Here is a 56,417-nt window from a genome sequence, read left to right on the forward strand (position 1 = left end):
GGTTGTTGCACACGGGGCAGGTGACAAACTGCCCCACGGGGCGGGCCCCCCCTCCCCCCGCTGGGGGGGAGGGGGGGGATCCGGACAGGAGGGCCCCCGCACCGGACGCGTACGCGTCCGGTGCGGGGCCCTTGACCGTTCGCCGGTCAGCCGCGGCCGCGCAGCTCCCGGTACGTGGCCACCAGCGCCCGCGTCGACGGGTCGAGGCTCTCCACGTGCGAGCCCTCCGTCAGTGCCGGCTCCACCCGCTTGGCGAGGACCTTGCCGAGCTCGACGCCCCACTGGTCGAAGGAGTCGATGTTCCACACCGCGCCCTGCACGAACACCTTGTGCTCGTACAGCGCGATGAGCTGCCCCAGCACCGACGGGGTCAGTTCGGTCGCGAGGACGGTGGTCGTCGGGTGGTTGCCCCGGAAGGTCTTGTGCGGGACGAGCGCCTCGGCGACGCCCTCCGCTCGGACCTCCTCGGCCGTCTTCCCGAAGGCCAGGGCCTGCGTCTGGGCGAAGAAGTTGGCCATCAGCAGGTCGTGCTGGGCCTCCAGCACCGGCGACAGCTCCGCCACCGGGCGGGCGAAGCCGATGAAGTCCGCCGGGATCAGCTTGGTGCCCTGGTGGATCAGCTGGTAGTAGGCGTGCTGGCCGTTGGTGCCGGGCGTGCCCCACACCACCGGGCCGGTCTGCCAGTCCACCGGATTGCCGTCCCGGTCAACGGACTTGCCGTTGGACTCCATGTCCAGCTGCTGCAAGTAGGCCGTGAAACGGGACAGGTAGTGGCTGTACGGGAGCACCGCGTGCGACTGCGCGTCGAAGAACGCGCCGTACCAGATGCCCAACAGGCCCAGCAGCATCGGGGCGTTGCTCTCCGGCGGAGCCGTGCGGAAGTGCTCGTCCATGGCGTGGAAGCCGGCGAGGAGCTCGCGGAAGGCGTCCGGGCCGATGGCGGTCATCAGGGAGAGGCCGATGGCGGAGTCGAAGGAGTAGCGGCCGCCGACCCAGTCCCAGAAGCCGAACATGTTGGCCGTGTCGATGCCGAACTCGGCGACCTTCTCGGCGTTGGTGGACAGGGCCACGAAGTGCCGTGCCACGGCGGCCTGGTCCCCGCCGAGGCCGGCGAGCAGCCATTCCCGCGCCGAGGTGGCGTTGGTGATGGTCTCGATGGTGGTGAAGGTCTTCGACGCGATGATGAACAGCGTCTCCGCCGGGTCGAGGTCGCGCACGGCCTCGTGCAGGTCGGCGCCGTCCACGTTGGAGACGAACTTCAGGGTCAGGCCGCGGTCGGTGAAGGCGCGCAGCGCCTCGTAGGCCATCGCGGGGCCCAGGTCGGAGCCGCCGATGCCGATGTTGACCACGTTCTTGATGCGCTTGCCGGTGAACCCGGTCCACTCCCCCGACCGGACCTGGTCGGAGAAGGCCGCCATCTTGTCGAGGACCGCGTGCACGCCGGGGACGACGTTCTCGCCGTCCACCTCGACGACCGCGTCGCCGGGGGCGCGCAGCGCGGTGTGGAGGACCGCGCGGTCCTCCGTCACGTTGATCTTTTCGCCGCGGAACATCGCGTCCCGCAGCTCCGCCACACCGGTGGCCGAGGCCAGTTCGCGCAGCAGCCCGAGCGTCTCGTCGGTCACGAGGTGCTTCGAGTAGTCGATGTGCAGGTCGCCGACCCGCAGCGTGTAGCCGGTGCCCCGGTCCGGGTCCGACTCGAACAGCTCCCGCAGATGCGTCTGCCCCAGCTCTTCCCGGTGCTTGCCGAGTGCGTGCCACTCGGGCGTCCGGTTGAGCCTCGTACGGCTGTCTGCGTTCATCTCGGACATCAACCCACTTCTTCCGTCCTGTTGTGCCCCGCCAGCGTCCAACCTAAGGGATCGGAAGGGGAGCAACGCACACAAAGGGGCCCGGCCCGCGGGATTCGCTCTCCCACGGGCCGGGCCCCGAGTGGTGCTCTAGTGCGCGGCCGTGCCGCCCTCGTGCGGGCCGGCTCAGATCTCGCCGCGGAGCTTGGCGAGGGCCTCCGCGAGGATCGCCTCGCCGTCGGCGTCCGTGCGGCGTTCGCGGACGTACGCGAGGTGCGTCTTGTACGGCTCGGTGCGCGGCGGCGCGGGCGGGTTGTCCCGGTCCTGGCCGGCCGGGAACCCGCAGCGCGGGCAGTCCCAGGTGTCCGGCACCTGCGCGTCGCTGGCGAAGCTGGGCTGCGTCTCGTGCCCGTTCGAGCACCAGAAGGAGATGCGCAGGCGGGGCGCGGATTCGCCGCGCTCGGCCTCGCCCATCGGCCCGGCTCCGACCCGACTTCCACGAATCGCGTTGCCACTTGCCACGGTCGTAACTCCCTGCGTGATGGTGCCGCGGAGCGTGCGGGATGTCCGCTGCGGGGCGCCCCAGTCTACGTAAGGCCCAACGCACGTCCAGCAACCGGAGTTACTCGCTCCAGCCGTGGACGCAGGACCTCATGATAGGCCGGGGGCAACCGGCGGGACGGCCCGAATGGCCAGAACCGTCAGGCGGCGCTGGACTTCATGAGCAGGCCGAGCGCGACGATGCAGGCGAACCACAGCAGGCCGACGACGACCGTGATGCGGTCGAGGTTGCGCTCGGCGACGGAGGAGCCGCCGACGGAGGACTGCATGCCGCCGCCGAACATGTCGGAAAGGCCGCCACCCTTGCCCTTGTGCATCAGCACGAGCAGCATCAGCAGAGCGCTGAAGACGATCAGGGCGACCGAGAACCCCATAACCACGGCTGATTCCTACTTTCTGGGCTTGCTGGGAGGAAGCGGGGGCCGGCAGGCCGCGCGTACGCGGCCCCCGGCCCCCGCAAGGGTACGACGGATCGGCCCTACCGCATACTCACTGGTCGCGGAAGCGGACGATCTTGACGAACTCGTCCGGGTCGAGCGCCGCGCCGCCGATCAGGGCGCCGTCGACGTCGGGCTGGGCCATGATCGCGGCGATGTTGCCGGACTTGACCGAGCCGCCGTACTGGATGCGGACCTTGTCGGCCAGCTCCTGGGAGTACAGCTCGGCGAGGCGGCCGCGGATCGCCCCGCAGACCTCCTGCGCGTCCTCGGGGGTGGCCACCTCGCCGGTGCCGATCGCCCAGACCGGCTCGTACGCGATCACGATGGACTCGGCCTGCTCGGCCGGGAGGTCCTTCAGGCCGCCGTCGACCTGGGCCAGGGTGTACGCGACCTGGTTGCCGGCCTTGCGCACGTCGAGGCCCTCGCCGACGCACAGGATCGGGGTGATCCCGTACTTGAAGGCGGCCTTGACCTTCGCGTTGCACAGCTCGTCGCTCTCGCCGTGGTACTGGCGGCGCTCGCTGTGGCCGACGGCGACGAAGGAGCAGTTCAGCTTCGCCAGCATCGGGCCGGAGATCTCACCGGTGTACGCGCCGGAGTCCTGCGCGGAGATGTCCTGGGCGCCGTACTTGATCTTCAGCTTGTCGCCGTCGACCAGGGTCTGGACCGAGCGCAGGTCGGTGAAGGGCGGGAGTACGGCGACCTCGACGGCGTCGTAGTCCTTGTCGGCGAGGGCGAAGGCAAGCTTCTGGACGTGGGCGATGGCCTCCAGGTGGTTGAGGTTCATCTTCCAGTTGCCCGCCATCAGCGGGGTGCGGCCGTTGACGTTGGTCATGGGGGTTCAGCCCTCCAGGGCGGCGAGGCCGGGGAGCGTCTTGCCCTCGAGGTATTCGAGGCTGGCGCCACCACCGGTGGAAATGTGACCGAAGGCGTTCTCGTCGAAGCCGAGGATGCGGACGGCGGCGGCGCTGTCGCCACCGCCGACCACGGTGAAGCCGTCGTTGTTGAGGAGCGCCCGCGCGATGGCGGTGGTGCCGCCCGCGTAGTCGGGGTGCTCGAAGACGCCCACCGGGCCGTTCCAGAAGACGGTCTCGGCGTCGGCGATCTTCGAAGCGTACAGTTCGCGGGTCTTGGGGCCGATGTCGAGGCCCTCCTTGTCCGCGGGGATCTTGTCGGCGTCGACGATCTCGAAGTCGGCCGGGGTCTTGCCCTTGAGGTCCGGGAAGTCGGCGGAGACCAGGACGTCGACGGGGAGGACCAGCTCGACGCCGGTCTTCTCGGCGCGCTCCATGTACTCCGTGACCGTGGGCAGCTGGTCTTCCTGGAGCAGGGAGATGCCGACCTCGTAGCCCTTGGCCTTGAGGAAGGTGTAGGCCATGCCGCCGCCGATGAGGATGCGGTCGGCCTTGCCGAGGAGCTCGTCGATGACGGCGAGCTTGTCGGAGACCTTGGCGCCGCCGAGGACGACGACGTAGGGGCGCCGGACGTCGGCGGTCAGCTTCTGCAGGACGCCCACCTCGGTCGCGATGAGGAAGCCTGCCGCGTGCGGGAGGCGCGCGGGCAGGTCGAAGACCGAGGCGTGCTTGCGGTGGACGGCGCCGAAGCCGTCACCGACGTAGACGTCGGCCAGCTCGGCGAGCTGGTCGGCGAAGGCACCGCGCTCGGCGTCGTCCTTCGAGGTCTCACCGGCGTTGAAGCGCAGGTTCTCGATGACGGCGACCTGGCCGTCGGCGAGGGCCGCGACGGTCTCCTTGGCGGAGGCGCCGACGGTGTCGGTGGCGAAGGCCACCTCCTTGCCGAGCAGCTCGCCGAGCCGCTCGGCGGCCGGGGCCAGCGAGAACGCCGGGTCCGGGGCGCCCTTGGGGCGGCCCAGGTGCGAGGCGACGACCACGCGCGCGCCGGCCTCGGCGAGCTTCGCGATGGTCGGCTGGACTGCGCGGATGCGGCCGTCGTCGGTGATCGTGGTGCCGGCGAGCGGCACGTTGAGGTCGGCGCGGACGAAGACCCGCTTGCCGGCGACGCCTTCGGCGAGCAGTCCGTCGATCGTCTTCATGTGTTTCCTACTCCTTCGGAGACCTTCGCCCGGTGGGCGAGGACGGGAGGGCCGGGCAAGCGACAGGGCCCGAACGGCGCCTCATCGCGCCGAGCGGACCCTGTGCTCACATCGTGTTGCCTTGCCCTACGTTCTTAGAGCTGACCGCCGACGAAGACGGTGAGGTCGACGAGTCGGTTGGAGTAGCCCCACTCGTTGTCGTACCAGCCGACGACCTTGACCTGCTTGCCCTGGACCATGGTCAGGGAGGAGTCGAAGGTGCAGGAGGCCGGCCAGTTCACGATGTCGGAGGAGACGATCGCGTCCTCGGTGTAGTCGAGGATGCCCTTGAGCTGGCCCTCCGCGGCCTTCTGGAAGGCGGCGTTGATCTCGTCCTTGGTGACCTCGCGGTCGAGTTCCAGGACGAGGTCGGTGACCGAGCCGGTCGGGACCGGGACGCGCATGGCGATGCCGTCGAGCTTGCCCTTGAGCTGCGGCAGGACCAGCGCGGTGGCCTTGGCGGCACCGGTGGAGGTCGGGATGATGTTCTCGGCGGCGGCGCGGGCGCGGCGCAGGTCCGAGTGCGGGAAGTCCAGGATGCGCTGGTCGTTGGTGTAGGCGTGGACCGTCGTCATCATGCCCTTGACGATCCCGAAGTTCTCGTCGAGAACCTTGGCCATCGGCGCCACGCAGTTGGTGGTGCAGGAGGCGTTGGAGATCACGTGGTGGCTGGCCGCGTCGTACTTGTCCTGGTTGACGCCCATCACAATGGTGATGTCCTCGTCCTTGGCCGGGGCCGAGATGAGGACCTTCTTCGCGCCGGCCGTGATGTGCTTGGCGGCGTCGGCCTTCTTCGTGAAGATGCCGGTGGACTCGATGACGATGTCCGCACCCAGCTCGCCCCAGGGGAGGTTGGCGGGGTCGCGCTCGGCGAAGGTCTTGAAGGTGTTGCCGTCGACCGTGATGGTGTCTTCGGTGTGCGAGACCTCGGCCTTGAGGCGGCCCAGGATGCTGTCGTACTTGAGCAGGTGCACCAGGGTGGCGTTGTCCGTCAGGTCGTTGACACCGACGATCTCGATGTCCGCTCCCTGCTCGAGAAGAGCCCGGAAGTAGTTACGGCCAATTCGGCCAAAACCATTGATGCCTACGCGGATCGTCACGAACCGATCTCCTCGTTGGTGCGCCGGCCTGTCCCGCCGGCGAGCTGTATGGGATGTCCCCGACCGCTTACGACCCTACCTCTCTGTGAGCTTTTGAGTGACATCGGCCGGAGCCTGACACTCCCCGCACTGAGCGGGGTACATGCCCGAGGCCCTGTACCAATGGCTCCGGTACGGGACCCCGGGGACTTTGGGCCCGGTCACCCAGCGTGAGCGCGGGCGGGATCGTGGATCACCGGTCCAGGGACTTGAGCGCCCTGCCGAGGACTGCGGCGCGATCCGCGGCGGCCGGGAGGTGTTCGAGCCCGAAGCCGAGGAGGACCGTGTCACGCGTAGTGACCGCCGCGTAGGACTTGAACAGTTCCCCGGTCCTGGACCAATCTCCCGGGACGTCGGGACTTCCGGCGGGCGCCGGCTGGGCGGTCCACGCCCCGAGGGAGGTCTCGAAGCCCTCGGCGGTCTGGTCGGCGCCGCCGACGGACAGCCGCGCCTCGTCGGCGTAGACGCCGCGGCCGCCCGAGCCGGGGTCGGTCACGTAGGAGAGGGACACCTCGACCGTCTTCCCGGCGTAGGGGCTCAGGTCGAAGGCGACCTGCTTCCAGCCGCCGGAGGAACCGGTGAAGCTGTTCCACGCTCCGCTACTGCCCGCGGCGGTGCAGCCCCCGGAGCCGAGGGTGAGGTAGCGGCGCAGGAACGGGTGGCCGTTGACGAAGAAGCCGGCCTCGCACTCCGCCGGGACTGTGGCGGAGCTCAGCCCGCTCGCTTCCGGCAGTGTGGTCCAGTCGTCCCCGCCGGCCGTACGGGCCTCCAGGACGGCGTGGTCGTAGCCCTCTTCGGTGTTCCAGTTGAGGGCCGCCTTCAGCTTCGGCTGGTCGGCGGCGGTGACACGGGTGAGGTCGATGGTGCGCGTGAGGCGCTTCCAGTCGTCGTCCTCGTGGGCGGCCGACGCCATCCCGGTGCCCGCGTAGGGGGCGTACGGGTTCACGACTCCGGCGTACTGGCCCGCCTGGGCGCTCTTGAACTGCGGGAACTGCGCCGGCGGGAGGCTGTCGGAGGTGACGCCGTAGGCGCCGGGGGCGTTGAGCGGGTTGCCCGCCGCGTCGCCGAGCGCGCCCTTGCCGCCGGTGAGGGCGCCGGTGCCGGTGAAGCCGGTCGCGCCCTTGACGGAGGCCCGGTTGTAGGCGCCGAGGTAGTACTGGCTGAAGTCGTCGGTCAGGGCGCGGCCGACCAGGGCCCGGCCGCCCGCCAGTTCACCGGCCTCGACGAGCTTGCCGCCCTCGTTGAGGAAGTCGCGGACCGCCAGCTGGGTGGGGCCGCCGGGAGCTGCGGCACCGGTGTAGTGGACGGCCGTGCGGAAGTGGGAGAGCACGCCGAGGTGGTGGGGGGCGCCCTGGGTGGCCACGTCCCAGACGGCGGCCGACTTCCCGTTGGCGCGCAGCGCGTCCACGTAGCCCTGGGCGTGCTGCGCCTTCGCGCCCTCCTCGGCGATCACCAGCACGTCCGCGCGCGGGCGCTGCGCGACGGTGTACGTGAAGTGTTCGCTGGAGACGAGCTTGTCGGCGCGGTCGCGGCCGGTGAACCAGACCTCGACCTTGTCGCCGGGCCTGGTGCCGTCCACTTCGGCCCGGTACTCGTCGAACCAGTTGTTGTCCTCGCCGCCGTAGACGTTCCCGCCCTTCCAGGCCCTGAGCTCGTCGTCGTGCGTACGGCCGCCGTTGACGCGGAAGTTGAGCCGCTTGTCCTTGAGGGCCTTGCGGGCCGTGACGGCGACCGTCTGATCCTCGCCCCGGGTCACGTAGGAGGTGGTGAAGGGGTCCGGGGTGAAGTCGGCGGCGCTCAGGCCGACGGCCGAGGAGGGCCGGTCCGGGTGGGCGGCGCTCTCGCCGACGCTCAGCGCGAAGGGGACGTTCTTGGCGAACTCCTGCTGGATCAGCTTCTCGTCGTCCGGGAAGTTGAAGCCGGAGGCGCAGTCCTCGGGCCGCCAGGCGTCGTCCGGGTCGATCCCGGAGGCCGTCTGGCAGGTGGTCATCTCCGGCGTGAACATCATGACGCCGTTGGCGTTGGCCGCGTGGCCGTCGGCCTCGCCGTTGGTCGTGTACAGCTCGGACGAGAGCTGCGGGTGGTAGCCGGGGACGGCGGGGTTCTCGGGGGTGCCGGCGAGCGCCTTGTACGCGACGTCGTCCGGGCTCGGGGTGGCCACCTGCCAGCCGATGCCGTACAGGATCAGCTCGGAGGCCGAGTGGTAGTTGATCGCGTACTCGAAGCCGACGCGCTTCTGGAAGCCGTCGAGGGCGGCGGTCTCGGGCTCGGACTGCGCCGTGGGTCCGCGGAAGGTCTCGCTGGAGGGGCTCGGGGAGGAACCCTCGTTGTCGTAACCCCACTTGTAGGAGAAGTTGCGGTTGAGGTCGACGCCGTCGCCCGCGGTGATCCGGCCGTCGCCGTTGTTGTCGCGGAGGTTCTTGCGCCACAGCCGGGTGCTGTCGGAGGTGAAGGTGTGGTCGTACCCGTCGGGGTTGGCGGAGAGCAGGAACCACAGCTCGGTGGAGTCCACCAGCTTGGTGATCCGCGGGTCCTTGCCGTAGTTGCCGAGGGTGTGGTGCATCAGCCGCCGCGTCATCTCGGGGGTGATCCACTCGCGGGCGTGCTGGTTGGACATGTAGAGCACGGACGGCTTGTCGCCGTCCCGGGTCCTCTTGGCGTCCTTCGTGACCTTGAGGGCGAGGATGTCCTTGCCCTGGACGGTCTTGCCGATGGAGACGACCTTGGTGAGCGCGGGGTTCTCCCGCGCGGTCCGAAGGATCTCCTCCTGGAGGCCCCCCTTGCCGCTGTAGGGGCGGAAGACGCCGTCCCCCGCGGCCTTGGCCCGGGCCAGTCCCTGGGCGGGGATCCTGCGCTCGGCGAGCTTGATCCCCTGGGCGGAGAGCTGTCCGGCCTGCTCCCCGGTGAGGAAGAGCTCGACGCGGGCGGTCCCCGTCTCCGGCGCGCGCTCCGAGAGCTCGTGGGCGTCCTGGCCGGCGGCGAGGACGAGCGGGACCTGCTCGCGGGTGATGTCGGCGTCGTAGACCCGTACCTCGTCGGCGCCGGATGCGGTGCCGGTCGCGGGCTGGGCGTGGGCCGCGACGGGCAGCGCGGCCAGTGTGGTTCCGAAGACGAGTGCGGTTGCGGCGAGGATCGAACTCGCGCGGTGCCTCATGTGCCCCCCTGGGCGTCGTCTGCCACCAAAGCGTTCGGACGCCAGGCTCACGATCTGGCGATGCTCATGTCAACGGTACAAACGGAACGGAACGGGCCCGCACGGCGTGCGCGTGCGGGCCCGTGACGGAGTACGCGGGGGACGTGCGGGTCAGCCCGCCATGTTGTCGGCCAGCTCCTCGCTGAGGTCCAGGTTCGACTCGGTGCCCGGGATGCCGAGGTCCTGGGCCCGCTTGTCGGCCATCGCCAGCAGGCGCCGGATCCGGCCCGCGACGGCGTCCTTGGTCAGCGGCGGGTCGGCGAGCGCGCCCAGCTCCTCCAGGGAGGCCTGCTTGTGCTCCATGCGCAGCCGGCCGGCGGCCGCGAGGTGCTCGGGCACCTCCTCGCCGAGGATCTCCAGCGCGCGCTGCACCCGGGCTCCGGCGGCCACCGCGGCCCGTGCCGAGCGGCGCAGGTTGGCGTCGTCGAAGTTGGCGAGCCGGTTGGCGGTGGCGCGGACCTCGCGCCGCATCCGCCGCTCCTCCCAGGCGAGCACCGACTCGTGCGCGCCGAGGCGGGTCAGCAGGGCGCCGATCGCGTCGCCGTCGCGGACCACGACCCGGTCCACGCCGCGCACCTCACGCGCCTTGGCGGCGATGGAGAGCCTGCGGGCGGCGCCCACCAGGGCCAGGGCGGCCTCGGGGCCGGGGCAGGTGACCTCCAGGGAGGAGGACCGGCCGGGCTCGGTGAGGGAGCCGTGGGCCAGGAAGGCACCGCGCCAGGCCGCCTCCGCGTCACAGGTGGCCCCGGAGACCACCTGGGGCGGGAGACCCCGGATGGGGCGGCCCCGGCCGTCCACGAGGCCCGTCTGGCGCGCCAGCTGGTCCCCGCCGGCCACCACGCGCACCACGAAGCGGCTGCCCCGGCGCAGGCCGCCCGGGGCCATGACCACCAGGTCGGAGGAGTGACCGAAGATCTCCAGGATGTCCTTGCGCAGCCGCCGGGCGGCGATCCCGGTGTCCAGCTCCGCCTCGATGACGATGCGGCCGCTCACCAGGTGCAGGCCGCCCGCGAACCGCAGGATCGCCGAGACCTCCGCCTTCCTGCAGCAGGTCCGGGTGACGGGGAGGCGTGAGATCTCATCCTTCACCGCGGGCGTCATCGCCATGGGCCGATCCTTCCATGCATCCGAAAAATACGGTCGTACGCGGCGGCCAGCAGCTCCGGATCGTGCTTCGGAGAGCCGTCCTGCCTGGCCACGGGAGCCAGCTCGACCGCGGCACCGAACCGTTTGGCGGCGTCGACGAGGGACTCGCGGTCGGGCACGGCGGCCTCGTCGGCCAGCACCACGTCCAGGGCGAGTTTAGGGGCGTGTCGGGCCAAAACCTCCAAATGACGCTGCGGAGAGAAGCCCTCGGTTTCACCGGGTTGCGGCGCCAGGTTCAGGGACAGGACCCGCCGGGCCTTGGTCTGTACCAACGCGTCCAGCAGCTCCGGCACCAGCAGGTGCGGGATCACGGAGGAGAACCAGGATCCGGGGCCGAGCACCACCCAGTCGGCGTCGAGCACGGCGGCCACGGCCTCCGGCACGGCCGGCGGGTCCGCGGGCACGACCTGGACGGAGAGCACCTCGCCCGGGGTGAGGGCCACCGTGGCCTGGCCCCGGACGGTGTCGACGTCGTCCGGGCGCGCCGGGTCGTGCCCCTTGACCAGGGCCTGGAGCTCCAGCGGCACCGCCGACATCGGCAGCACCCGGCCCTGCGCGCCCAGCAGCTTCCCGACCAGGTCGAGGGCCTGGACGGGGTCGCCGAGCTGCTCCCACAGGGCGACGATCAGCAGGTTGCCGACGGCGTGCCCGTGCAGGTCGCCCTCGGACTGGAAGCGGTGCTGGATGACCCGGGCCCAGGTCTGGCCCCAGTCGTCGTCCCCGCACAGCGCGGCCAGCGCCTTGCGCAGGTCGCCGGGCGGCAGCACGCTCAGCTCCTCCCGGAGCCGGCCGCTGGAGCCGCCGTCGTCGGCGACGGTGACCACGGCGGTGAGCTCGCCGGTGATCCGGCGCAGCGCGGCGAGGGAGGCCGACAGGCCCATGCCGCCGCCCAGGGCGACGACCTTGGGTGCGGCCACCTTCGACGCCGCGCCGCGGCGGCCGGCGCGGCCCGCGCCCTCCTCACCCCGGCCGGGGGTGAGGCGGCGCAGACGGCGCAGCCGCAGGGTCCGTCCGGTCACTCGCGCCCCATGTCCCGGTGGACGACGACGGTCTCGACTCCCTCGGAGGCGAGGCGGGCGGCGAGCTTCTCGGACATGGCCACGCTGCGGTGCTTGCCGCCGGTGCAGCCGACCGCGATGGTGACGTACCGCTTGCCCTCGCGGCGGTAGCCGGCGGCGATGAGCTGGAGCAGCTCGGTGTAGCGGTCGAGGAACTCCTTGGCGCCGGGCTGGCTGAAGACGTAGCCCGACACCTCCTCGTTGAGCCCGGTGAAGGGGCGCAGCTCGGGCACCCAGTGCGGGTTGGGGATGAAGCGGCAGTCCACGACGAGGTCGGCGTCGACGGGCAGGCCGTACTTGAAGCCGAAGGACATGACGGTGGCCCGCAGCTCGGGCTCCTCGTCGCCCGCGAACTGGGCGTCCATCTTGGCGCGCAGCTCGTGCACGTTCAGGCTGGAGGTGTCGATGACCAGGTCGGCGTCGCCGCGCAGCTCGCGCAGCAGGTCGCGCTCGGCGGCGATGCCGTCGACGATGCGGCCGTCGCCCTGGAGGGGGTGCGGGCGGCGGACCGACTCGAAGCGGCGGACCAGCGCGTCGTCGGAGGACTCCAGGAAGACGATGCGCCGGGTGACCCCGCGGGACTCCAGGTCGGAGAGGGACTCGCGCAGGGCGTCGAAGAACTGGCGGCCGCGGACGTCGACGACGACGGCGATCCGTGCCACGTTGCCCTGGGAGCGGGCGCCCAGCTCCACCATGGTGGGGATCAGCGCCGGCGGGAGGTTGTCGACGACGAACCAGCCGAGGTCCTCCAGACACTTGGCCGCCGTACTGCGGCCGGCTCCGGACATCCCGGAGATGATCACCAGCTCGGGGATGGCCGCCTCGGCGTTGTCGCCGGGCTCCACGGTCGTGCCCGTACTCACCTGTGCTCCGTCTCGGTCGTGCTCGTTCGTCTGTGCGGTCTGTGCGGTCTCGTGCTCGGTCATGGCGCGGTCCCCCGTTCGGACGATGTCTCCGCAGGTGCGGAGGCCTCGTCCTCAATGATCTCTCCTGTCGCCGTATTGACGGCAGGACCGGCGGGAACCGCCCCGGCGAGGGCGGCGGCCACGGTCTCCGCCGTCTTGCGGCCTATGCCCGGGACCTCGCAGATCTGGTCGATTGTCGCCTGTCTCAGCTTCTTCACCGAACCGAAGTGCTTCACCAGGGCCAGCTTGCGGCTCTCGCCGAGGCCCGGTACCTCGTCCAGCGGGCCCGCCTTCAGGCGCTTTCCGCGCTTGTTGCGCTGGTACTGGATGGCGAAGCGGTGGGCTTCGTCACGTACCCGCTGGAGCAGGTAGAGGCCCTCGCTGGTGCGGGGCAGGACGACGGGGTCGTCCTCACCGGGCAGCCAGACCTCCTCCAGCCGCTTGGCGAGCCCGCACACCGCCACGTCGTCGATCCCGAGCTCGTCGAGGGCCCGCTTGGCGGCCGCCACCTGGGGCTGCCCGCCGTCGACCACGACGAGCTGCGGCGGGTAGGCGAAGCGCTTGGGCCGCCCGTCGTCCTCGGGGACCTCCCCGTCCTCCGCGTCCCACTCCCCCGTCTTGAGCTTCTCCTGGAGGTAGCGGCGGAAGCGCCGGGAGACGACCTCGTGCATGGACCGGACGTCGTCCTGTCCCGCGAAGCTCTTGACCTGGAACCTGCGGTACTCGCTCTTGCGGGCGAGCCCGTCCTCGAAGACGACCATCGACGCCACGACGTCGTCGCCCTGGAGGTGGGAGATGTCGAAGCACTCGATGCGCAGGGGCGCCCCGTCGAGCTCCAGGGCCTCGGCGATCTCCTCCAGGGCCCGGGAGCGGGTGGTGAGGTCGGCGGCGCGCTTGGTCTTGTGCAGGGCGAGGGACTGCTGGGCGTTGCGGTGGACGGTCTCCATCAGCGCCTTCTTGTCGCCGCGCTGCGGGATGCGCAGGCTGACGCCGGACCCGCGCCGGCCTGCGAGCCACTGGCTCAGGGCTGGCGTGTCCTCGGGCAGCGCCGGGACGAGCACCTCCTTGGGGACGGCCTCTCCCTTCTCCTCCCCGTACAGCTGCTGGAGGGCGTGCTCGACGAGCCCTGCGGTGTCCACGGCCTCGACCTTGTCGGTGACCCAGCCGCGCTGGCCGCGGACCCGGCCGCCGCGCACGTGGAAGATCTGCACGGCCGCCTCCAGCTCGTCCTCCGCGACCGCGATGAGGTCGGCGTCGGTGGCGTCGGCGAGGACGACGGCGTTCTTCTCCATCGCGCGGCGCAGGGCGCCTATGTCGTCGCGCAGCCGGGCGGCCTTCTCGTACTCCATCTCCTCGGCGGCCTCGTGCATCTGCTTCTCCAGCCGGGAGAGGTAGGTGCCGGTGCGGCCCGCCATGAAGTCGCAGAAGTCCTCGGCGAGTTCGCGGTGCTCCTCGGGGGTGACCCGGCCGACGCAGGGCGCGGAGCACTTGCCGATGTACCCGAGGAGGCAGGGCCGGCCGATCTGCGCGGAGCGCTTGAAGACGCCGGCGGAGCAGGTGCGCACCGGGAACACCCGGAGCATCAGGTCGACGGTCTCGCGGATGGCCCAGGCGTGCCCGTACGGGCCGAAGTAGCGCACGCCCTTCTTCTTGGGCCCGCGCATGACCTGGACCCGGGGGTACTCCTCGTTCATCGTGACCGCGAGGGAGGGGTAGCTCTTGTCGTCCCGGTACTTGACGTTGAAGCGGGGGTCGAACTCCTTGATCCAGGAGTATTCGAGCTGGAGCGCCTCGACCTCGGTGGAGACGACGGTCCATTCGACGGAGGCGGCGGTGGTGACCATGGTGGCGGTCCGGGGGTGCAGGCCGGCGATGTCCTGGAAGTAGCTCGCCAGCCGCTGGCGCAGGCTCTTGGCCTTCCCGACGTAGATCACCCTGCGGTGGTCGTCGCGGAACTTGTAGACCCCCGGGGAGTCGGGGATCTGCCCGGGCTCGGGACGGTAACTGGAAGGGTCGGCCATGCCAACCACCCTACTGGCGAGGGCCGACAACCCCCCGCAGCCGGGTTGGGCGAGACCAGCCCCGTCGGCGCATCCGGCCCGGCCGGCGTTTCAGGCGCCGGGGGTCCGGGGGCGCGGCCCCCAGGGGGCCGGGGCGCGGTCCCGGGGAACGGGCGAAGGGCGGGGAGGGGAGGGGACCAGCCACGCGAGGCCGCCCCACCCGCCCCCGCCCGCCGCACCCTGCCGGCCGGCATCCGGCACCGCCCGCCCGGCAGGGCAGGGGCCCCGGCTAGGCCCCGAGGCCACCCCGGCGCCGCCGCAGCAGGAGCACCGCTCCGCCCGCGCCGAGCGCCAGCGCCCCGGCACCGCCGGCCGCCAAGGCCACCGGCAGGCCGCCGGCCCCGGAGCCGGAGGCGGGCACGTCGAAGCCCCCGGCCCGGCCCTCCTCGGCGTACGCGGAGCCCGGCAGCTTGTCCCCGTACAGTCCCGTCACCCGGGCCCGGTACGCGGCGAGCGTCGTGCCCCGGTCCCCCACGGCCCGCGCCGCGTCCTCGTCCAGCGGCAGCACCCGGTCGCCCCGGGCCACGTACCATCCGTCGATCTGGGGCTCGCGGAAGATGGTCCCGCCGGGCAGTTTCCCCGCTCCGAGCCGGGCGTAGCGGAACTCGTCGTCGCCGGTGGCGATGTTCACGACCTGCCAGCCGGCTTCCGTGCGGGCGGTCCACAGCGCCGCCTTCTGCCCGTCGGAGGAGACGGCCTCGCTCGCGAGGAACTCCAGCCGGGCCACCGGCGCCCCGGCCTTCCCGGCGACGAAGTCGGGGGACAGGTGGCTCACGGGGATCGGCTCCCCCTCGACCCGGGGCGCGGCGGCGGCCGCCGACACCTTCCCCTCGCGGGCGAAGAACCGGGAGAGCGTGGCCAGGGTGCCGGGTGCGGCGGCGGCCTCACGGGCGGCCGCCCTGTGCTCGGCGGTGGCGGCCTGGGGCTGCGGTACGGGGGCGGCGGCGGCCTGCCCGGCCGTGACCGGTACGAGGACGGCGGCGGTGGCGGCGGCCGCGAGGACCAGGGCGGCGGCGGAGGCGCGCGGGGTCATGGCGGTCACGCCCCTATCCGGTAGAGGGAGTGGGTCCAGGAGAAGGTGCCGTTGTCGACGTACCAGGCGTGGGAGGCCCAGTTGTAGCGGTCGCTGGAGGGCCAGGGGTCGCCCCAGTAGACCCAGCTGTTGGCGGTGTCGTAGCCGTAGAGGACGTGCATGTGGCCGCCGCCGTTGGACCACTGGATGCGGGTCTCGACGGGCCGGTTGGCGTTGATCTCGGTCTGTACGGTCGAGTACTGGAGCCAGCCGTTCACGTAGCTGCCGGAGCTGATGCCGGCCCAGCGCAGGGCGGTCTGGACGTTGCCCAGGGTGGCCTGGTTGTTGGGGCACTCGGTGCCCTGCTGGCGGTTGAAGGCGGCGTTGCAGAACTGGTTCTGGCTGTGGTTGCGGCCGAACCAGGCGGCGATGGTGTTGCCGCCGGCGGCCCAGCACCAGTTGGTCTTCTGCTGGGCCTGCATGGTGATGCCGAGCCTCTTGTACGCCAGTGCCGTGCTCGGGGTGTCGGGGCCCGCGCCCGTGCGGGCGTCGGCGGCGGTGGCGGTACCGGCGCCGATGCCGAGGGGCAGCAGGACGAGGAGCAGGGCGGACATGAGGGCGGGAACCAGGGCGGCCGGGGACGGCCGCCCGCTTCTGTTGCGCATCGCGTTCCTCCCGAGGTGGGGACCCGAGGTGGGGACTCGGGGTGTGTGGGGGTGGAGGAGCGCGTCCGGACGCTGTGGAGGAGCATCAGGGTGTTGTCGCGATCAGGTCAACACGCTTCAATACGCGGTGACATTGCAGTGTGAACGGTGGGGCTGCGGTGTGAACGGTTGCTGCCGTTCCACCAGGTCTCCCGGCACCACCGGCCGGGCCCCCCACCCGGCGCGTGTGAACGTTCACAGAGGAGTCGCGATGCGGCCCAGCGGCGACCGGCCGGGCACGCCAGGCAGACCGGAGCTGGACGAGCTGCTGCGCGCCGGGCCCTTCCACCTCGCCCTGCGCGCCGCCCTCGCCGCCCGCGGCCTGCCCCTCCAGCGCGTGCAGCAGCGGCTCGCGGCGCGCGGCATCAAGCTCGGGGTGACCAGCCTCAGTTACTGGCAGCAGGGCGCCCGGCGGCCCCGGCACCCCGAATCCCTGCGGGCGGTCTCCGCCCTGGAGGAAATCCTCGTCCTGCCCGGCGGCGCCCTGCTGCGCCTGCTGGCCGACCCCGGCCCCGGAGCGGGCCCGGCCCGCCCGGCCGCCCGCTCCTACCGGGCGCTGGTCAGCGTGGGAGCGGCGGTGGAGCGGCTGCTGGCCGGGATGGAGCTGCCGGCGGACGGCGGCCTGCACTCGGTCGGCCACCACGAGCGGGTCCGCATCGGCGCGGGCGGCGAGCTGCGCACGCGGGAGTCGCAGCAGATCGTCCGGGCCCACCGCGACGGCGTCGACCGCTACCTGGCCATCCACCACGGCGACCCCGGCTGCGACGCGCGGCGGGTGGAGGTGACGGCGTACGAGAACTGCCGCACGGGCCGGGTGCGCTGCCACCCGGAGGCCGGGGTGGTGGTTGCCGAGCTGCTCTTCGACGCGCGGCTGCGGCGCGGGGACACGTACGTCTTCGGCTACGGGGTCGAGGACGGCACCGGCGGGCGCAGCACCGAATACGTACGGGGTTTCAGCTACGCGGGCGGGCAGTACATGCTCCAGGTCCGCTTCGACGAGGCGGCCCTCCCGGTGCGCTGCCGCCGCTTCGCCCGCGCGGGCCCCCACTCCCCCCGCACCGCCCTCTGCGACCTCACCCCGAGCGGCCGCCACCGGGCGGTGCACCTGGTGGAACAGGGCGTCCGGCGCGGGATCCTGGGCATCGCCTGGGACTGGGAGTAGCCCACGCCGGTGCCGGGTCCGGGGGGCGTCCGACGGATCACGGCCGGGCCCGGGCCGCCGGACACCCCCTAGCCCGCGATGAGCTTGCCGTTCTCCACCTTGACCGGGACGGCCGGCAGCGGGTCGGTGGCCGGGCCGCGCAGGACCTTGCCGGTGGTGACGTCGAAGCGGCTGCCGTGGCAGGGGCAGTTGCCCTCACCCTCGACGATCTTGTCGAGGACGCAGCCGGCGTGGGTGCACTGGGCGCTGAACGCCTTGTACTGGCCCTCCGCCTGACAGCTGACGACGACCTTCCGCTCGCGGAACAGCTTCGCGCCGCCGACCGGGACGTCGGCCGCGCCGCCCAGCTCGACCGGCTCCTTCGGCACGGCCGGGGTGCCGCCGCCACTGTTGGTCTCGGTGGAGCACGCCGTGAGCGCCGTCCCCGCGCCCACGGCCCCGGCGAGCGCCGCGGCACCCTTGAGGACGGTACGGCGAGCGGCGGGCTGTGACGCGGACATGCTGTTCTCCTGGCGCGGTGACGGGCCCCCGGACGGGGTCAACCCGACGATACCGGCGTCCGATGGGATACCTTCCCCCGCGTGATCGTCGTCGGTGGAGAAGCCCTGATCGACCTCGTGCCCGTCGAGCGGCCGGCGGGTGCCCTGCTGCCCCGGCCCGGCGGCGGGCCCTACAACACCGCCCTGGCGCTGGGCCGCCTCGGCGCCGAGGTCGCCTTCTGCTCCCGGGTGTCGGCGGACGGCTTCGGCGAGAGCCTGCTGGCCGGGCTGCGGGCCGCCGGGGTGGACCTCTCGCTGGTGCAGCGCGGGCCCGAGCCGACCACGCTGGCCGTGCCCTCGCTGGGCCCGGACGGCTCCGCCGTGTACGGCTTCTACGTCGAGGGGACCGCCGACCGGCTCTTCGCCCTGCCGCCCGCACTGCCGCCGACGGCACGGGCCCTCGCGCTCGGCACCTGCTCGCTGGTGCTGGAGCCGGGCGCGTCCGCGTACGAGGCGCTGCTGCGCCGGGAGTCGGGGCGCGGGCTGCTGACCCTGCTGGACCCCAACGTCCGCCCGGCGCTGATCGCGGACCCGGCGGCGTACCGGGAGCGGTTCCTGGGGTGGCTGCCGTACGTGTCCGTGCTCAAGCTCTCGGAGGAGGACGCGGCCTGGCTGGGCGGCCGGGTCGGGGACTGGCTGGCGGCCGGCCCGTCGGCGGTGGTGCTCACCCGGGGCGCGGCCGGCCTGACGGCGTGGACCCCGGACGGCGCGGAGCACAGCGCGGCGGCCCGCCCGGTCGCCGTGGCCGACACGATCGGCGCGGGTGACACCGTCAACGCGGCGCTGCTGCACCGGCTCGCGGGAGCCGGGGACCCGGGCTCGGCGGACTGGCCGGACGTACTGGCCTACGCGGCCCACGCGGCCGCGCTGACCTGCACCCGGGCGGGCGCCGAGCCCCCGTACGCGGCGGAGCTGTAGCCCGGCGGACCCGGGGACCCCGCGGACCCGGCGGCCCTGGGGGCCTGGCGATCCGAGGGCCCCGGCGGACCCGACGGCCCGGTGGACCTGGCGACCCGGGGGCCTGGCGGGCCCGGCGGCCCGGCGGCCCGGGGGACCCGGGGGACCCGGCGGACCCGGCGGACCGGGGGCCCGGCGGACCGGCGGCCCGGGGGGTCAGCCGATGGCGGCCCACAGGGTCCGGGCGAGCGCGGGGGCGAACTCCTCGACCGGCTGAACCACCTCGACGCCGGAGAAGTGCAGGAAGAAGGCCCGCTGGAAGCAGGCTCCCAGCAGCAGGGCGGCGGCGGCCCGGGGGTCGGCCCCCTCCCGGAGCCGGCCGGCGTCCAGCTCGCGGCGCAGCCGCCCCTCCAGGGCGTCCAGCACCACGTGCGGGCCGGCGCCGATCTTCTGGACCCCCTCGCGGTGGCGGGTGAGCAGGGAGGGTTCCGCGAAGAGCGAGGCGGCCATCGGCATGGCCTCGGCGTAGAAGAGCGAGGCGTGCCGGGCGATGCTGGCCAGCACCTCCTCCCCGCCACCCTCCCCGGGCTCGGCCGTGAGGGCGGCCATGAGCGGGCCCGCGTTGGGGGTGCGCTCCATGAGGACGCGCACGAACAGCTCTTCCTTGTTGGCGAAGTGCTTGTAGAGCGCTGCCTCGGAGCAGCCCGCCTCGCGGGCGATGGCCTTGGTGGTGGTGTTGGCGAGGCCGATGGTGCGCATGAGGGTCTCGGCGGCGTCCAGCAGCCTCTCGGAGGCGGGACGGCTTGACGTAGGGGTGGGCATTCACTCACCCTAGTGGACACAGGGGTGAGTGAGTACTCACCCACCACCTTTGGGCGGGAGTACCACGATGAAGATCACGGTGTTCGGAGCGACGGGCGGCGTCGGCCGCGAGGTGGTCCGGCAGGCGCTGGACGCGGGCCACGAGGTGACGGCGGTCGTCCGCGACCCGGCGCGACTGGACGTGCCGGCCCACGACCGCCTGCTGGTGGCGGTGGTGGCGGACCTGACGGACGAGGAGGCGCTGCTGCCCGTCATCGCCGGGCGGGAGGCGGTGGTCTCGGCCCTCGGCCCCGCGAACAACAAGCAGGCCCGGCTGACGCCGATCGCCGGGCCGGCGCTGCGGGCGATCGTCTCGGCGATGGACCGGGCCGGGGTGAGCCGGCTGTCCGCGGTCAGCGCCGCCCCGGTGGCGCCGGACGCGCCGGAGGACGGGGCCCTGACGCGGATGGTGGTCTACCCGCTGCTGCGGCGGTTCCTGCGGGACCTGTACGCGGACCTGGCGGTCATGGAGGCGGCGATCGGGGCGAGCCGGGCCGAGTGGACGGTGGTCCGGCCGCCGCGGCTGCTGAACCGGCCCCGCACCGGTGCGTACCGGCGGGCCCTCGACGCCAATGTGCCGGGCGGGAAGGTCATCGCCCGCGCGGATGTCGCCGACGCGCTCCTCAGCTCCCTGGATGATCCGTCGACGGCGGGACACGCCCTCGGCGTCGCCGCCTGACCACTCTCGCCGCGCCGCTTCGCCGTGCGGCATGCGGCCGGCGGGGTCGGGGCTGGGGCCGGTGGGTCGCGTGCGGGCCGGCGTGCCGCTGCGCGGGCGAGGTCCCCTGCCCGCCCTTCCACCGGTTCCCCAGGCGCTGCCCGGACCCGCACCGGCAATCCCAGCCCCGCCGGCGTATGGGGCCCGGACCCCCTGGGGGCGGAGCCTCCGGGAGGAGGTCCGGGCGCGGCCCGGGGAACGAGCGAAGGGCGGGGCGGGGAGCAGCAGCCTGCACAGCGGCACCCCCGCCCCGCCCCGGGGGTTACGCCTTGCGGGAGCGGGCCGCGGCCTTCTTCGCCGGGGCCGCCTTCTTCGCCGCCCGCTTCCTCGCCGGAGGCACCGGCGTCGCGGCGTCCGAGATCCGCTCCGCCCCCAGGATGTCCCGCAGGAACTTGCCGGTGTGGCTCGCGCCCACCGACGCGACCTGCTCCGGCGTGCCCTCGGCGACCACGAGACCGCCCCCGTAGCCACCCTCCGGGCCCATGTCGACGACCCAGTCCGCGGTCTTGATGACGTCGAGGTTGTGCTCGATGACGATCACCGAGTTCCCCTTGTCCACCAGCCCGGACAGCACCTTGATCAGCTTCGAGATGTCCTCGAAGTGCAGGCCCGTCGTCGGCTCGTCCAGGACGTACACCGTCCGTCCCGTCGACCGCTTCTGCAGCTCCGACGCCAGCTTCACGCGCTGCGCCTCACCACCCGAGAGGGTCGGCGCCGACTGGCCGAGGCGGACGTACCCCAGCCCCACCTCCGTCAGCGTCTTCAGGTGCCGCGCGATCGTCGGCACCGCCTCGAAGAAGCCCAGCGCCTCCTCGATCGGCATGTTCAGGACTTCCGCGATGGACTTGCCCTTGTAGTGCACCTCCAGCGTCTCCCGGTTGTACCGGTCGCCGTGGCACACCTCGCACGGGACGTAGACGTCCGGCAGGAAGTTCATCTCGATCTTGATCGTGCCGTCGCCGGAGCAGTTCTCGCACCGGCCGCCCTTGACGTTGAAGGAGAAGCGGCCCGGCAGGTAGCCGCGCACCTTCGCCTCCATCGTCTCCGCGAAGAGCTTGCGGACGTGGTCGAAGACGCCCGTGTACGTCGCCGGGTTGGACCTCGGGGTCCGGCCGATCGGCGACTGGTCGACGTGGACGACCTTGTCGACCAGGTCGTCCCCGTCCACCCGCGTGTGGCGGCCCGGAACCGACCGGGCGCCGTTGAGCTCGCGCGCCAGGTGCGTGTACAGGATGTCGTTGACCAGCGTCGACTTGCCGGAGCCGGAGACGCCGGTGACCGCCGTGAGGACGCCCAGCGGGAAGGACACGTCGATGTCCCGCAGGTTGTTCTCCTTGGCGCCGTGGACGGTGAGCCTGCGGTCGCCGTTCACGGGCCGGCGGACGTCCGGCACGGGGATGGACTTCCGGCCCGACAGGTACTGGCCGGTCATCGACTCGCCGTTCTCCAGCAGCTCCTTCAGCGAGCCGCTGTGCACCACCTTGCCGCCGTGCTCGCCGGCGCCCGGGCCGATGTCCACGACCCAGTCGGCGACCTTGATCGTGTCCTCGTCGTGCTCGACGACGATGAGCGTGTTGCCCATGTCCCGGAGCCGCACCAGCGTCTCGATCAGGCGGTGGTTGTCGCGCTGGTGCAGGCCGATGGACGGCTCGTCCAGCACGTACAGCACGCCGACCAGGCCGGAGCCGATCTGCGTGGCCAGCCGGATGCGCTGGGCCTCGCCGCCCGAGAGGGTGCCGGCCGCGCGGTTCAGCGAAAGGTAGTCCAGGCCCACGTCCACGAGGAAGCGCAGCCGCTCGTTGACCTCCTTGAGGACGCGCTCGGCGATCTTCTTGTCGCGGGCGTCGAGCTTCAGCCGGCCCAGGAAGTCCGCGCACTCGCTGATCGACATCGCGGCGACCTCGGCGATGGAGCGCTCCATCACCGTCACCGCGAGCACGATCGGCTTGAGCCGGGTGCCCTCACAGGTCGGGCAGGGCACCTCGCGCATGTAACCCTCGAAGCGCTCGCGGCTGGCGTCGCTCTCGGACTCGGCGTGCCGCCGCTTCACGAACGGGACCGCGCCCTCGAAGGCCGTGGTGTACGCCCGCTCGCGCCCGTACCGGTTGCGGTAGCGGACCTCGATCTGGGTCTTGTGGCCGTACAGCAGGGCCTTCCTGGCGCGCTGCGGGAGCCCGGCCCAGGGGATGTCGGTCCGGAAGCCCAGCTCCTCGGCGAGCGCTCCGATCAGCCGCTGGAAGTAGTCCTTGGTGTGGCCGAGCGACCACGGCGAGACGGCACCCTCGTCCAGGGACTTGTCCTCGTCCGGGACGATCAGCTCGGGGTCCACCTCCATGCGCGTGCCGATGCCGGTGCACTCGGGGCAGGCGCCGAAGGGCGAGTTGAAGGAGAAGGAGCGCGGCTCCAGCTCCTCGAAGGAGAGGTCGTCGTACGGGCAGTAGAGGTGCTCGGAGTACATCCGCTCACGCTCGGGGTCGTCCTCCGCGAGGTCGACGAAGTCCAGGATGACCATGCCGCCGGAGAGGCCCAGCGCCGTCTCGACGGAGTCGGTGAGCCGGCGCTTGGCGCCCTCCTTGACGGTGAGGCGGTCGACGACCACCTCGATGGTGTGCTTCTCCTGCTTCTTCAGCGTGGGCGGCTCGGAGAGCTGGATGGTCTTCCCGTCCACCCGGGCCCGGCTGTAGCCCTTGGTCTGGAGGTCGGCGAAGAGGTCGACGAACTCGCCCTTGCGCTCGCGGACCAGCGGGGACAGCACCTGGAAGCGGCTGCCCTCGGGGAGCGCGAGGACCTTGTCGACGATCGCCTGCGGCGACTGCCGGGAGATCGGGCGGCGGCACTCGGGACAGTGCGGCTTGCCGATGCGGGCGAAGAGCAGGCGGAGGTAGTCGTAGACCTCGGTGATGGTGCCGACGGTCGAGCGGGGGTTGCGCGAGGTCGACTTCTGGTCGATCGAGACGGCCGGCGAGAGGCCCTCGATGAAGTCGACGTCGGGCTTGTCCATCTGCCCCAGGAACTGGCGGGCGTACGACGAGAGCGACTCGACGTAGCGGCGCTGGCCCTCGGCGAAGATCGTGTCGAAGGCCAGGGAGGACTTGCCCGAGCCGGAGAGTCCGGTGAAGACGATGAGGGAATCGCGGGGCAGGTCGAGCGAGACGTTCTTCAGGTTGTGCTCGCGAGCGCCACGAACGATGAGACGGTCGGTCACGCCGGTCCGCACCTTTCTTGAGAGAGCGGGGGCACGGGCCCCCGGCTGTCCAGGGTATGGGGGGCGCCTCTGCGATGGAGTGGGTCTGGACTTCCGAGCGTATAGCACGCACATTCGATTTACGGCACTCGCAAGACCGCTTCACCCGATCGTGTGGCCGGGGCGCCGGGACCACTAGGCTCGGTTCCATGACTGATCATGTGCACGACCTGGCCTCTGTACGTGAAGCCACGGAGCGGCTGCTGAACGCGGTCGCGAAACTGGACAACGCCTCCCTCTCCGAGGAGTCACACCTCCCGGGATGGACCCGCGGCCACATCCTGGCCCACCTGGCGCGCAACGCCGACGCCCTCGTCAACGTCTTCGAGGGCCGCCCCATGTACGAGAGCGCCGCCGCCCGCGACGCGGACATCGAGCGCGACTCCGGCCGGCCCCTGGAAGAACACCTGGGGGACCTCCGTGATTCCGCGGCCCGCTTCACGGCCGTCTCGGAGCCCGCCCAGGACTGGGGCCGCACCGTCGAGCTGCGCAACGGCGTCACCGACCTGGCCGCCAACGTGCCCTTCCGCCGCCTCGTCGAGGTCGAGCTCCACCACGTCGACCTGAACATCGGCTACGAGCTCTCCGACCTCCCCGACGAGTTCACCGACCGGGAGATCGCCTTCCTCGCCGACCGCTGGTCCGGCCGCCCCGACGTCCCGCCGGTCACCCTCACCGACCCCGGCGGCGAGCCCGTCGCGCGCACGGGCGGCACCGAGGGCACTCCCGTGACCCTGAGCGGCCCCAAGGACGAGCTGCTCGGCTGGCTGGCCGGCCGCGGCCTCAAGGGCGCCCACCTCGCCGTCGTGACCGGTGACCGCCTCCCCGAACTCCCCGCGCTCTAGGATTCCGACATGACGTACAGCGGAGCGGTCAAGGTCGGCGGTCCGGCCGACGTGCACGAACTCGCGGACCTGATGATTTCCAAGGTCGCGGTGGGTTCCATGAACAACAACGCGTACCTGCTGCGCTGCCGGGCCACCGGCGAGCAGCTGCTGATCGACGCGGCGGCCGAGGCGGACACGCTGCTGCACCTGATCGGCGACGACGGCATCGCGTCCGTCGTCACCACCCACCAGCACGGCGACCACTGGGGCGCCCTCCAGGCCGTCGTCGACGCCACCGGCGCGCGCACCTACGCGGGCGCGTACGACGCCGAGGGCATCCCCGTCCCCACGGACGTCCCGGTCCAGGACGGCGACACGATCACCGTCGGGCGGGTCTCCCTGACCGCGCGGCACCTGGTCGGGCACACCCCCGGCTCGATCGCGCTGGTCTACGACGACCCGCACGGGCACCCGCACGTGTTCACCGGCGACTGCCTCTTCCCGGGCGGCGTGGGCAACACGTGGGGCGACGCGAAGAACTTCGCCAGCCTCATCGACGACGTCCAGCACAAGCTCTTCGAGCAGCTGCCGGACGAGACCTGGGTCTACCCGGGGCACGGGAACGACACCACGCTCGGCGCCGAGCGCCCGCACCTGGCGGAATGGCGCGAGCGCGGCTGGTGAGCCGAAGCCGCCGGTGATCCGCCGGCACGGCCGGTGGCCGCGGTCAACCCCGCGGCGCCGTGCACTCCTTCCGGTCGACCTTGACCGAACGCATGTCCTGGGGGCGCGGGTTGGGGTAGTTGCTGCACCATGCAACAACACCCCTCCCCGTCCCCTTCCCCCTCATCGCCCTCGATGCTGCGCCTGGCCACCGCCTCCCTGGTCGGCACCGCCATCGAGTTCTACGACTTCTTCGTCTACGGCACGGCCGCCGCCCTGGTGCTCGGCCCGCTCTTCTTCCCCTCGTTCTCCCCGCTCGCCGGGACCCTCGCCGCGTTCGGCACCTTCGGCGTGGGCTTCCTCGCCCGCCCGCTCGGCTCCGTCCTCTTCGGCCACATCGGCGACCGCTACGGGCGCCGCCCGGTGCTGCTCGGGTCCCTGCTGCTGACCGGCGTCGCCACGGTGGCCGTGGGCTGCGTGCCCTCCTTCGCCACCATCGGCATCGCCGCGCCGGTCCTGCTGCTCCTGCTGCGCTTCCTCCAGGGCCTCGGGCTGGGCGGCGAATGGGGCGGGGCGGTCCTGCTCACCGCCGAGCACGCTCCGGAGCGGCGCCGGGGGCTGTGGTCGAGCTTCCCGCAGATGGGCCCGGCGGCGGGCTTCCTGCTGGCCAACGGCCTGACGCTGGCGTTGTCCGGGACCCTGAGCGACGCCCAGTTCACCTCCTGGGGCTGGCGCGTGCCGTTCTGGGCCGCCGGGCTGCTGGCGCTGGCCGGGCTGTGGCTGCGCCGGTCGGTCGAGGAGACCCCGGAGTTCCGGGCGCTCGCCGAGGCCGGGCGGCAGGCCGACGCGCCGCTCGCCGAGGTGCTGCGCGGCCACTGGCGGCTGCTCCTGCTGACCGGCGGGGCGATGGCGGTCGGGTACGCCGTGTTCTACTCGGTCACCACCTGGTCCCTCGCGTACGCCACCGGCCGCCCGGGCGTGGACCGTACGGTGATGCTGGCCATCGTGATGGCGGCGGTCCTGGTCAAGGGGCTGGTCACCGCGCCGCTGGCGGTGCTGGGCGACCGCTGGGGGCGGCGGCCGCTGTGCCTGGCCGGGAGCGCGGCGTGCGCGGTGTGGATGTTCCCCTTCGTCGCCCTGCTGAGCACGGCGGACCCGCTGCTGATGACGCTGGGCTGCGTCGGCGCGCTGCTGGCGATGGTGGTGATGTTCGCCGTGGTCGGCGCCTACCTGCCCGAGCTGTACGCCCCGCGCGTCCGCTGCACCGGGGCCGCCGTCGGCTACAACCTGGGCGGTGTGCTGGGCGGCGCGCTGACCCCGATCGTGGCGACGGCCCTGTCGGGCGGCTCGGGTCCGCCGTGGGGCGTGGCGGTGTACCTGACGGTGGTTTCGCTGGTCAGCCTCGGCTGCTTCGCCCTGCTCCCGGACACCCGGCCAGCCCTGGCCCGGGCGGCCCGGACGGAGCCGGCGGTGGCCTGAGGCGGGTACGCGGCGGAACGGGGACGGGCCCGGGAGCAGCGGCTCCCGGGCCCGTCTTCCGTGCGGCCGGCCTGCGTACGGCCGGCCTACGGCCTGCGCACGGTCAGGCGTCGACGCTCTTCGTCTCCGCGGCGGCGGCCTCGGCGGCCGCCTGCTTCTTCGAGGCGATCAGGCTCGTGATGGTGGTGATCACCAGGACGCCGCAGATGACGCCGAGGGAGACCGGGATGGAGATCTGCGGGACGTGCACCCCGGACTCGTGCAGGGCGTGCAGCACCAGCTTGACGCCGATGAAGCCGAGGATCACGGACAGGCCGTAGCTGAGGTGGACCAGCTTCTTGAGCAGGCCGCCGATGAGGAAGTACAGCTGGCGCAGACCCATGAGGGCGAAGGCGTTGGCGGTGAAGACGATGTACGGGTCCTGGGTGAGGCCGAAGATCGCGGGGATCGAGTCCAGGGCGAAGAGCACGTCGGTGGTGCCGATGGCGAGCATGACGACCATGAGCGGGGTCAGGACGCGCTTGCCGTTGCTCTGGATGAAGAGCTTGGTGCCGTGGTAGCGGTCGGCGACGCCGAACTTCTTCTCGATCGACTTGAGGAGGCGGTTCTCCTCGAACTCCTCGTCCTCCTCGTCCTTGCGGGCCTCCTGGATCAGCTTCCAGGCGGTGTAGATCAGGAAGGCGCCGAAGATGTAGAAGACCCACGAGAAGGTGGTGATGATCGCGGCGCCGGCCGCGATGAAGATCGCCCGCAGCACCAGGGCGATCAGCACGCCCACCAGCAGGACGCGCTGCTGGAGGTGGGAGGGCACCGAGAATTTCGCCATGATCAGGACGAAGACGAAGAGGTTGTCCACGCTCAGGGACTTCTCGGTGATGAAACCGGCGAAGAACTCCTGGGAGGCCTGGGCGGTGCCGAAGAACAGCAGGCCGAGGCCGAAGAGGACGGCGAGCACGATCCAGACGACGGTCCAGATGCCCGCTTCCTTGATGGAAACGTCGTGCGGCTTACGGCCGATGAGGAAATCGGCGCCGATGAGGATGCACAGACCGGCGATGGTCAGCACCCATAGGGTGGTCGAAACTTCCACGGTATTACGCCTCCGGCGGATGGCTCAGCACATGGTCAGCGTCATCGCTGCCGGAGGTCTCTTCCACCCGGCGGCCGGAAAGCCGCGGGCCGACGCCCCGGGGCCGACTGCGTCAGATCATCACAGTGGTCCGTATTGACGGGCACGCCGCGCAGGACATAGCAGGAATACTCCCCTCCGCGCGTCCAGGGTACCCGCGGAGGGGGTAAAAGGTAAAGGGCTGACCAAGAAGGGGTCACCCGCCGGTCATGGAACGCCCCTTCCCGAACCTACCGCCGCGCCTCCTTCACACGCTCCAGTGCCTGGTCGAGGACGGTACTGCCCTGCGGGGGAAGGTCCGGCTCGAAGGTCCAGGCGTGCTGGACCCAGGGGTCGGCGAGGTGGCTGTCGGGCACCGGCGAGAGCCGCATCAGCGAACGCCACAGCGGATCCAGCAGGGGCCCGTACGCCGATGCCTCGTCGCGGTCCGCGACCATCAGCAGGTGCACCCCGACCGCCGGGCCCTCGTCGGCCAGGTAGCGCAACTGGGTGACGGCCCGGTCGTCGAAGCCGTGCGGGAAGTCGTGCACCACCAGCAGCTGCTCCGCCCGGTCCACGTCCGCGGGCAGCTCGTCGGGGGCGCCGGCGCGCAGCGCCATCTGTACGAGGTCCACGCGCCGCGTCAGCTGCGCGAGGATCCGGCTCACCCCCTCGGCGCCCGCCGCGGGCGGGGAAGCCAGTACGCCGGCCCGTACCAGCGGGGCCAGGGAGGCCGCGCCCGCCCCGGCGGCGTCGATGACGTGGACGGAGAACCGGTCGGCGGGGTGCACCGCGAGCAGCCGCACCGCGTGGGCGACGGCCATGTCCATGGCGGCGCGGCGCAGCCGGTCCGTGTCCATGGCCATGGCCGCCTCGGAGCCGGTACGGCCGTTGTCGATCCACAGGCCGCGCTCCAGCGGGAGCCGCATCAGCATCGGGATCCGCAGGCCCGGCTTCTCGGGCAGGCTCAGGTTGCCCAGACGCAGCGCCAGCGGGGCCTCCTCGGGCAGGCCGCGGCCGTGCCAGACGGGGTTGTCCCAGCGGGCGTACGCGGGCGGCAGCGCGGGCTCGACGACCTCGGACTCGGCGACCAGCTGGGCCAGGTCCCGGTCGAGGACGGCCCTGGCCTGCGCGACCAGGTCCTCCCGGCGGGCCCGGGCGGTGTCGCGGGCGGCGTCACCGGCGCCGCCGACGCGGTGGCGCGGGTCGGACAGGACGTCGTCCAGTTCGCGGTCCATCCGCGAGTCGGCGAAGTCGACGGCGCCGCGGTAGGCGGCGACGGTCCGGGCCAGGTCCTCGAACATGCCCCAGACCTGGTTGTAGAGCCGCTCGTCCATGGACCAGCCGCCGGCGTCGCCGGCGACCGGGGCCGGGGGCCGGCCGGGCTCGGCGGCGGGAGCGGGGCGGGGTGCCGGCTCGGGGGATTCGGTGCTGGTACGGCGGCGGCGCGGGTGGGCGTAGTCGATGGTGGGCGGGCCCGACGCGGCCGCCGTGTCCCGCGCGGCGGCGGGCGCCGGGCCGGGGGTGCCCGCGTAGGGGACCCCGGAGACCGGGACCGGGTCCTGCGGCTCGGGGGCGGCGGGCCGGCGGTCGGCGTGCGGCGCGCCCTGGGCCTGCGGGGGCAGGGCGGCGAAGCCGCGGCCGCCGCCGGCCGTCCCCGCCGCACCCGCGGTCCCGGCCGCACCCGTGGTCCCCGCCGCCCTCGTGGCCCCTTCGGCGCCCGGGGCCGCAGCGGCTCCGCGCAGGGTCGCCGCGGCCAGCTCGGCGGCCTCCGGGGCGGCCATGCCGCCGTCGGTGAGCAGGGCGCCGAGCCCCTCGGCGTACCCCTGGCCGACGGCCCGTACCTTCCAGGCGCCCTGGCGCCGGTACAGCTCCAGGGCGATCACGGCGGTCTCGGCGTCCAGCCCGGTGAGGGTGAAGCCGGCGATGTCGTCCCCGCCGGGCACGGCGACCGCCGCGTGCGCGGCCGGGACGGCGCCGAAGCACAACGGGCCGCCGGGCGGCAGGACGAGGAGCAGGCCGATCCGGTGGACCTCCGGCGCGACGGCGCCGAGGTCGACGGCGAGGGCGTGCCGGTCGGCGACCCCTTCCGGCAGCCCGAGCCAGGAGGGGGCCGGGGCACCCGGGCGGGCCAGCGCGCCGGGACCCGCGAGGCGGCCCTGTTCGTCCGCGAGCGAAGCCAGGGCGAGCACCGGAGCGCCCGCCGAGACCCTGACCTCGACCCTGTCGTGGGGCACGGGGTGGTTCTGCCCCCGGACCAGTTCGGCCGTCATCGTGCAGCCCCTCCCCCGTGCCTTCTTCTCTTGTTCCCGTCGTGCTCTTACAGGTGCGGCAGGATCGCCGGCATCAGGTCCTGGAAGGTCCGGCCGTTGGCCGGGTTGCCCAGGGCCGTCATCTGCCAGCCGCCGCCGGACCGGGACACCTTCGCCATGATCTGGGCGGTGTACTGGCCGCCGCCGTCGAGGGTGTAGCGGGCGAGCTCCTGGCCGTTGGTCTCGTCGACGATGCGGCAGAAGGCGTTCTGCACTTCCTGGAAGGTCTGGCCGGTGAACGAGTTCACCGTGAAGACGATCGTGTCGATGTGGACCGGGACCCGCTGGAGGTCGACGAGGATGGCCTCGTCGTCCCCGCCCTGGCCGACGCCGCCGACGAGGTTGTCGCCGGTGTGGCGGACCGAGCCGTCGTCGCTCTGCAGGTGGCGGAAGAACACCACGTCCACCGGCTGCTTGTCGGCGAAGAGCACCGCCGACGCGTCGAGGTCGATCTCCCGTGTCCGCGAGCCGAACAGGCCCCGGCGCTTGGCCGCCTGCCAGCCGAGGCCCATCCGGACCGCCGTCAGCGTGCCTCCGTCCGCCTTCTGCAGACTGATGGCCTGACCCTTGGTCATGTTGACCGTCACGCGCGTACCCCTCTCGTATCCCGCCCCTGAAGCCCGCAGCGTGCACCTGCGGCTGGTTCCACACCCTACTGACCGCCCGGGGGTCAGGCGAGGCCCGCTTCCCTCATCTGGCGAAGCTCCTTCTTCAGCTCGCCCACCTCGTCCCGGATCCGGGCGGCGACCTCGAACTGGAGCTCCGCCGCCGCCCCCCGCATCCGTTCGGTCATCTGCTCGATGAGCGCGGCCAGTTCCGCGGCGGGGCGGTCGGTGGGCACCGCCGCGGCCTTGGCCGCCTTGCCGCCCTTGCCCTTGGCCGGGGCGGCCGCGCCGCCCAGCGCCGGGACCGGCGCCTTGGCGCCCTTGCCCTCCTTGGCCTGCCGGTAGCCGGTGCCGAGGAGCTCCTCGGTGTCCAGCTCCTCGCGGGCGATGGTGGCGACGATGTCGTTGATCTTCTTGCGCAGCGGCTGCGGGTCGATGCCGTTGGCCGTGTTGTACGCGATCTGCTTCTCGCGGCGCCGGTTGGTCTCCTCGATGGCCTTCTCCATCGCCGGGGTCATCTTGTCCGCGTACATGTGGACCTGGCCGGAGACGTTGCGCGCGGCGCGGCCGATGGTCTGGATGAGGGAGGTCCCCGAGCGCAGGAAGCCCTCCTTGTCGGCGTCGAGGATGGCCACGAGCGACACCTCGGGCAGGTCGAGGCCCTCGCGCAGCAGGTTGATGCCGACCAGGACGTCGTACTCGCCGGCCCGCAGCTCGCGCAGCAGCTCGATGCGGCGCAGGGTGTCGACGTCGCTGTGCAGGTAGCGGACCTGGATGCCCAGCTCAAGGAAGTAGTCGGTGAGGTCCTCGGCCATCTTCTTGGTGAGGGTGGTGACGAGGACCCGCTCGTCCTTCTCGACCCGGCCGCGGATCTCGTGCACCAGGTCGTCGATCTGGCCCTCGGTGGGCTTGACCACGACCTCCGGGTCGACGAGTCCGGTGGGGCGGATGATCTGCTCGACGAAGCCGTCGGAGCGGGAGAGCTCGTACTTGCCGGGGGTGGCCGACAGGTAGACGGTCTGGCCGACCCGCTCCAGGAACTCCTCCCACTTCAGCGGGCGGTTGTCGAGCGCGGACGGCAGCCGGAAGCCGTGGTCGACCAGGGTCCGCTTGCGCGAGGCGTCGCCCTCGTACATCGCCCCGATCTGCGGCACGGTGACGTGCGACTCGTCGATGACGAGGAGGAAGTCCTCGGGGAAGTAGTCGATGAGCGTGTTGGGCGCCGAGCCGCGCTCGCGGTCGTCCATGTGCAGCGAGTAGTTCTCGATGCCGGAGCAGGAGCCGATCTGGCGCATCATCTCCAGGTCGTAGGTGGTGCGCATGCGCAGCCGCTGGGCCTCCAGCAGCTTGCCTTGCTTCTCCAGCTCGGCGAGGCGCTCGGTGAGCTCGGCCTCGATGCCCCGGACCGCCTTCTCCATGCGCTCGGGGCCGGCGACGTAGTGGCTGGCGGGGAAGACGTAGAGCTCGCGGTCCTCGCTGATGACCTCGCCGGTCAGCGGGTGCAGGGTGGACAGCGCCTCGATCTCGTCGCCGAACATCTCGATGCGGACGGCGAGTTCCTCGTAGACCGGGAAGATCTCGACGGTGTCGCCGCGCACCCGGAAGGTGCCCCGGGTGAAGGCCAGGTCGTTGCGGGTGTACTGGATGTCGACGAAGCGGCGCAGCAGCTGGTCCCGGTCGATCTCCTCGCCGACCTTGAGGGGGACCATCCGGTCCACGTACTCCTGGGGGGTGCCGAGGCCGTAGATGCAGGACACGGAGGCGACGACGATCACGTCGCGGCGGGTCAGCAGCGAGTTGGTCGCGGAGTGACGCAGCCGCTCCACCTCCTCGTTGATGGAGGAGTCCTTCTCGATGTAGGTGTCGGACTGCGGTACGTAGGCCTCGGGCTGGTAGTAGTCGTAGTACGAGACGAAGTACTCGACGGCGTTGTTCGGCAGGAGCTCGCGGAACTCGTTCGCCAGCTGGGCGGCGAGCGTCTTGTTCGGCGCCATCACCAGCGTGGGGCGCTGGAGCTTCTCGATCATCCACGCCGTGGTGGCGGACTTGCCCGTGCCGGTCGCACCGAGCAGTACGACGTCCTTCTCACCTGCGCGGATGCGCTTCTCCAGCTCGGCGATGGCCGCCGGCTGGTCGCCGCTGGGCTGGTACGGGCTGACGACCTCAAAGGGTGCCACCGTGCGTTCGATCTTCGATACGGGCCGCATGACTCCACCGTACGACCCCGCACCGACACTCACGCCCGGCCCACGGGATCCGGGCGGTGCGGCCCGTGGGCGCGGGGGTGCTCCGCACGGGTCCGGCGGTGCTCCGTACGGGTCCGGCGGGCGGAGCGGATCTCCCCCTTTCCGGTCAGTTTGTCGTAGTCCGGTGGCGGCCCGGTGATCTTCGCGCCGATGATCGCGGTGAACGCTCCGCCGTGCCGCGCACCGCCACAACGTCCGCCGCTCCGCACCCGTCTGACGCAGGACCAGGGCTCACGACCCGAGGAGAACGCACATGTACCTCCGCCCCGCCACCGCGGCCGCCGCCGCGATCCTGGGCTTCACCCTCACGGTGCTGGGCGGGACGGCCGCCCCGGCCGCCGCCGGCCCCGGCTCGCCCGACGCCACGACCGGGGTCCTCGGCCCCGTCGTGTACGCCCACCGGGGGGCTTCCGCGTACGCCCCGGAGAACACCCTCGAAGCGGTCGACCTGGCGAGGCGGCTGGGCTTCGACTGGGTCGAGAACGACGTCCAGCGGACGAAGGACGGCGAACTGGTGGTGATCCACGACGACACCCTCGCCCGCACCACCGACGTCGAGCAGCTCTTCCCCGGCCGCGGGCCCTGGCGGGTCAGGGACTTCACGGCGGCGGAGATCGCGCGGCTGGACGCGGGGAGCTGGTTCTCGCCGCGCTTCGCGGGCGCCCGGGTACCGACCCTGCGCGAATACATGGAGCGGGTCCAGGAGAACCGGCAGAAGCTGCTGCTGGAGATCAAGAAGCCGGAGCTCTATCCCGGGATCGAACGGGAGACGCTGGACGTCCTGGACGAGACGGGCTGGCTCGACGGGGACCACCTCTCGCACCGCCTGGTGGTGCAGAGCTTCAGCGCGGACTGCGTACGGACCGTCCACGGCCTGCTCCCCGACCTGGTGACGGCCTTCCTGGGCACCCCCGCCGTGGCCGACCTGCCGCGCTACGCGGAGTTCACGGACCGGATCAACCCGTGGCACACGACGATCTCGGCGGACTGGGTGTCGGCGGTCCACGGCCTGCTGGGGGCCCACGGCAAGGCCATGGAGGTGGACACCTGGATCGTGGACGACGCGGCCACGGCCCGCAAGGTCCGGGACATGGGCGTGGACGGGATCATCACGAACGCCCCCGACGTGGTGCGGAACGCCGTGATGGGCTTCTGACGGCCGGGCCCGCCCCCGCCCGGCCCGGGCGGCGCTCCGGCCGGGGCGGGGGCCGGGGCGGGGGCCGGGGCGGCCCGGCCGGAAGGCGCCGCGCTGTCGGTGGCGGGCCGTACGGTGGAGGCGTGGACAGCACCGAGCGGCCCCGCGGGCCGTACCTCGAATGGACCGTCGTCCCCAGCGACATCGGCCCCCTGCTCCTGGCCGCGACCCCCGAGGGTCTGGTCCGGGTCGAGTTCCACGCGCGCCCGGACCGGGCCGGCCGGATGATCGGCTCGCTGGTCTCCCGGCTCGGCGCCGACGCGCGGCGGCCGGACCCGGGCGAGGAGGTACTGCTCGCGGAGCCGATACGCCAGCTGAAGGCCTACTTCGCCGGTTCGCTGCGGCGTTTCGAGCTGCCGCTGGACTGGCGGCTCAGCTCGGGCTTCAACCGCCAGGTACTGCTGGAGCTGGACCGCTCGGTGCCCTACGGATCGGTCGTCGGGTACGGGGAGCTGGCCGCCCGCGTCGGGCAGCCCGGCGCGGCCCAGGCCGTGGGGAACGCCATGGGTTCGAACCCGCTGCCGGTGGTCGTCGCCTGCCACCGCGTGGTGGAGAACGACGGGGGGATCGGGGGCTTCGGGGGAGGCGTCGAGACCAAGCGGATCCTGCTCGCGCTGGAGGGCGTACTCCCACAGCCCCTGTTCTGACCTGCTCTTTCCGCGACTCCGCCGACAGCGTGGGGCCGCGCCCCGGGCGGTGGCTCCCGGTTCCCCCGCGCGCCGCGCGGTGGGAAACTGCCGCCGTGACCACTTGCGCCGCACCAGGCCCCGTCCCGTCCTCCCCCGTCGAACCCCCGCGACGGGGGTGTCCGGCGTGAGCGCCTCCCCCGGCACGTCCGCCGGCACCGAGGGCGCGGCCCCCGCGGTCGACGCCGCCGCGCTGCCACGGCTGCAGCGCCGGACGACCACGGTGCTGATGGCCGCCCAGGTCCTCGGCGGCCTGGGCGCGCCGATCAGCATCGCACTGGCCCCCGTCCTGGCCACCGAGATCAGCGGCACCGAGGCCCTGTCCGGCCTCGCCTCCACCGCCGCGGTGATCGGCACCGCCGTGGTCTCGCTGCCGCTCGCCGCCCTGATGACCGCGCGCGGCCGCCGGCCCGGGCTGGTGGTGGCGTACGCCATCGGCACGGTCGGCGCGGCCCTGGTCGTGCTGGCCGCCTCGGTGAGGAACTTCCCGCTGCTGCTGCTCGGCATGGCCGCCTTCGGCGCCGCCTCGTCCGCCACGTTCCAGGCCCGCTTCGCCGCCGCCGACCTCGCCGCGCCCGACCGGCGGGCCCGCGCGATCTCCCTGGTCGTCTGGGCCTCCACCCTCGGGGCGGTACTCGGACCCAACCTCTCGGCACCCGCCAGCGACAGCTTCGCCGGCACCTCCATACCCCAGACGGCGGGACCCTTCATCTGGGCCGGCGCCGTCTTCGTCCTCACCGGCACGCTGATCGCCGTGTTCCTGCGGCCGGACCCGCTGCTCACCGCCCGGGCCCTGGCCGGGCCCGCCGAGCAGGCCCGTCAGTCCGGCTCGCTGCGCGCCGGCGTGGCCGCCGTCAAGGCCTCGCCGCGGGCCCGGCTCGCGCTGCTCACCGTCGCCGTGTCGCACACCTCCATGGTCTCGATCATGGTGATGACCCCGGTCGACCTCGGCCACCACGGCGCCGACCTGCGGCTCGTCGGCCTGGTGATCAGCGGCCACATCGCGGGCATGTTCGCCTTCTCCCCCGTCATGGGCTGGCTCGCCGACCGCCTCGGCCGGCTGTCCGTGATCGGCCTGGCGGCCGGGCTGCTCTCCATCGCCGCCCTGCTCGCCGGCACCGCCGGCGCGAACCACGCCCAGGCCGCGGCCGGCCTCTTCCTGCTCGGGCTCGGCTGGTCCGCCGGGATGGTCTCGGGGTCGGCGCTGCTGACCGACTCGGTGCCGCAGGCCGCCCGGGCCGCCGTACAGGGGCTCGGCGACCTGACGATGAACACCGCCGCCGGTGTGGGCGGCGCGGCGGCCGGGCTGGTCATGGCCCAGGCCGGCTACGGCTGGCTGAACGCCATCGGGGCCGCTCTGCTGCTGCCGATGGCGGCGCTCGCCCTGTTCACCGCGCGCCGGCACCCGGCGTCCGCGAAGGCGGGGGACATCGGCGGCTGAGGTGCCTCAGCAGTTGATGTGGTAGGCCTTGCGCAGCGTCTCGTGGACCGTCCAGGTGGTCCGGTCGCCCTCCCTCAGCACACAGGCCGAGCCGGGGCCCACCTCGAACGTCGCGCCGCCCTCGACCTCGATGGTGGCGCGGCCGGCGACCACCACGAACAGCTCGTCGGCCTCGGTGTCGGTGACCACCCCGGGGGTGATCTGCCAGATGCCCCGGATCTGCGAGCCGTCCTCCGACTCCCACAGCACCTTGCCGGTCACGACCGGTGAGCCGGAGACGATCTGCGCGGGGTCGAGCTCCTCGGTCTCCAGCTCGCTGTCGGGGACGTCCGCCACGGACACGGCGAAGGAGGCGGGGGCGGTGCGGTCACTGGTGCTCATGGCCCGTCAGCCTAGGCCCGCCGCCCCGCCCCGCGCGGTGACCAGAGCGTCCAGCGCGGGCGCGTCCGGCGCGTCATTCCGTCGAGCGCGTGCGCGCCACCGGCCGCCGCGCCCCGAGGACGGGCTGGTGGAAGCCTGTCTCCCCGGCCGGGTGCCAGACCGGTTCGCCGAAGCCCGCCTGCCGCACGTACCGGGCCGTCTCCTCCTCCGGCAGCGCCCAGTACGTCGCCGTCGACGTGTGCGTGCTCCAGCTCTCCCCCGAGGGCAGCAGCTGGAACAGCTCCACGTCGTAGCGCTCACCGTCGGCGTGCCAGTGCCACAGCTGGAAGGTGATGGTCCGTCCGTCCGGCCCGGTCCGGACGTACGGGGCCTGGCTCGCGGGACGGGTGCGGCGCAGCTCGCCGTACGGGCGGGTGGAGAGCAGCAGCAGTCCGCCCGGCCGCAGTACCCGGCGGCTTTCGGCCAGAGCCGCGCTCACGTCGTCGCCGGTCAGCAGGTGCGGGAGCGCGTTGTCGGCGCACACGACGGTGTCGAAGGAGGCGTCGGCGAACGGCAGCGCCCGCATGTCGGCGGCCGCGACGGGCAGGGCCAGACCGCGGGCGGCCGCCTCGCGCGCGGCACGGGCGGCGGCGAGGGGGCTGAGGTCGGTGCCGGTGACCCGGTGGCCCAGGCGCGCGAGGCCCAGTGCCTGTGTGCCGATCCCGCAGGCGTTGTCGAGGACGGTGTGCGGTCCCGGGCCGAGTGAGGCCCTGAGCAGGGCGTCCAGAGCGCGGCCCTGGCGGTCGACACTCGCGTCCCAGTCCGCGTACATGAGGTCGTAGCGGGAGGCGAGTTCGTCGTAGAAGCTCCGGGTGTCCATGCGGGCACGCTACTCGGACAGGTTCGCGCCGGAGCGGGAGGGGCGTGTTTGGGGGCGTGAATCCCGTGCCAGGGATGGGGACATGCCACAGCACAGAGCATCTGCATCTGCATCCCCGTCCGGCGGACCGGTCCTGTCCGAAGAGGTGCGCGAGGCGCTCGCCGCAGGCCGGCCCGTCGTCGCCCTGGAGTCGACGATCATCGCGCACGGCCTGCCGCGCCCCCGCAATCTGGAGGTGGGGCTGGAACTGGAGGACCTGGTCCGGGCGGAGGGTGCTGTTCCGGCGACCGTCGCCGTGCTGGACGGGGTGGCCCGCGCGGGCCTCGACAAGGCCGCGCTGGAGCGGATCGCTGCGGGCGGGGGCATCCGCAAACTGGGCCACCGGGACCTCGCGCCCGCCCTCGCGGCGGGGGCGTCCGGGGCGACCACCGTGTCGGCGACGGCCCTCCTGGCGGCGCGGGCGGGGCTTCGGGTGTTCGCCACGGGCGGGCTGGGCGGCGTACACCGGGACTGGACGCGTTCCCAGGACGAGTCGGCGGACCTGGCGCTGCTCTCCCGGACCCGGATCGCGGTCGTGTGCGCCGGAGTGAAGTCGATCCTGGACGTGCCCGCCACGCTCCAGCGCCTCGAAACGCTCGGCGTCGGTGTCGTCGGCTACCGGACGCGGCGCTTCCCCGGCTTCTACCTGGCCGACTCCGGCGAGCCCGTCGACTGGACGGTGGAGGAGCCCGAGGAGGTGGCGGCGGTGATGGCCGCCCAGGACGCCGTCGGCGGACCGGAGTCCGCGCTGCTGGTGGCCAACCCGGTGGCGGAGGCCGAACAGCTGGATCCGGCGCTGCACGACCGGGTCCTGGCCGAGGCCCTGGCCGAGTGCGAGGAGCGCGGCATCACCGGGCAGGCGGTGACGCCGTTCCTGCTGGGGTTCCTGGTCCGCGCGACGGGCGGCGCCTCGCTGGAGGCGAACCTGGCGGCGGTGCGCGGCAACGTGCGGCTCGGCGCCCGCATCGCCCGGGCGTGGGCGGCCCGCGCGTGACGGCGGCGCTGCTGGTGGTCGGCGACGTGGTGACGGACGTGGTGGCGGTGCACCGCGAGCCCCTGGCCCCGGCCACCGACACCGCCGCCCGCATCCGCACCCTGCCCGGCGGGGCCGGGGCCAACGCGGCCTGCTGGGCGGCCCGTACGGGCGCGGCGGAGGTACGGCTCCTCGCGCGGGTGGGTTCCGAGTCGGTCAGCTGGCACGAGCGGGCCCTCGTCGACGCGGGGGTCCGGCCCCGGCTGGTGGTGGACCCGGCGGAGCCGACGGGCACGGTCGTGGCGCTGGTCGGCGAGGACGCGGAGCGGACCTTCCTGACCGACAGCGGGGCCTCGCTGCGGCTGTGCCCCGCCGACTGGTCTCCCGCGCTGCTGGACGGCGCCGGGCACCTTCACCTGTCGGGCTACCTGTTCTTCTCGGACAGCAGCCGGGAACTGGCCCTGGTCGCGCTGCGGGCGGCCCGCACGCGCGGGGTGCCCGTCAGCGTGGACCCCGCCTCGGCGGGCTTCCTCGCCGAACTGGGGCCCGAACGCTTCCTGGCCGCCGTGGCGGGGGCGGACGTACTCCTGCCGAACGAGGACGAGGCCCGGCTCCTGGCGGGCGTACGGGAACCCGCCCGCGCGGCGGTGGCGCTCAGCCGGCGGGTGCCGCTGGTGGTGGTCACCCGGGGCTCCGGCGGAGCGCTCGTCGCCGAGGACGGCCGGATCACCGCCGAGGTCGACGCGGAGCCGGCCGAGGCGGTGGACACCACCGGCGCCGGAGACGCCTTCGCCGGCGGCTTCCTGGCGGCCCGCCTCGCGGGGGCCACCCCCGCGGACTCCGCCCGAGCCGGCTGCCGCGCGGCCGCCACCGCGGTGTCCCGCATGGGAGGGCGCCCGCCCTCTTGACCCGGGGCGGGGCTGGTTCCGGCGCTGCCGGCGATCGGGGCGCGGCGGCCGGGTCGGCTCCCCCGGGGGCTCCTCCGGCGGTGGCCGGGGGAGAGTGAAGGGATGGGCTAGCCACTGCGGAGGCCCGTCCAGGCCGGGTGGCGGGGGTCGTCCGCCCGGACCAGGACGTCGGCCGTCGAGGCCGGGTCCGTGTCCCGCGCGTAGCGGGCGAACGCCGGGAGGGTCCACCGCTCGGCGTCGGGCGTACGGCGGGCCAACGCCCCCGCCGAGAGGCTGACGTGCACGCTGAGGTCGAAGGGGAACCAGTGCCCCAGCAGCAGCGGCCCGTGCACGATCAGCACACCGCCCGGCGGGAGTTCCGCGTACGGGCTGCGGGTGGCCCGGTCGGTCACCGGGTCCCACAGGTCCGGCAGGACCCGGCCGCTGCCGCCCGGGTCCGTCGGGCCGAACACCTCGCGCCACAGCGCGCCCGTGTCGTACCAGCCCCCGAGGTACGCGTCCACGTCCTCGCGCCCGAACTCGAACCGCAGCGAGGCCGGCCGCAGGAAGCCGCCGGCCGCGACCACGAGCACGGCCCGGCCGCGCGAGCGCAGCGCGTCGGCCAGCTCCCCCGCGAGGACCCCGGTGTCCGCGGCGGGCGCCCCGTCGATGCCGACGCGCTGCCAGGTGCCGGCCTCGGCGGGCGCGTCGAGGTGACCGGCGAGCCGCTCGGCCATCCGCTGCCAGGTGATCGCTTCCAGCTTCACCAGCCCATTGTCAGTGGTGCGCCCTAACGTTTTTCACGAGGGATCACCGGTGGAACGGAGCCGGCGGCCCTGCTCTTTGGGGAGGGGTCTGTCATGGCTCGGGAGACGACTTATCTGGAGCTGTCGCAGGAGAACGGCGCGGCGCACAAGTTCTACGAGGTGACCGTGGACGGCACGGCCGTCTCGGTCCGGTACGGCCGCATCGGCGCGACCGGCCAGATGCAGAGCTCCTCGTTCCCGACGGCCGAGAAGGCCCGCGCGGCGGCGGCCAAGAAGATCGGCGAGAAGGTCCGCAAGGGGTATGCCCCGGCGGTGCAGGGGGCGCGCGCCGCCCGCTCGGTGACCCGTCGGCAGGTGGCTTCGGCGCCGTCGACGGCCCGGGCGGTGGCGCCGGTGCTGTGGCGCTTCCGGACCGGCTCCTCGGCGTTCGGCATCCACGTGGACGAGGACCGCTGCTGGGTGGGCAACCAGGCGGGGGACGTGTACACGGTGAGCCACGGCGGAGAGGTGCTGGCCCGCTACTCCCTGCCGGACGGTGTGAAGTGCCTGGTGGCGGACGAGTTCTGGATCTACGCGGGCTGTGACGACGGCACGGTGTACGACCTGTCGTCCAAGGTGCCGTTCGCGGCGTACGGGATAGCCGCCGACGTGGACATCTACTGGCTCGACATCCACGAGGGCGTGCTCAACGTCTCCGACGCCAACGGCGGTCTGACGGTCATCGACCACGAGGACGAGCACCAGTGGTCGCGGCGGTCCGCCGGTACGGGGGCCTGGATGGTCCGCGCGGACGAGCGGGCGGTCTACCACGGGCACAGCGGCGGTGTGACGGCCTACGCGGCCGACGGCACGGGCGAGCTGTGGCACACGAGGACGCCGGGCGGGGTGCTGTTCGGCTGGCAGGAGGAGCACGCGGTGTACGCGGGGACGGTGCGCAACACCGTGCAGCGCCTGTCGAAGGCGACGGGGCGCGTCGAGGCGGCGTACCCGTGCGACGCGGCGGTGTACTCGTGCGCGACCTCGCCGGACGGCCGTCATGTGTTCGCGGGCGACTCCTCCTCGTCGGTGTACTGCTTCGACGCCGACGGGCGGCGGCTGTGGAAGCTGGGTACCGGTGGCGGGTCCGCGCTGTCGATGCAGTACCTGGACGAGCGGCTCTACCTCGTCACGACGGACGGCTCGCTGGTGTGCGTGGACGCGAGCGAGGCGGCGATCGCCGCCGCGCAGCAGGGCACGGTGCCGACGGCGGTGGACGTGAAGTCGGCGGCGGCGCTGCCGGTCTTCACCCCGGCGGCCTCCGCCGCGGCGGTGGCGACGGTCTCGGTGGCCTCGGTCCCGGCCGGAGGCGTGGTCGTGGAGTGCGTCCAGCAGGGCGGGCGGATGCGGGTGCAGGTGGTCTCGGACGGCTTCGAGCACGGCTGGAACGTGCAGTTCCCGCGCGGGATCCGGGAGGTCGGTGCCCGTTACGTGGTGGACGGGCTGCATGCGGCCAGCGGGGGCTTCTACCGGGTGCGCGGGGAGATACGCCGGCTGGTCTGAGCGGCGCACCGGGGGTCCTCGGGGCCGTGGGTCCCCCCGGGAGGAGTCTGGGGGCCGCAGGGCGTGGCGTCGAGCGGCGGCCGGGCGGGTACCGACCAGGGGTCGTCCTCGGTGAGGGCGCAGGTCACCTGGAGGACGACGGGCCTTGTGCCGAGGTTGCGTCCGAGGTGGACGTTGGCGGCGCCCGCCGGTTCGATGAAGGTGGCTCCCGTCGGGTGGACCTCGACGGTGCCGTCGGACAGGAACCGGGTGAGGGTCCCGGACTTGACCACCGCCATGAGCGGCACGTGGTGGTAGTGCCATCCGGTGCAGCCGCCGGGCTCTATGACGATCTCCCGGCCCGTGAGGCCCGAGCTCGCGGCCGCCCTCGCTCTCGATCTCGCCCTCGGTCTCGCCTTCGGACGCCGTACCGTCGCCTGCCGTCCACCCATGTGCTCCTCCTTGCCAGGGGCTCACGGTAGACGGACCTCATGACATCCGGTCGGATTTTATGAAAGACCAACAACCTTGCCCTGCAAGGTGATAGAGGGGTCGGCGGGCGGTATCACAACGGCATGAGTCTCGTCGTCTTCGAATCACTGAAGCCGATCCACTGCGCCACGTGCCGGCGGGGGCCGCTGCGGCACCTCGTCCGCGAATCCGGGGTGCCCCGCTGCCTGGACTGCGCCGACCTCGGCCACCTCGTCTACCTGCCGCGCGGCGACGCGGCGCTCACCCGCCGGGCCCGGGAGGCCAGTTCGCTGCACGCCGTCGTGGTGCGCCGGCACCGGGGGCGGCGCCGCTACGAACGCCAAGGACTGCTGGTGGAGGACGCCGCGCTGGCCCGGGCCGAGCGCGCCTGCCTCGCCGACGCCGATGCCCGCGCCCGGCGCCGGGAGCGGGACCGGCTGCGCCGTGCCGCCGAGGACGTCCGGTTCACCGCGGCCTTCGCCGCCGAGATACGCAGGCTGTTCCCCGGCTGCCCGGCCGACCGCGCCCAGTCGATCGCCGCCCACGCCTCACTGCGCGGGAGCGGCCGGGTCGGGCGTACCGCCGCCGGCCGGGCACTCGACGAGCAGGCGGTCTCGGTGGCGGTACGGGCCGCCGTGCGGCACACCGACACGGAGTACGACGCGCTGCTGATGGCGGGGGTGCCCCGGTTCGCGGCCCGGGCCCGGCTGGCGGCGCGGATCGACGCCGTCCTGGACGGCTGGCGGGCGGTCCCGTCAGCCGAGGCGGAAGCGACGGTATAGCAGCGCCCCGCCGAGCAGCAGGGCGCCGCCGCCGGGCAGCAGGTAGCCGAGGCCTTCGGAACCGGTGTGGGCCAGGGCCGACGGGTCACGCGGCGGAACCGGGGCCGGCGGGACGGGCGGGGTCACCGGCCGCTGGGCGACGGGAGGCGGGCCGGCGGGCGGCTGGGCCGGCTTTCCGCCGGTCGGGGTCTCGCCGTTCACGGAGGTGTTCCCGTGGGAGCCGTTGCCGACGCCGACGACGTTCACCGAGTTCCCGCTGACGTTCAGCGGGAGGTCGACGGGCAGTTGGAGGCCGTTGCCGGACAGCAGCCCCGGGGAATCCTTTCCGCTCCCCTGGGCCGAGGCCCCTCCACCGTGACCGGACCCGGGTTTCGACGGATGGGAGGGCAGGGGGTCCGGCTTCCCGTCCGGTGCGGCGTTGGTACAGCGGTTGCCCGCGGCCGGGTTGAGCAGCCCGACCACGCTCACGGTGTTCCCGCACACGTTGACCGGGGCGTTCACGGGCAGCTGCACCAGGTTCCCGGAGAGCAGACCCGGGGAGCGCTCGGCCGTGCCGCCCGCTTCGGCGTCGGCATACGCGAGGCCGCCCACCCCCGCGACCGCCAGTCCGCCACCCGCGACCATCGCCGCGATCAAGCCGTTCCGACGACTGTGTCCCATCAGTTTCCTGCCTTCCGGAGGGTTTCAGGGGCGTCGAGCCCGCACCGGAAACAACGCGTTAAACCCATTCGGGTTATAGAGGCGGTAGGCATTTCACTCCATCGTGTACTGGGTACTGCCTACTTCATGACTGAACGACCGCTCCTCCTGCTCGACGTGGACGGCCCCCTCAACCCCTTCCGCGCCCTCTTCGCAGGTCTGCGCGGCTACACGAGCCACCGCATGCGCCCTGACGTCTGGCTCTCCTACCGCGACCCGGAGTCCCGCAAGGCCCGGCGCGGAGTCCGGGTGCGCCTCCACCCCTCCCACGGTGCCCGCCTCCAGGCCCTCCCCTTCGACCTGGCCTGGGCCACGGCCTGGACCCACCAGGCCAACACCCTCATCTCGCCGCACATCGGACTCCCCGCCGACCTGCCCGTGGTGGAGTGGCCGGAGCTCTTCGCCCGCGACCCCGACGGCCTCTTCTGGAAGACCCGCCCGCTCCTCGACTGGGCGGGCGACCGGCCCTTCGCCTGGGTCGACGACATGATCACCCCGCAGGACCGGGCCTGGGTCTCCACCCACCACCCCGCGCCGAGCCTCCTGCTGCGCATCCACCCCCGCCACGGCCTGCGCGACCGGGACTTCGCCACCCTCGCCGCCTGGGCGGGCGAGGTCAGCGGAGCAGCGCGGTGACCGGATCCGGTGCCGGGACGGCGGTGGGCCACCAGTCGTCGGCGTCCGGGCGGGACTCGTAGGCGTACCAGAGGCCCTCCCGGCTCAGGCGGAGCTGACGGGTACGGGAGGTGAGGCGGTTGCGCTCGGGACGGAAGGAGCCCTGGCCGGCGGCGAGCAGGGCGGGACGGGCCCGGTCGAACGGCCCGGCAGGGGGGTCCCACGGCTCGTCGAGGACGGTCAGGGCGGGCAGGCCCCCCTGGCGCCAGGCCGCGGCGGCGCGGGCCAGGTCCGTGGTGCTGCGGCCCGTGGCCCGGGCCAGGTCCCGGTACAGGGCGCGGGCGGAGCCGGTGAGGCCCGAGGTGGGGTGCGCGGAGGCCAGCCGGACGGCGTCCTGCCACAGGGTGAGCCCGCCGACGGGGTCCTCGCCCGTGGCCAGCAGCGCCAGCGCGCGGGCGGCCGCGTCGGTGGCGAGCTGGTCCAGGGCCAGCGGATCCGGCGCCGCCGGGTCGGCGGGGTAGGCGGGCGGCAGGCCCGCGGCCGAGGGGGCGGCGAGCGGGGCGGGCAACGGCGGCAGAACGCGCCGGGTCAGCGCCGCACGGGCCGGGACTCCGGGGAAGTCCGGGGCGGCGTCGGGCTGTTCGCGCGCGGCGTGGGCGGCGTTGCGCCGGGCCAGCTCGTCGAGGAGCTCGCGCTCACCGCGGCCGCGCAGGAGCAACAGGACGAAGGGGTCGGCGTCGAGGAGCCGCGCCGCCCGGTAGCAGAGGGCTGCGGCGTGCTTGCAGGGCGGCCGCACCGTGTCCGGGCAGGAGCAGCGCGCCACGAGCTCGCCCGCGCCGGGCAGCACGCTGTCCGCGAGGGACTGCGGGACCTCCCGCTCCAGCAGCGCGGCGAGGGCCGCGGGGTCCGCCGCCACCGCCTCCAGCAGCGCCGACCACTCGGCGTCCGGGAAGGCGGGCAGGGACAGTTCGGTGCGGTACGGGCGGGCGCGGCTGCCCCGGACGTAGGCCACGATCCGGCCGGGCGTGACCGTGACCGCGTCGACATGGCCCTCGGCGGCGTACGCGTGCCCGCGCTGGAGGCGGGCCGCGTCCTGCGCGCGCTCCTCCAGCGCGGCCACCCAGGCCCGGCCCCACCACGTCGCGGCCTCCACCCCGGCCGGCACGGTCTCGAAGGTGCGGCGGCGGTCGTCCCGCGCGGTGATCACGACGGCCTCCGCAGGGAGACGAGATCGGCCAGCTCGCGGTCGGTCAGCTCGGTCAGCGCGGCCTCGCCGGAGCCGAGGACGGCATCGGCCAGGGCCCGCTTGGCCTCCAGCAGTTCGGCGATCCGGTCCTCGACGGTGCCCTCGGCGATGATGCGGTGGACCTGGACGGGCTGGGTCTGGCCGATGCGGTAGGCACGGTCGGTGGCCTGCTCCTCGACCGCCGGGTTCCACCAGCGGTCGTAGTGGATGACGTGCCCGGCGCGGGTGAGGTTGAGGCCCGTCCCGGCGGCCTTGAGGGACAGCAGGAACACGGGGACCTCGCCGGACTGGAAGCGGTCGACGAGTTCCTCGCGGCGCGCCACCGGGGTGCCGCCGTGCAGGAGCTGCGAGCGGATGCCGCGGGTGGCGAGGTGCCGCTCCAGGATCCGGGCCATGGTCACGTACTGGGTGAAGACCAGCACCGAGCCGTCCTCGGCCAGGATCGTGTCCAGCAACTCGTCCAGCAGGGCGAGTTTCCCCGAGCGGTGCGCGATCCGGGGCTCGGCCTCCCTCGCGCCGTTCGGGCCGGGCTCCTTCGGGAGGTGCTCCTTCAAGAACTGCGCGGGGTGGTTGCAGATCTGCTTGAGCGAGGCGAGCAGCTTCATGATCATGCCGCGCCGCTCCATGCCCTCGCTCGCCTCGATCACGGCCATCGCCTCGTCCACCGCGGCCTGGTAGAGGGACACCTGCTCACGGGTCAGGGACACCGGATGGTCGGTCTCCGTCTTCGGCGGCAGCTCGGGGGCGATGCCGGGGTCGGACTTCTTGCGGCGCAGCAGGAACGGCCGGACGAGCGCGGCGAGCCGGGCCACCGCCGCCTCGTTTCCCCCGTCCTCCTCCTGCTGGTGCTCGACCGGGCGGGCGTGCCGGGCGCGGAAGGTGGTGAGCGGGCCCAGCAGGCCCGGCGTCGTCCAGTCGAGGAGCGCCCACAGCTCGGAGAGGTTGTTCTCGACGGGGGTCCCGGTGAGGGCCACCCGGGCGGGGGACGGGATGGTGCGCAGCGCCTTCGCGGTGGCCGAGTGCGGGTTCTTGACGTGCTGGGCCTCATCGGCGACGACCAGGCCCCAGCTCTGCCCGGCCAGCCGGGGGGCCGCCGCGCGCATCGTGCCGTACGTGGTGAGGACGAAGCCGCCGGCGAGTCCGTCGAGGCTGCGGCCGGCGCCGTGGAAACGGCGTACCGGGGTGCCGGGGGCGAACTTCTCGATCTCCCGCTGCCAGTTGCCCAGCAGCGACGCCGGACAGACCACGAGAGTGGGCTCGGGGCGGTCCCGGTGCAGGTGCAGGGCGATCAGCGTGACCGTCTTGCCCAGGCCCATGTCGTCGGCGAGGCAGCCGCCCAGCCCCAGCGAGGTCATCAGGTCCAGCCAGGCCAGCCCGCGCAGCTGGTAGTCCCGCAGGGTCGCCTTCAGCGCCGCCGGCGGCGCGACCGGGGGCAGCTCACCGGTGAGCCGGTCCCGCAGGGCGGCCAGCGCCCCCACCGGGACCGCCGGTACCGCCTCGCCGCCGACCTCGGCCGTGCCGGTCAGTACGGTGGCCAGCGCGTCGACCGGGTCGAGCAGGCCGAGCTCCCGCTTGCGCGCCTTGCGCACGAGCTCCGGATCGACCCGCACCCACTGGTCGCGCAGCCGCACCACGGGCCGGTGGGCCTGCGCGAGCGCGTCCATCTCGCCCGGGGTGAGCCGGTCCCCGCCGAGGGCCAGCTCCCAGGAGAAGGAGAACAGCGCGGCCGCGTCGAAGAACGCGGTGCCGTCGGTGGCGGAGCCGGGCGCGGCCGGGCGCACCACGGCGGTCGCCGAGAGCGTACGGGCCAGCTCGCGCGGCCAGTGGACCGGCACCCCGGCCGCCGCCAGCCGGGTCGCGGCGGTGCCCAGCAGGTCTCCGAGCTCGGGGTCGGACAGGGCAAGGGCGTCGGGCACGGGCTGGTCGAGCAGGCGCAGCAGCGGCGGCCAGACCCGGGCGGCACGCCGCAGGGCGAGCACGGCGTCGATCCGGGCGCGCGGGCCGAACCCGGCGGCCGCCGCCCCGGCCCACAGCTGCCCGGCGTCGGTGACCAGGGTCGGGTCGGCCAGGCTGTGCACCTGGACCACGGCGGCCCCGGCGCGGCGGACGTCCTCCGGCTCGGCCTCGTCGAACAGGCGGAAGGAGGACAGGTCGAGCCGGAGCGAGATCCCCACCCCGGTGTCGGCGCCGGCCGCCACCTGCGCCGCCCACTCCTGTATCCCGGGCACCCGCTGCGGCTCCACGGCCGCGAACGGGCCCCCGGCGGCGAACCGCGCGGCGGGCGTACGCGGCAGCACGTCGGCGACGGCGTCGAGGAAGGCCCGGACCAGGGCCTCCGGTTCGGGCAGGGTCAGCGGGCGGCGTCCGGCGAGCGGGGTGGCGTACCCCTCGTACGGCAGGGCGGCGGCGACGGCGCGCAGGTACCCGACGTCCTCCGCGTCCAGCGGCCCGGCGCGCCAGGCGTCGACCCCGTCGGCCGTGAGCCCGGGAAGCAGGCGCCCTCGCGCGGCCAGGGCCAGCGCCTGCGAGGCGGCGGTGCCCCAGGCGCGGGTGGCGGGATGCGCGGCGGGGCTGCGGGCCGCCCGCACCAGCACGGTCAGGGCGTCGGCCAGCGGCAGCGCCACCGCGGGCACCGTACGCGTGCGGACGCCGTCCCCGTGGGGCCGCACCACCTTCAGCGGGTGCGCGGTCCCCCGCTCGGGCAACGGGTCCCCTTCGGGGCACCAGAACGCCACCCGGCCCTCCCGGGGTACGGCGGCGGGGAGGAACACCGCTGCATGACGCAGCAACGACGGCTGCGGCGGCTGCGCGCCCACGGGGTCCCCCTCCCTGCTGCCGGATCCGCCCGGTCATGGCGGATCCACTGCTGCCGAGTCTAGGCGGGGCCACTGACAGACGCCGCTGACCTGCGCATACGCTGTCGCTGCGGCCCTGGTACGAGCCTGGTGCGGCCCCGCAGCGGCCCGGCCGGGGTCAGCGTGCCCAGCGGCCCAGCTCGCTCGCGAAGCCGTACTCGGGACGCCCGGCCACGGCACTCGTGCGCCAGGGCGAGCCGTGGTCGTCCAGGCGCAGGGTGCCGGAGCCGCCGGGCCCGCTCCACCGCAGGTCGAGGTACCAGTCGCAGTCGCAGCCCGTGGCGGACGCCGTCACCCGGAGCACGGCCGGCTCGGTCGCCGAGACGCGCAGCGGGAACGCAGGGGCGGGCAGCCGCGTCCCGGAGTCGTTGCCCGCGAGGGGCCGGGCCAGCGGCCTCGGCGCGTCCAGGTTCACGGCGAACCCTGCCGGGGTCAGGGCCCCGCCGCAGCCCTGGGACATCCGGTACACGTTCCAGGCGGGCGGGGTCCGGCGCCCGGTCACCCGCACCTCCAGCCCCTGGAGCACCACGGCCCCCTCCCCCGCTCCGTGGAGGGTGACCTCGACGATCTGGGTCCCGGCGTGCACGGCCCGCTGCGCCCGCGCCCAGGCGGGTGCGTCCGCCTCGACGGGCGGCGCGGGGACGGACTCCGGGGCCCGCTCCGAGAGGTACGCGTGGTCGCAGCCCGCGGCCCAGACGTGGGACCGCACGGCCGCCGTGAGCGGTGCCGTCGCCGGCGCGGCCGGGGACGCGGGCGGCTGCGTGCCGGGGGTCGCGGAGGCGGTCGGCGCGGCCGGGGCCGTCGGGGACGGCGGGGGCAGGGCGGAGGCCGTGCCCGTCGGCCCGCTCGGTGCGGGCGCGGGTGCCGACGGCGCGGCCGGCGGTACGGCGGGCCCCGCCGCCGGCCCCGTCCGCGGTGACCCCGTCTCGGGCCCGGCCGCCGCGAGTACGCCGACGGCCACCGCGGCCGCCACCACCCCGGCCACGCCGATCCCCACGACCCGTCGCCGATACCCCCGCCGGCCCCGCCCCGTGCCGCGCTCGACCGCGCCCCCGGCCCCGTCCCGGCGCGCGGCCGTGGCCCCGGACTCCGGCGCACCCGCCCGGCCCGCTCCCGGCCCGACTCCGCCCCCGGGCACGGCACCGGCTGCCGGCTCGGCGCCGCCCCCAGCCCCGGCTGCGGGCGCGGCAGCGGCTGCGGGCACCGCTCCGGGCCCCGCTCCGGCCCCACCACCGGCACCGAGTACGGCTGCGGGCACCACCCCGCCCCCAGGCACGGCACCGGCACCGCCACCGGCCCCGGCTCCGGCACCGGCTCCGGCTCCGGCACCGGCTCCGGCTCCGGCTGCGGGCACCGCCCCGCCCCCGGGCACGGCCCCGGCTCCGCCACCGCCACCCCGCACCGCTCCGGCTGCCGGCTCGGCTCCACCCCCGGGCACTGCCCCGGCTCCGCCCACGGCTCCGGCTCCGTCCTCAGGCACGCCCCCGTCAGCGGGCTCCCCCGCCGGGATTCCCTCGTCTCCGGGCGCCGCCTCCGTCTCGCCCCGCGCTCCCGCTCCCGCTCCCGCACCGGCCCCGCTTCCCGGCGCGCCCGCTCCCGTACCCGCCCCGGCCGCCGTAGGCGTAGGCGTGGCCCGGGTCGCCGCGCGGCGACGGGCGTCCGCCAGGAGCCAGGCCCGGTGGAGGTCCACCGCCTGCTCGCGCGCCGCCCCGCAGGCCCGGGCGAAGCGGTCCACCACCGCGAACTCGGCCGGCACCGCCTCACCCTTGCAGTACCGGTGCAGGGTCGAGGTGCTCGTGTGCAGCCGACGCGCGAGCACCCCGTAACTCAGTCCCGCGCTCTCCTTCAGCTCCCGCATCAGCCGAGCGAATTCCTCGGTCTCCGGCTCCCCCACGACGTTCCCCCGTCCCGTGACCCCGTTCCATGCCAGGGGTGTTTCCCCAGGTGACGGCGTCCACAGCCGTTCCAGTGTCCCGGTTCCGGTGCGAACCGGTGCGCGGACGCCCCGGACCGGGGAAGGCTGTCCCCCGTCGCACGGCAACCGCGGCCCCAAAAGCCGCAGACGCAATCGCAGCCGCAACCGCGACGCACCGCACCGCACGCCGACCACATCTCGTACGGGGAGACACCGTGTTCCGACGTTCCACCACCCGCGCCTCGGCCTTCGCCACCGCCGTCCTCGCGGCGGCCGCAGCCCTCGTCCTCACCGCCCCGGCCACCGCCGCGGCCGCCACCGCCCCCGGCTTCCTGAACGGCACCGACCTGCCGCCCCACCCCTCCTCCGCCTGGTACTCCGGCAAGGTCACCAACGGACTGCCCGAGGACGCTCCGTTCTGCCTGGACGGGGTGCTTCCGGAAGCCGGCAGCCGGCACCGCGTCTTCGGCACCGAGTTCGACACCGGCGCCGTACAGATCTCCGTCCGCACGGCCTCGGACGCCGCCGCCGTGAAGCTCGCCGCCGCCCTGGAGCGCAAGGTCGCCGGCTGCGCCGCGGACTGGCTGCGGGCGAACCCGGGCGGGACGGCGTCCTGGCAGGACTACGGGAAGCTGGCCGTCGAGGAGGGCGCGCACGTCTACGGGGTCGGCGCCTCGATCCCGGAGTCCGAGCCGGGCGTGCACCTGTACGGGATCGGACGCGACGGTTCCACCGTGACGGTCGTGAAGTGGGGCCAGATGGGCAACCTGCCGGACGCCCCCGTGCCGGCGTTCAAGAAGACGACCACGACGGCCGTGCACAAGCTCAACCCCTGAGCCGGCCCCGAGCGCGGGCCCTGAGCCGGCCCCCGGGCCGCCCCGCGTGGGACCATGGGAGAAAGGCCTCCGTTCCTGGCGAGGCGATGGCCCATGCGTACCGGAAACGAGCCGGTGACCGCCCGCAGTCCGCTGCGGCTGCGGTTCTGGCTGAGCCTGTGGGGGCTGCTGTGGGCCGCCGCCGGGGCGGTCGCGTTCGTGCTGGCCGGCCGCCCCGGGTGGGCGGCCGCCTGCGCGGCGCTCGCGCTGGTGGCCGCCGTCGACCTGGCCGTGGTCGTCCGGCACCGCCACCAGGGCCCGCACTGGCAGCCGGGCCCGGACGTCCCCCCGTACGAGCCCCCGCGCACCCGCTGAGCCGGCCGGCCCGGCGGCGCCCCGCCGCCCGGCCCCGCTCAGCTCTCGAAGCGCGCCGCCTCCAGGTACTCGGGCTGCGGGTCGAGGGCGGCGGCGAGCCGGAAGTGACGGCGGGCCTGCTCGGGGCGCCCGGACCGCTCGTGGGTGCGGGCGAGCGCGAAGTGGGCGAAGGCGTTGTCCGGTTCCCGCTCCAGCACCAGCTCGAACTCCAGCTGTGCGGGCCGCAGCTGCGCCGACGCGAAGAAGGCCCGGGCGCGCAGCAGTCGGGCCGCGGTGTTCTCGGGGTGCGCGGCTATGACGGAGTCGAGCAGCCGGACCGCGCCGCGCGGGTCGCGGGCGTCCAGCAGCTGTTCGGCGGCCCGGTAGTCGATGACGTGCGTCTCCGGGCTCACGGAACCCGAGGATCCGGCGGGCGACGGCGGGGGCGTGGTTTCGGACACGATGTCTTTCCTTCCCTCTACGGGCGCGTTCAACGCCCTCCGCCGCAGCGGCTATTCCGCGGCGGCCCTCGCGGTGAGCTCCTCCCAGACCTTGCGCACCTGGGGTTCCAGCGCCTCCAGCGGGCCGTCGTTGTCGATGACGAGCGTGGCCACCGCCAGCCGTTGTTCGCGCGTGGCCTGGGCGGCCATCCGGGCCCGGGCCTCCTCCTCGGTCATCCCGCGCAGCGCGGTCAGCCGGGCCAGCTGCGTGCCGGGGGCCGCGTCCACGACCACGACGAGGTCGTACAGCGGCGCGAGGCCGTTCTCCGTGAGCAGCGGTACGTCGTGCACCACGATCGCGTCGGGTCCGGCCGCCCCCTCCAGTTCGGCGGAGCGGGCTCCCACGAGGGGGTGCACGATGGCGTTCAGGGTCTGGAGCCGCTGCGGGTCGGCGAAGACGATCGCGCCGAGCGCGGGCCGGTCCAGCCGGCCGTCGGCGGTGAGCACGGAGTCCCCGAAGGCCTCGACGACGGCCGCGAGTCCGGGCGTGCCCGGCTCCACGACCTCCCGCGCGATCCGGTCGGCGTCGACGACGACCGCCCCGTACCCCGCCAGCAGCCGCGAGACCTCGCTCTTGCCGGCACCGATTCCGCCTGTCAGGCCCACTTTCAGCATGCTCAGAACCCTAGGCGGTGTCCCCCCGCCGGGGAACACCCGCCCGTGGCCCGATCACACGCGCGGATCCGGCGGCGCGGGGCCGCCGGAGGGCGGGGCGGTTAGCCCTCGCCCTCGCGCTCGGCCAGGAACCGCTCGAACTCTCGGCCGATCTCGTCCGCCGAAGGGATCTCGGCCGGCTCGGCGATCATGTTGCCCCGGGTCTCCGCGCCGGCCGCGGCGTCGTACTGGTGCTCCAGGCCCTGGACGAGGCTGACGAGCTCCTCGTCGCCCTCGCGGATCTGCCGGTCGATCTCCGTCTGGGTCCGGTGCGCCTCGGTGCGCAGGGCGTGCGCGACGGCCGGCAGCACCAGCCCGGTGGCGGCCGTGATGGCCTCCAGCGCGGTCAGTGCCGCGTCCGGGTACGGGGAGCGGGCGACGTAGTGCGGGACGTGCGCGGCGACGCCGAGCACGTCGTGCCCGGCCTGGCCGAGGCGGAACTCGATCAGCGATTCCGCGCTGCCCGGCACCTGGGCCTCGTCGAAGGGGCTGCGGTGGCCGGGCATCAGGTCGGTGCGGTTGCCGTGCGGGGTGATGCCGACGGGCCGGGTGTGCGGCACGCCCATCGGGATGCCGTGGAAGTTGACCGAGAGCCTGACGCCGAGGCGCTCGACGATCTGCCGGACGGCGACGGCGAAGCGCTCCCACTCCACGTCCGGCTCGGGGCCGGACAGCAGCAGGAAGGGCGCACCGGTGGCGTCCTGGACCAGGCGCACCTCCAGGCGGGGTTCCTCGAACTCGGTCCAGTGGTCGCGCTGGAAGGTCAGGAGCGGGCGCCGGGCCCGGTAGTCCACCAGCCGGTCCGCGTCGAACCGGGCCACCACCTGGTGCGGCAGGGTGTCGAGGAGCCGCTCGACGATCTGCTCGCCGGCCTCTCCCGCGTCGATGTACCCCTCGAAGTGGTACAGCATGACCAGTCCGGCCGAGTCCTGGGTCAGCGCCAGGTCGGCCACCGCCAGACCCTTGGCATCCCATTCGTACAGACCCTGTGGATCAAGCACTGTCACCACTCCTCCCTCGTGCCGTGTTCCCTGCGAAGAACGTCCGGGGCCGCGCGACCATTCCCCGGTCGGCCGCGTTAACAGAAACGCAACGCGACGGAGCGCGAGCCCAGGGTGGCCGGCCCGGGCCCCGCCGGCGCCGCGCACCGCCGTCTCTCCCCTCCCGCCAACGCGGCGAGGACCCCCTCCCCCCAACGCGGCGAGCTCCCCGCCCGGCAACGCGGCGAGGCCCGCCCCCCGAAGGGGACGGGCCTCGTCGTTCAGCTCAGCTCACACCGGAGTGTGATGCGCTGCGATCAGCTCTGGCCGCCGGCCAGCTTCTCGCGGAGCGCGGCCAGGGCCTCGTCCGACGCCAGGGCGCCGGAGGTCTCGTCCGCACCCTCGGAGGAGTACGAACCACCCGAGACGCCCGCACCGGCGTTGCCACCGGCGGCCGGGGCGACGTCGCCCGCGGCAGCGGCGGCCTCGTCGGCCTCGCGGCTCTTGATGACCTGGGCCTGGTGCTGCTCGAAGCGGACCTGCGCCTCGGCGTACTGGCGCTCCCACGTCTCGCGCTGGGTCTCGTAGCCCTCGAGCCAGTCGTTGGTCTCGGGGTCGAAGCCCTCGGGGTAGATGTAGTTGCCCTGGTCGTCGTAGGACGCGGCCATGCCGTACAGGGTCGGGTCGAACTCGACCGACGCCGGGTCGGCACCGAAGGACTCGTTGGCCTGCTTGAGGGACAGCGAGATCCGGCGACGCTCGAGGTCGATGTCGATGACCTTGACGAAGATCTCGTCGTTGACCTGGACGACCTGCTCCGGGATCTCCACGTGGCGCTCGGCCAGCTCGGAGATGTGGACCAGACCCTCGATGCCCTCGTCCACGCGGACGAACGCACCGAACGGAACCAGCTTGGTGACCTTACCCGGGACGACCTGGCCGATCTGGTGGGTCCGGGCGAACTGCTGCCACGGGTCCTCCTGCGTCGCCTTCAGCGACAGGGAGACGCGCTCGCGGTCCATGTCGACGTCGAGGACCTCGACGGTGACTTCCTGGCCGACCTCGACAACCTCGGACGGGTGGTCGATGTGCTTCCAGGACAGCTCGGAGACGTGGACCAGACCGTCGACGCCACCCAGGTCCACGAAGGCACCGAAGTTGACGATCGAGGAGACGACGCCGGAGCGGACCTGACCCTTCTGCAGGGTGGTGAGGAACGTCTGGCGGACCTCGGACTGGGTCTGCTCGAGCCAGGCGCGGCGGGACAGGACCACGTTGTTGCGGTTCTTGTCCAGCTCGATGATCTTCGCCTCGAGCTCCTTGCCCACGTAGGGCTGGAGGTCGCGGACGCGGCGCATCTCGACGAGAGAGGCCGGGAGGAAGCCGCGGAGGCCGATGTCGAGGATGAGACCACCCTTGACGACCTCGATGACGGTACCGGTGACGATGCCGTCTTCTTCCTTGATCTTCTCGATCGTGCCCCAGGCACGCTCGTACTGAGCGCGCTTCTTGGACAGGATCAGGCGGCCTTCCTTGTCCTCCTTCTGGAGAACCAGGGCCTCGATCTCGTCGCCGACCTTGACGACCTCGTTCGGGTCGACGTCGTGCTTGATCGAGAGCTCGCGGCTCGGGATCACGCCTTCGGTCTTGTAACCGATGTCGAGCAGGACCTCGTCCCGGTCGACCTTCACGATGACGCCGTCGACGATGTCGCCGTCGTTGAAGTACTTGATCGTCTCGTCGATCGCGGCCAGGAAGGCTTCCGCGTTACCGATGTCGTTGACCGCTACCTGCGGAGGGGTGGTGGCGGTGGTCTCGGTGCTGCTCGTCATGTGGGAAAGGGCTCCGGTTACGGACAGAAAGTCGTAGGTACTGCTACGCCGGGAGCCCTTATCGGCACCTGCCGAAGAAGCCGGACAGCCAAAGAAGCCCCAAGATCCCCTGAAAGGGGGAGGGCCTCGAAAACCGAGGGGACATCTAACAGATGCAAGCGCAGCCTGCTAGGTCTGAGGAGCACAGGCTCGCGGCGCAACTTGTAGCATACGGGGGCAGCCGGACAGGGTCAATGCGCGAAGGCGCACACCGCGGGCAGATCACCGCATAACCGGCGCAATTCGTGGGCGGGGACGCGGTGATGACCGGCCCGCACGCTTTTTCCGGCCACCGGAAGCATCCAGCCATCCGCAGACTACGACGACGGGCCCCATGAACCAAGAGGACTACGCCCCCGAAGACGCCCGCGAAGCCGCCCCCGGCACGGACGGCGACACCTGGGACGACGCCGAGGCCACCCGGCGCGTCGCGGGCGAGGCGGAGAGCAGCCGGGCCAGCCGCGGCTGGTGGGACCGCAACGCGGACGAGTACCAGAGCGAACACGGCGCGTTCCTCGGCGACGACCGCTTCGTCTGGGGCCCCGAGGGCCTCGACGAGGCCGAGGCCGCGCTGCTGGGCCCGGCCGCCTCCCTCAAGGGCAAGGACGTCCTGGAGATCGGCGCCGGCGCCGCCCAGTGCTCGCGCTGGCTCGCCGCCCAGGGCGCCCGCCCGGTGGCCCTGGACCTCTCCCACCGCCAGCTCCAGCACGCCCTGCGCATCGGCGGGGACGTCCCGCTCGTCGAGGCCGACGCCGGCCGGCTGCCCTTCCGCGACGGCTCCTTCGACCTCGCCTGCTCCGCGTACGGGGCGGTGCCCTTCGTCGCGGACCCCGTCAACGTCATGCGCGAGGTCCGCCGCGTCCTGCGCCCCGGCGGGCGCTGGGTCTTCTCCGTCACCCACCCGGTCCGCTGGGCCTTCCCCGACGAGCCGGGTCCCGAGGGGCTCTCCGTCTCCGCGTCCTACTTCGACCGGACCCCGTACGTCGAACAGGACGAGGAGGGCCGCGCCGTCTACGTCGAGCACCACCGCACCGTCGGCGACCGGGTCCGGGACGTGGTGGCGGGCGGCTTCCGCCTGCTGGACCTGGTGGAGCCGGAGTGGCCGGAGTGGAACAGCCAGGAGTGGGGCGGCTGGTCCCCGCTGCGCGGCAAC

General features: G+C 73.3%; 49 protein-coding genes and 1 pseudogene (1 of these 50 running past the window's edge). 17 read left to right on the top strand and 33 right to left on the bottom strand.

From position 1 onward, the window contains the following. Nucleotides 1-146 precede the first annotated feature (146 nt). The 13 genes from pgi to AC069X_RS33970 form a co-directional block, all read right to left on the bottom strand. Nucleotides 147-1,802: a glucose-6-phosphate isomerase gene (pgi, locus tag AC069X_RS33910; RefSeq protein ID WP_478734903.1), complete on the bottom strand. Its 1,656-nt coding sequence runs from the start codon at nt 1,800-1,802 to the stop codon at nt 147-149. A gap of 174 nt (nt 1,803-1,976) precedes the next feature. Further along, nucleotides 1,977-2,312: an RNA polymerase-binding protein RbpA gene (locus tag AC069X_RS33915; protein ID WP_007263454.1), complete on the bottom strand. Its 336-nt coding sequence runs from the start codon at nt 2,310-2,312 to the stop codon at nt 1,977-1,979. 179 nt (nt 2,313-2,491) lie between these two features. Continuing rightward, complete coding sequence (secG, locus tag AC069X_RS33920; RefSeq protein WP_478734905.1) at nt 2,492-2,725, bottom strand: preprotein translocase subunit SecG; 234 nt, start codon at nt 2,723-2,725, stop codon at nt 2,492-2,494. A gap of 115 nt (nt 2,726-2,840) precedes the next feature. Next, complete coding sequence (gene tpiA / locus AC069X_RS33925) at nt 2,841-3,626, bottom strand: triose-phosphate isomerase (RefSeq protein WP_478734794.1); 786 nt, start codon at nt 3,624-3,626, stop codon at nt 2,841-2,843. A 6-nt stretch (nt 3,627-3,632) separates the two neighbouring features. After that, complete coding sequence (locus AC069X_RS33930; RefSeq protein ID WP_478734796.1) at nt 3,633-4,844, bottom strand: phosphoglycerate kinase; 1,212 nt, start codon at nt 4,842-4,844, stop codon at nt 3,633-3,635. 134 nt (nt 4,845-4,978) lie between these two features. Further along, a complete protein-coding gene (gene gap / locus AC069X_RS33935; protein WP_478734798.1) occupies nt 4,979-5,983 on the bottom strand; it encodes a type I glyceraldehyde-3-phosphate dehydrogenase in 1,005 nt (334 codons plus the stop codon). A gap of 232 nt (nt 5,984-6,215) precedes the next feature. Then, a complete protein-coding gene (locus AC069X_RS33940) occupies nt 6,216-9,176 on the bottom strand; it encodes a M14 family metallopeptidase (RefSeq protein WP_478734800.1) in 2,961 nt (986 codons plus the stop codon). Between the two features lie 150 nt (nt 9,177-9,326). Then, nucleotides 9,327-10,322, bottom strand: coding sequence for a DNA-binding protein WhiA (whiA, locus tag AC069X_RS33945; RefSeq protein ID WP_030237199.1), 996 nt, complete (start codon nt 10,320-10,322; stop codon nt 9,327-9,329). After that, nucleotides 10,313-11,380 carry a gluconeogenesis factor YvcK family protein gene (locus AC069X_RS33950; RefSeq protein WP_478734802.1) on the bottom strand — a complete coding sequence of 356 codons (1,068 nt, stop codon included), beginning with the start codon at nt 11,378-11,380 and terminating at the stop codon, nt 10,313-10,315. The genes whiA and AC069X_RS33950 overlap by 10 nt, the downstream gene beginning before the upstream one ends. Beyond that, nucleotides 11,377-12,345: an RNase adapter RapZ gene (rapZ, locus tag AC069X_RS33955; protein ID WP_478734804.1), complete on the bottom strand. Its 969-nt coding sequence runs from the start codon at nt 12,343-12,345 to the stop codon at nt 11,377-11,379. Before rapZ ends, AC069X_RS33950 begins: the two co-directional genes overlap by 4 nt. After that, nucleotides 12,342-14,345 (bottom strand): excinuclease ABC subunit UvrC, encoded by a 2,004-nt coding sequence (gene uvrC / locus AC069X_RS33960; RefSeq protein ID WP_478734806.1) that lies wholly within the window; start codon nt 14,343-14,345, stop codon nt 12,342-12,344. Before uvrC ends, rapZ begins: the two co-directional genes overlap by 4 nt. 268 nt (nt 14,346-14,613) lie before the next feature. Next, entirely contained in the window at nt 14,614-15,417 is an 804-nt protein-coding gene (locus AC069X_RS33965) for a hypothetical protein (protein ID WP_478734907.1), read from the bottom strand. A gap of 5 nt (nt 15,418-15,422) precedes the next feature. Continuing rightward, on the bottom strand, nt 15,423-16,061 hold the full coding sequence (locus tag AC069X_RS33970; RefSeq protein ID WP_478734808.1) for a papain-like cysteine protease family protein: 639 nt from the start codon (nt 16,059-16,061) through the stop codon (nt 15,423-15,425). 250 nt (nt 16,062-16,311) lie between these two features. Between AC069X_RS33970 and AC069X_RS33975 the strand changes: the two genes are divergently transcribed. Continuing rightward, nucleotides 16,312-17,262 carry a hypothetical protein gene (locus AC069X_RS33975; protein ID WP_478734810.1) on the top strand — a complete coding sequence of 317 codons (951 nt, stop codon included), beginning with the start codon at nt 16,312-16,314 and terminating at the stop codon, nt 17,260-17,262. A 68-nt stretch (nt 17,263-17,330) separates the two neighbouring features. Here the strand turns inward: AC069X_RS33975 and AC069X_RS33980 are convergent, their stop codons facing one another. After that, nucleotides 17,331-17,762: a Rieske (2Fe-2S) protein gene (locus AC069X_RS33980; protein WP_478734812.1), complete on the bottom strand. Its 432-nt coding sequence runs from the start codon at nt 17,760-17,762 to the stop codon at nt 17,331-17,333. Nucleotides 17,763-17,843: 81 nt separating this feature from the next. Here AC069X_RS33980 and AC069X_RS33985 point away from each other — a divergent pair, with 81 nt between their 5' ends. Further along, nucleotides 17,844-18,719 carry a carbohydrate kinase family protein gene (locus AC069X_RS33985; protein ID WP_478734814.1) on the top strand — a complete coding sequence of 292 codons (876 nt, stop codon included), beginning with the start codon at nt 17,844-17,846 and terminating at the stop codon, nt 18,717-18,719. A gap of 195 nt (nt 18,720-18,914) precedes the next feature. Here AC069X_RS33985 and AC069X_RS33990 read toward each other — a convergent pair whose 3' ends face one another. Beyond that, a complete protein-coding gene (locus AC069X_RS33990; protein ID WP_478734816.1) occupies nt 18,915-19,520 on the bottom strand; it encodes a TetR/AcrR family transcriptional regulator in 606 nt (201 codons plus the stop codon). Between the two features lie 67 nt (nt 19,521-19,587). On the opposite strand from AC069X_RS33990, the gene AC069X_RS33995 reads away from it, so the two are divergent. Beyond that, nucleotides 19,588-20,238, top strand: coding sequence for an NAD(P)-dependent oxidoreductase (locus tag AC069X_RS33995; RefSeq protein WP_478734818.1), 651 nt, complete (start codon nt 19,588-19,590; stop codon nt 20,236-20,238). A gap of 301 nt (nt 20,239-20,539) precedes the next feature. Here the strand turns inward: AC069X_RS33995 and uvrA are convergent, their stop codons facing one another. Continuing rightward, nucleotides 20,540-23,482, bottom strand: coding sequence for an excinuclease ABC subunit UvrA (uvrA, locus tag AC069X_RS34000; RefSeq protein ID WP_478734820.1), 2,943 nt, complete (start codon nt 23,480-23,482; stop codon nt 20,540-20,542). Between the two features lie 188 nt (nt 23,483-23,670). On the opposite strand from uvrA, the gene AC069X_RS34005 reads away from it, so the two are divergent. From AC069X_RS34005 to AC069X_RS34015, 3 genes are all read left to right on the top strand, one after another. Continuing rightward, on the top strand, nt 23,671-24,366 hold the full coding sequence (locus AC069X_RS34005) for a maleylpyruvate isomerase family mycothiol-dependent enzyme (protein ID WP_478734822.1): 696 nt from the start codon (nt 23,671-23,673) through the stop codon (nt 24,364-24,366). A gap of 9 nt (nt 24,367-24,375) precedes the next feature. After that, nucleotides 24,376-25,032, top strand: a complete 657-nt coding sequence (locus AC069X_RS34010; protein ID WP_478734824.1) for an MBL fold metallo-hydrolase — start codon at nt 24,376-24,378, stop codon at nt 25,030-25,032. A gap of 174 nt (nt 25,033-25,206) precedes the next feature. Further along, the gene (locus tag AC069X_RS34015; protein WP_478734826.1) at nt 25,207-26,490 is read left to right on the top strand and encodes an MFS transporter; all 1,284 of its coding nucleotides are present in this window, start codon (nt 25,207-25,209) and stop codon (nt 26,488-26,490) included. A gap of 103 nt (nt 26,491-26,593) precedes the next feature. Here AC069X_RS34015 and AC069X_RS34020 read toward each other — a convergent pair whose 3' ends face one another. From AC069X_RS34020 to uvrB, 4 genes are all read right to left on the bottom strand, one after another. Beyond that, complete coding sequence (locus tag AC069X_RS34020) at nt 26,594-27,580, bottom strand: TerC/Alx family metal homeostasis membrane protein (protein WP_478734828.1); 987 nt, start codon at nt 27,578-27,580, stop codon at nt 26,594-26,596. Between the two features lie 269 nt (nt 27,581-27,849). Beyond that, the gene (locus tag AC069X_RS34025; protein WP_478734830.1) at nt 27,850-29,871 is read right to left on the bottom strand and encodes a TerD family protein; all 2,022 of its coding nucleotides are present in this window, start codon (nt 29,869-29,871) and stop codon (nt 27,850-27,852) included. Between the two features lie 47 nt (nt 29,872-29,918). After that, nucleotides 29,919-30,497, bottom strand: a complete 579-nt coding sequence (locus tag AC069X_RS34030; protein ID WP_478734832.1) for a TerD family protein — start codon at nt 30,495-30,497, stop codon at nt 29,919-29,921. A gap of 83 nt (nt 30,498-30,580) precedes the next feature. Beyond that, nucleotides 30,581-32,722 (bottom strand): excinuclease ABC subunit UvrB, encoded by a 2,142-nt coding sequence (uvrB, locus tag AC069X_RS34035; protein ID WP_478734834.1) that lies wholly within the window; start codon nt 32,720-32,722, stop codon nt 30,581-30,583. Between the two features lie 292 nt (nt 32,723-33,014). Between uvrB and AC069X_RS34040 the strand changes: the two genes are divergently transcribed. The 3 genes from AC069X_RS34040 to AC069X_RS34050 all read left to right on the top strand — a co-directional run bounded on the left by AC069X_RS34040 (nt 33,015) and on the right by AC069X_RS34050 (nt 36,083). Further along, nucleotides 33,015-33,917, top strand: coding sequence for a glycerophosphodiester phosphodiesterase (locus AC069X_RS34040; RefSeq protein ID WP_478734836.1), 903 nt, complete (start codon nt 33,015-33,017; stop codon nt 33,915-33,917). A 122-nt stretch (nt 33,918-34,039) separates the two neighbouring features. Then, complete coding sequence (locus AC069X_RS34045) at nt 34,040-34,603, top strand: methylated-DNA--[protein]-cysteine S-methyltransferase (protein ID WP_478734838.1); 564 nt, start codon at nt 34,040-34,042, stop codon at nt 34,601-34,603. Nucleotides 34,604-34,871: 268 nt separating this feature from the next. Next, nucleotides 34,872-36,083: an MFS transporter gene (locus AC069X_RS34050; protein ID WP_478734909.1), complete on the top strand. Its 1,212-nt coding sequence runs from the start codon at nt 34,872-34,874 to the stop codon at nt 36,081-36,083. Nucleotides 36,084-36,089: 6 nt separating this feature from the next. Here the strand turns inward: AC069X_RS34050 and AC069X_RS34055 are convergent, their stop codons facing one another. Together AC069X_RS34055 and AC069X_RS34060 are read right to left on the bottom strand one after the other, a co-directional pair. Continuing rightward, complete coding sequence (locus AC069X_RS34055; protein WP_478734840.1) at nt 36,090-36,464, bottom strand: cupin domain-containing protein; 375 nt, start codon at nt 36,462-36,464, stop codon at nt 36,090-36,092. Nucleotides 36,465-36,537: 73 nt separating this feature from the next. Continuing rightward, complete coding sequence (locus AC069X_RS34060) at nt 36,538-37,323, bottom strand: class I SAM-dependent methyltransferase (protein ID WP_478734841.1); 786 nt, start codon at nt 37,321-37,323, stop codon at nt 36,538-36,540. An 82-nt stretch (nt 37,324-37,405) separates the two neighbouring features. Between AC069X_RS34060 and AC069X_RS34065 the strand changes: the two genes are divergently transcribed. Both AC069X_RS34065 and AC069X_RS34070 read left to right on the top strand, forming a co-directional pair. Further along, nucleotides 37,406-38,356 (top strand): pseudouridine-5'-phosphate glycosidase, encoded by a 951-nt coding sequence (locus tag AC069X_RS34065; protein ID WP_478734843.1) that lies wholly within the window; start codon nt 37,406-37,408, stop codon nt 38,354-38,356. After that, on the top strand, nt 38,338-39,243 hold the full coding sequence (locus AC069X_RS34070; RefSeq protein WP_478734845.1) for a carbohydrate kinase family protein: 906 nt from the start codon (nt 38,338-38,340) through the stop codon (nt 39,241-39,243). The genes AC069X_RS34065 and AC069X_RS34070 overlap by 19 nt, the downstream gene beginning before the upstream one ends. A gap of 107 nt (nt 39,244-39,350) precedes the next feature. Here the strand turns inward: AC069X_RS34070 and AC069X_RS34075 are convergent, their stop codons facing one another. Continuing rightward, nucleotides 39,351-39,989: a nucleoside/nucleotide kinase family protein gene (locus tag AC069X_RS34075; protein WP_478734847.1), complete on the bottom strand. Its 639-nt coding sequence runs from the start codon at nt 39,987-39,989 to the stop codon at nt 39,351-39,353. A 93-nt stretch (nt 39,990-40,082) separates the two neighbouring features. On the opposite strand from AC069X_RS34075, the gene AC069X_RS34080 reads away from it, so the two are divergent. Beyond that, entirely contained in the window at nt 40,083-41,528 is a 1,446-nt protein-coding gene (locus AC069X_RS34080) for a WGR domain-containing protein (RefSeq protein WP_478734849.1), read from the top strand. On the opposite strand, the gene AC069X_RS34085 is transcribed toward AC069X_RS34080, so the two are convergent. Further along, nucleotides 41,492-41,959, bottom strand: coding sequence for a cupin domain-containing protein (locus AC069X_RS34085; protein ID WP_478734851.1), 468 nt, complete (start codon nt 41,957-41,959; stop codon nt 41,492-41,494). The genes AC069X_RS34080 and AC069X_RS34085 overlap by 37 nt on opposite strands. Before the next feature lie 123 nt (nt 41,960-42,082). Here AC069X_RS34085 and AC069X_RS34090 point away from each other — a divergent pair, with 123 nt between their 5' ends. Then, entirely contained in the window at nt 42,083-42,760 is a 678-nt protein-coding gene (locus AC069X_RS34090; protein ID WP_478734853.1) for a DUF2293 domain-containing protein, read from the top strand. Here AC069X_RS34090 and AC069X_RS34095 read toward each other — a convergent pair. After that, complete coding sequence (locus tag AC069X_RS34095; protein ID WP_478734855.1) at nt 42,734-43,420, bottom strand: chaplin; 687 nt, start codon at nt 43,418-43,420, stop codon at nt 42,734-42,736. The genes AC069X_RS34090 and AC069X_RS34095 overlap by 27 nt on opposite strands. A 126-nt stretch (nt 43,421-43,546) precedes the next feature. Here AC069X_RS34095 and AC069X_RS34100 point away from each other — a divergent pair, with 126 nt between their 5' ends. Then, nucleotides 43,547-44,095, top strand: a complete 549-nt coding sequence (locus tag AC069X_RS34100; protein ID WP_478734857.1) for a hypothetical protein — start codon at nt 43,547-43,549, stop codon at nt 44,093-44,095. On the opposite strand, the gene AC069X_RS34105 is transcribed toward AC069X_RS34100, so the two are convergent. From AC069X_RS34105 to AC069X_RS34120, 4 genes and pseudogenes are all read right to left on the bottom strand, one after another. Further along, nucleotides 44,076-45,281, bottom strand: coding sequence for an SWIM zinc finger family protein (locus tag AC069X_RS34105; protein WP_478734859.1), 1,206 nt, complete (start codon nt 45,279-45,281; stop codon nt 44,076-44,078). The genes AC069X_RS34100 and AC069X_RS34105 overlap by 20 nt on opposite strands. Beyond that, entirely contained in the window at nt 45,278-48,136 is a 2,859-nt protein-coding gene (locus AC069X_RS34110; protein ID WP_478734861.1) for a DEAD/DEAH box helicase, read from the bottom strand. Before AC069X_RS34110 ends, AC069X_RS34105 begins: the two co-directional genes overlap by 4 nt. 157 nt (nt 48,137-48,293) lie before the next feature. After that, nucleotides 48,294-49,172, bottom strand: coding sequence for a hypothetical protein (locus AC069X_RS34115; protein ID WP_478734912.1), 879 nt, complete (start codon nt 49,170-49,172; stop codon nt 48,294-48,296). 708 nt (nt 49,173-49,880) lie between these two features. Further along, nucleotides 49,881-50,285, bottom strand: a pseudogene (locus AC069X_RS34120) (helix-turn-helix domain-containing protein); the annotation flags it as partial. A 20-nt stretch (nt 50,286-50,305) separates the two neighbouring features. Between AC069X_RS34120 and AC069X_RS34125 the strand changes: the two are divergent. Both AC069X_RS34125 and AC069X_RS34130 read left to right on the top strand, forming a co-directional pair. Further along, nucleotides 50,306-50,926: a hypothetical protein gene (locus tag AC069X_RS34125; RefSeq protein WP_478734863.1), complete on the top strand. Its 621-nt coding sequence runs from the start codon at nt 50,306-50,308 to the stop codon at nt 50,924-50,926. Between the two features lie 93 nt (nt 50,927-51,019). Further along, nucleotides 51,020-51,280, top strand: coding sequence for a DUF6343 family protein (locus tag AC069X_RS34130; protein ID WP_478734865.1), 261 nt, complete (start codon nt 51,020-51,022; stop codon nt 51,278-51,280). Between the two features lie 38 nt (nt 51,281-51,318). Here the strand turns inward: AC069X_RS34130 and AC069X_RS34135 are convergent, their stop codons facing one another. The 4 genes from AC069X_RS34135 to rpsA form a co-directional block, all read right to left on the bottom strand. Continuing rightward, the gene (locus AC069X_RS34135; protein ID WP_478734867.1) at nt 51,319-51,720 is read right to left on the bottom strand and encodes a tetratricopeptide repeat protein; all 402 of its coding nucleotides are present in this window, start codon (nt 51,718-51,720) and stop codon (nt 51,319-51,321) included. A 51-nt stretch (nt 51,721-51,771) separates the two neighbouring features. Then, nucleotides 51,772-52,374: a dephospho-CoA kinase gene (gene coaE / locus AC069X_RS34140; protein ID WP_478734869.1), complete on the bottom strand. Its 603-nt coding sequence runs from the start codon at nt 52,372-52,374 to the stop codon at nt 51,772-51,774. 101 nt (nt 52,375-52,475) lie between these two features. After that, on the bottom strand, nt 52,476-53,414 hold the full coding sequence (locus AC069X_RS34145) for a PAC2 family protein (protein ID WP_478734870.1): 939 nt from the start codon (nt 53,412-53,414) through the stop codon (nt 52,476-52,478). Nucleotides 53,415-53,710: 296 nt separating this feature from the next. Continuing rightward, nucleotides 53,711-55,225, bottom strand: coding sequence for a 30S ribosomal protein S1 (rpsA, locus tag AC069X_RS34150; RefSeq protein WP_478734872.1), 1,515 nt, complete (start codon nt 55,223-55,225; stop codon nt 53,711-53,713). 373 nt (nt 55,226-55,598) lie between these two features. Between rpsA and AC069X_RS34155 the strand changes: the two genes are divergently transcribed. Then, nucleotides 55,599-56,417, top strand: the 5' portion of a protein-coding gene (locus AC069X_RS34155) for a class I SAM-dependent methyltransferase (protein ID WP_478734874.1). Its footprint extends 42 nt past the window's final position; the window shows 819 of its 861 coding nt (coding positions 1-819); it begins with the start codon at nt 55,599-55,601; its stop codon lies beyond the right edge, outside the window.

It is taken from the genome of Streptomyces sp. NPDC043896 (genome assembly GCF_056435605.1).

Bases quoted from the DNA above. Each gene is read 5' to 3' on its own strand.
- AC069X_RS34010 (WP_478734824.1), top strand. From the start codon at position 24,376: ATGACGTACAGCGGAGCGGTCAAGGTCGGCGGTCCGGCCGACGTGCAC.
- AC069X_RS33940 (WP_478734800.1), bottom strand. From the start codon at position 9,176: ATGAGGCACCGCGCGAGTTCGATCCTCGCCGCAACCGCACTCGTCTTC.
- AC069X_RS34005 (WP_478734822.1), top strand. From the start codon at position 23,671: ATGACTGATCATGTGCACGACCTGGCCTCTGTACGTGAAGCCACGGAG.
- AC069X_RS34080 (WP_478734849.1), top strand. From the start codon at position 40,083: ATGGCTCGGGAGACGACTTATCTGGAGCTGTCGCAGGAGAACGGCGCG.
- uvrC (WP_478734806.1), bottom strand. From the start codon at position 14,345: ATGGCCGACCCTTCCAGTTACCGTCCCGAGCCCGGGCAGATCCCCGAC.
- AC069X_RS34065 (WP_478734843.1), top strand. From the start codon at position 37,406: ATGCCACAGCACAGAGCATCTGCATCTGCATCCCCGTCCGGCGGACCG.
- AC069X_RS34100 (WP_478734857.1), top strand. From the start codon at position 43,547: ATGACTGAACGACCGCTCCTCCTGCTCGACGTGGACGGCCCCCTCAAC.
- AC069X_RS34040 (WP_478734836.1), top strand. From the start codon at position 33,015: ATGTACCTCCGCCCCGCCACCGCGGCCGCCGCCGCGATCCTGGGCTTC.
- AC069X_RS34055 (WP_478734840.1), bottom strand. From the start codon at position 36,464: ATGAGCACCAGTGACCGCACCGCCCCCGCCTCCTTCGCCGTGTCCGTG.
- AC069X_RS34025 (WP_478734830.1), bottom strand. From the start codon at position 29,871: ATGACGGCCGAACTGGTCCGGGGGCAGAACCACCCCGTGCCCCACGAC.
- AC069X_RS34090 (WP_478734853.1), top strand. From the start codon at position 42,083: ATGAGTCTCGTCGTCTTCGAATCACTGAAGCCGATCCACTGCGCCACG.
- AC069X_RS33990 (WP_478734816.1), bottom strand. From the start codon at position 19,520: ATGCCCACCCCTACGTCAAGCCGTCCCGCCTCCGAGAGGCTGCTGGAC.
- AC069X_RS34015 (WP_478734826.1), top strand. From the start codon at position 25,207: ATGCTGCGCCTGGCCACCGCCTCCCTGGTCGGCACCGCCATCGAGTTC.
- pgi (WP_478734903.1), bottom strand. From the start codon at position 1,802: ATGAACGCAGACAGCCGTACGAGGCTCAACCGGACGCCCGAGTGGCAC.
- rpsA (WP_478734872.1), bottom strand. From the start codon at position 55,225: ATGACGAGCAGCACCGAGACCACCGCCACCACCCCTCCGCAGGTAGCG.
- uvrB (WP_478734834.1), bottom strand. From the start codon at position 32,722: ATGCGGCCCGTATCGAAGATCGAACGCACGGTGGCACCCTTTGAGGTC.
- AC069X_RS33965 (WP_478734907.1), bottom strand. From the start codon at position 15,417: ATGACCCCGCGCGCCTCCGCCGCCGCCCTGGTCCTCGCGGCCGCCGCC.
- AC069X_RS33970 (WP_478734808.1), bottom strand. From the start codon at position 16,061: ATGCGCAACAGAAGCGGGCGGCCGTCCCCGGCCGCCCTGGTTCCCGCC.
- AC069X_RS33930 (WP_478734796.1), bottom strand. From the start codon at position 4,844: ATGAAGACGATCGACGGACTGCTCGCCGAAGGCGTCGCCGGCAAGCGG.
- rapZ (WP_478734804.1), bottom strand. From the start codon at position 12,345: ATGACCGAGCACGAGACCGCACAGACCGCACAGACGAACGAGCACGAC.
- AC069X_RS33995 (WP_478734818.1), top strand. From the start codon at position 19,588: ATGAAGATCACGGTGTTCGGAGCGACGGGCGGCGTCGGCCGCGAGGTG.
- whiA (WP_030237199.1), bottom strand. From the start codon at position 10,322: ATGGCGATGACGCCCGCGGTGAAGGATGAGATCTCACGCCTCCCCGTC.
- AC069X_RS34130 (WP_478734865.1), top strand. From the start codon at position 51,020: ATGCGTACCGGAAACGAGCCGGTGACCGCCCGCAGTCCGCTGCGGCTG.
- AC069X_RS33980 (WP_478734812.1), bottom strand. From the start codon at position 17,762: ATGTCCGCGTCACAGCCCGCCGCTCGCCGTACCGTCCTCAAGGGTGCC.
- tpiA (WP_478734794.1), bottom strand. From the start codon at position 3,626: ATGACCAACGTCAACGGCCGCACCCCGCTGATGGCGGGCAACTGGAAG.
- AC069X_RS34050 (WP_478734909.1), top strand. From the start codon at position 34,872: ATGGCCGCCCAGGTCCTCGGCGGCCTGGGCGCGCCGATCAGCATCGCA.
- coaE (WP_478734869.1), bottom strand. From the start codon at position 52,374: ATGCTGAAAGTGGGCCTGACAGGCGGAATCGGTGCCGGCAAGAGCGAG.
- secG (WP_478734905.1), bottom strand. From the start codon at position 2,725: ATGGGGTTCTCGGTCGCCCTGATCGTCTTCAGCGCTCTGCTGATGCTG.
- AC069X_RS34060 (WP_478734841.1), bottom strand. From the start codon at position 37,323: ATGGACACCCGGAGCTTCTACGACGAACTCGCCTCCCGCTACGACCTC.
- AC069X_RS34095 (WP_478734855.1), bottom strand. From the start codon at position 43,420: ATGGGACACAGTCGTCGGAACGGCTTGATCGCGGCGATGGTCGCGGGT.
- AC069X_RS33975 (WP_478734810.1), top strand. From the start codon at position 16,312: ATGCGGCCCAGCGGCGACCGGCCGGGCACGCCAGGCAGACCGGAGCTG.
- AC069X_RS34085 (WP_478734851.1), bottom strand. From the start codon at position 41,959: ATGGGTGGACGGCAGGCGACGGTACGGCGTCCGAAGGCGAGACCGAGG.